The organism is Acinetobacter rudis (assembly GCF_031157835.1).
Taxonomy (GTDB): domain Bacteria; phylum Pseudomonadota; class Gammaproteobacteria; order Pseudomonadales; family Moraxellaceae; genus Acinetobacter; species Acinetobacter rudis_A.
This window is the reverse complement of sequence record NZ_JAVIDR010000007.1, coordinates 1-54,582: the sequence shown is the minus strand read 5'-3', so window position 1 is coordinate 54,582 and position 54,582 is coordinate 1. Positions and strand designations below refer to the sequence as shown.

Sequence of the window (54,582 nt, the reverse complement as noted above, 5' to 3'; positions counted from 1 at the left end):
TGTTACTTTGTGCCTCATAAAGTAGGGCAATGATCAAAGTGTAGGTACTAAAATAAGTACGGTTTTTGAGGTTTTGAATATCGTAGATTATGGATCAATGCGTGGTGATTGTTCATGTTCTTCAATATCAATTACTTCACTGTCTAGATCGCTATCAGCATCCTCTTCAGACATCGTCGGAATTGCATCAAGATCAAACTCAGCAGTTTGTTCTAAGGTGTAGTTTAAGCGTCCAGCCATCACACTAGCCAACTCTTCTAGACCTTGTTTATTAAGTGATGAGAAAAGTTGAATAGAGAACTGAAGTTTCATCTTTTTCAGTTGCTGTTGTACATCAAGTAGCGCCTTACTTGCTGGGCCTCGATTGAGTTTATCAGACTTGGTTAATAGCACATGTACAAACAGTTTACGTGAGTATGCCCACTCTAACATCATGACATCAAAGTGTTGTAGGGGATGTCGAATGTCCATGAGTAGAACCAGTCCTTGCAGGCTTTTTCGATGAATTAGATAATTTTCTAACTCTTTTTGCCAAACAATTTTCATTGCTTCTGGTACTGCTGCATAGCCGTAACCTGGCAAGTCAACTAAGCGTTGATCTGGATTGCCTAAGCTAAAAAAGTTAATCATCTGGGTACGGCCAGGTCTTTTTGATGCACGTGCAAGTTGTTTTTGGTTGGTGAGCGCATTAATTGCGCTAGATTTTCCTGCATTAGAACGACCAGCAAAAGCGATCTCATACCCAGTGTCTTCAACACATAAACTAAGTTTAGGGGCACTCATCAAAAATTCTGCTTGGCGTAGCCAGTTTAAGGAAGCCGTTGAATATTCTGAAATCGCAGGATCAGCTTTTTTCTCATAACTAATTTTTTTCTTTGGCGCGTTAGAGACTCGACTGTTTCTAGATTTTCCACTATTGCGATGCATAGCACTCAACTTTTCAACATAAACAATTGTTGGGCATTATAAAGGATGAGAGCCTTGCAGGCGAATTAAACCTGTAATAGTAAGTAAAATCAAAGTGTAATGACGTGTATTGGTGTATTGTTATTGTCTTGAGGATTCATTTGAAGGACTTGACGCAGTGTGTACTGCTCTAAAGAAGCATAGAATTGTTCTAATGCTTGATCAAGAATACCTTTGAGTTGACAGTTGGGGCGTAATACACAAGGAGGGTTATTACACTCCACAATTTGTTGATCACCTTGTAGGTTACGTACAATTTCACTGAGTTTTAAATCTAAAGTTGAAGTATTAAGATATAAACCACCACCCTTGCCACGGATTGTCGTAATCCAGTCACGTTTTGCCATAAAGTGAACAATTTTAACTAAATGATTTTGAGAAACCTCTAGGTTTAGAGCTAATTCTGCGATGGTATAAGGGGTGTCTCTTGGTGTAGAGATATAGACCAATATTCGCAAAGCATAATCAGTAAACTTATTCAGTTGCATGTGGCTGCGTCATTTGAGTTGGGCAAGATGACTTGATCATAGCGTGATTGAGCTGAGAAGGGAATGTATTACAGTATTTTGACAGCTACCTTGGTTTTTATTGTTGTTTGATTGGCCAATGGCATGTAATAAACGACACCTTATGAAGCAATTCTATTGCCTCATAAGGTGTTTGAAGTAAATTTACTTGTTTAGTGGTGCGCTAAGTTCCACTTGATTACCAACTGTATAGTGCTCAAGTAAGATGTTTGCGACAGAGAACTCGGTACGATTTTCTTCTGCTTTTACTAAGAATTGATACTGTTGTTCTTGGTTATTAGTGAGTACAAATTGATGCGGCTGATGTAAATCATGTCCAGGCACTTTGACTTTAACTGAAACAAATTGTCCTGCTGTTGCTGGAAGAATTGCCTGATGGTCGCTGGCCGTTACTGTGTAAAGTTGTCCAGCTTCATTTGTCTCAATATTAGAAATCTCAAATGATCTCCAACCTGCCCAGCCACCTTGTTGAGCGGCAAGTGTCTCGTATTTCTGTTTCTCTACACCAATTAAAATGTCAGCCAGTTGTAGGTAAGCTTGTTTCCATGCTTCGATGAGTTCTGACTCGAATGGTACATCCAATACTTCACTAATCGAGTGTAATAGGTTTTCGCCCACAATCGAATATTGATCAGGCTGGATATCTAGACTCACATGTTTAGTGGCCATGCGTTCAACTGCTTTGGCTAAAGCAGCTGGATTTTCAATATGTTCTGCATAAGCGAGCACTGCAGCTGCAAGAGCACGAGGTTGACGACCAGAAGTTTGGCTGTCCATGTTAAATACATTTTTTAAATCTGGGTTATTGTTAAGCATACGCTTATAAAAATAACTGGTTAGGGTAACACCATTTTCACGTAAAACAGGGACAGTGCTTTTTACAAGTTCAATTTGCTGTGGAGTCATAGTCATGGCGAGAACTGCTGCGTTTGTTATAAGATGTATTTAAAATACATTTTTAAAGATGGGTTGTAAATAGACAAATAGAAAATTACTTAATTATTTTATGGGATTAATAGATTAGCTTATTATTTTGCAACATCTGATCTATATTGCTGGTAAAGGGTGCAACTTTTTATCTTACTTACAATACAGTACGGGTGCAGCAAGAGCATACCTTTGTAAGTAAGATTTTAAAACATATAAATAAAAAATATTGAATGACTAACGTTTGCCGAATAGTGAGCCTAAGAGTCCTCGCACCAGTTTTTGGCCACTGCTACCACCAAGGCTTCGCGCTGCACTTTTTGCAAAAGTACTTACAATATCTTGTGTCATTTTTGCTCGTTCTCGTGCTTGACGATCAGCTTCCTTTTGTTGTTCTCGAAGTGCTCGTTCTTGCTCTTTTTCTAGCTGACGTTGGATTTGTTCCTGTGCTTTGGCATTTTGTTTTGCTAATGCATCATCTTGCTTAGTTTGGGCAGCTATTTGTTCTTGCAGCTGTTTTTGTTGAATGTTTTTGGTGACTTTGCGTTGTAGCATTTCATAAGCACTATCGCGATCAACAACTTGTTCATAAACACCAGCGACAATGCTCTGTTGTATCAGGGTTTGACGTTCTGTGGTGGAGAGTGGTTCGAATGAAGAGTAGGGTGGCATAATTAAAGCGCGTTCCACAATTTGTGGAGTGCCTTTTTCATCTAAGCAGCTAATAAGAGCCTCGCCAACAGCTAGTTCCGTGATAGCTGCCTCAACTTTAAATTCTGGATTTGCTCGAAAGGTATCTGCTGCTGATTTTACTGCCTTTTGATCTTTTGGCGTAAAAGCACGTAGGGCGTGTTGAATACGGTTTCCAAGTTGTCCTAGCACTGCCTCAGGAATGTCTAGAGGGCTTTGAGAGATAAAATATATGCCCACACCTTTGGAGCGAATTAACCGTACAACTTGTTGAATTTTATCTTGTAATGTTGGGCTGGCATTGTTAAAAAGTAAGTGTGCTTCATCAAAGAAGAAGACCAGTTTGGGTTTATCTAAGTCACCAACTTCTGGTAGTTTTTCAAAAAGCTCTGAGAGCATCCAAAGTAAGAATGTTGCATAGAGTTTAGGGGTGTTCATTAATTTATCAGCAGCCAACAAGTTAATATAACCGTGACCTTGAGTGTCGGTCTGAAGAAAGTCCAAAATATCTAAGCTCGGCTCACCGAAAAATTGTTCGCCACCTTGGTCTCCAAGGGCAAGTAAATTACGTTGAATGGCGCCTAAACTTGCTGGTGATAAGTTGCCATACTCGCTTTTAAGTTCATTTGCATTTTCACTCACATAGCTCAACATGGCCTTGAGGTCTTTAAAGTCAATCAGGAGGAGTCCTTGGTCATCGGCAATTCGAAAAACTGCTGATAATACGCCCTGTTGTGTATCATTTAAATTCAGCATTTGTGCCAGAAGAAGAGGACCTACTTCTGAAATGGTGGTGCGAATCGGGTGGCCTTGTTCACCGAATAAATCCCAAAAGATAACAGGTGAAGCTGAAAAATCAATTGATGTTATGCCCAATGTACGAAGGCGTTGCTCAAATTTAGGGTTGGTTGAACCTGCTTTGGCAATACTTGATACATCGCCTTTTGCATCTGCCAGAAATACAGGTACACCTAAGCGTGAGAAATTTTCAGCTAACACTTTGAGTGTTATGGTTTTTCCTGTACCTGTTGCACCTGCAATAAGGCCATGACGATTGGCAAATTGCGAGTACATTACGATATCTTGAGTTGGGTCTGATGATTTTTTGGCAAGTGTAATGGCTGTCATATTTGTTATACCTTTTCATCTTTGTTGCGTATTTAGGGATAAATAACAGTGAAAATATTTTTGAAATTGTAGAAATTTCATACAGATTTGCATGAAATATATGACTTGTAAATCATGTTTTAATTGTTGAAATATATTTTTTGCGCTTATAAGTCGTGATTGTAATAGGTAGAACCAATATTCATTGAGTTTATTGGTTCTATCGTTTTTAGAGAATGTATTACAGGATAGCGAGTGCCTGCTGAATATCTGCTTGTAGGTCTTCAGTTTGCTCTAGTCCAATGCAAAAACGTACTAGAATGCCTTGTTGAAGATGGGCATTGGGCAATTGACGCATATGTTTAAGTTGATACAGCATCACTAAGCTAACAGGCCCACCCCAGCTAAAACCCAACTTAAATAATTGAAGCTGGTCGCAAAATTTACGAATAGCTTTAAGGTCATATTCTGCTTTAAAAATAACACTGACTAGTCCTGCACTTAAACCACTTTCACAAACTTCTTGCCAGTGTTGATATCCATTGCTTTGAGGATCTGCAGGATGGAGGACTTGGGCAAATTGTGACTGTGTTTTTAGCCAGTCCAGTAGGGTGAGTGCGCTATTCGATTGTTGTAAGTAGCGCAAACGAATAGAAGCAAGACTACGTTGAACTTGGGCAACATCATCACCTGATACAGAAACGCCTTGTAAGGCATGCATTTGCCAAAGCTTGTGGTAAAGTATTTTGTCACGAGTAACAACAGAACCCATGAGAATGTCGCCACCTCCACTTGGGTACTTGGTTAGGGCGTGTACAGTGATATCTACACTTAAATGTTGTTCAGAGAAGTCAAATGCGTTAAATGCAAGTCCTGCTCCCCAAGTGTTATCAAGGGCTGTTATGACACCAGCATGTTTTGCTTTTTTTACAAGATTGACTAAATCGGGAAATTCAAGACTGACTGATCCTGCTGCCTCAAGCCATAATAATTTGGTTTTAGCACTTGGGCGAAAACTATCTGCATTGGTTGGATCGTACACTTTAACTTGAATAGCATATTGTTTCTGTAAGTATTGCAGATGCTCCATATTAGGGCCATAGATGTTGTCTGCAACCCATACTTCATCACCTTTGGCTAAGAGGCAGCTATTAACAAGATTAATGGCTGAGAGCCCACTTGGTGCAAGTAGTCCATATAAACCACCTTCAAGTTGAGCAATTTGATCAACGAGGTTGTATGTTGTGGGTGTGCCATGTGTGCCATAGCTATAGTCATATTCATCTGTCCAATGTCGATTAAACAATGCATCTGTATTATTAAAGATGATTGTTGAAGCACGATAAATAGGAGGTTGAATCGAATTTAATAATTGGGGTGCGCGACGACGAGCATGAATTAACGCAGTTTGTGGCAAAAGTTTCACAGGCAAACTCAACAAAAGTGCAAGGAAGGATGAAACCAAACATACTACATCATCTAGATAAAGTTTAAATTTGTGTAAAAAAATAAAAAACGAATAAGTTGGCGTTCTTCTTGCTGAAAAAATGTTCATCAGGATTGGAGTTCGTATTTATGAAAAAATTAAGAGTGCATTATTTTCAGCATATTGCTCAGGAAGGATTTGGTAGCTGTTATTCGTATCTAAAAGCGATGGGAGCGGAAATTACCGCAACTGAATTCTTTGCCTTGCCACCCGATGTGTGTTTAGAAATAGATGCATTACCCAGTGTAGATCAAGTGGATCTATTGATTATTATGGGGGGTAAAATGAGTGTGAATGATGAGTCAAACTATGCTTGGCTTAAAGTTGAAAAACGTTGGATACGACGCTACCTTGCCACCGAAAAAGCTGTCATTGGTTTGTGTTTGGGTGGGCAGTTAATTGCAAATGCTTTGGGGGCGATTGTAGAAAAAAATCGAAAAGTTGAGCTGGGATGGACTAAGGTGTATGCCACTCAGCAGGTTCCTGAGTTATGTTTTAAGTTACCTGCTGAATTTGAAGTTATGCAGTGGCATGAAGAGACTTTTTCGCTACCGAAAGGGGCAATAAAGTTGGCTGAAAATAGCGCATGTACTAATCAAGCTTATCAAATTGGGCAGCATGTTTTGGCTTTTCAATTTCACCCAGAGATTACAAAAGGTGCAATTAAACTGTTCGTTGAACAAAGCCTTGATGAGGCTATCACCGTAGATGTTTCATCCCATTTTTTAAGTGATCTAAATCAGAGTAATGCTGATAAATTTATTCAAGGAAATCAAATATTAAAATCTGCAATAGACTATGTGTTAGCGGCACAACGACGACAACTTTTGGTATAAAAAAATTAAAGTCGATATAGGGGAGAAAAAACAAAAAAGTGGGTTGCTTAATGCTTAAGCAATCGCTATAATGGGCGACCCCTAAATAGTAGGGGCTAAACAGCGAAGAAAGTTGTTTAGATCGTTACAGTCATGGCATCGATCATGACCTTAGTGATTTTCACTGCCTTTGACACTTACCAATGGGTGAGGTGCGTCAAGGGTGATTCTTTATATATTTGGCTTGGAGTTTACTGGTATGTCTAACCAGAGAATCCGTATCCGTCTTAAGTCTTTTGATCATCGTCTGATTGATCAATCTTCTCAAGAGATCGTAGAAACCGCTAAGCGTACTGGCGCACAAGTGTGTGGTCCAATCCCGATGCCTACTCGCATCGAACGCTTCAACGTTCTAACTTCACCGCATGTAAACAAAGATGCGCGTGATCAGTATGAAATCCGCACTTACAAACGTTTGATCGATATCGTTCAACCTACAGATAAAACTGTTGATGCATTGATGAAATTAGATCTAGCAGCTGGTGTTGATGTTCAGATCGCATTGGGTTAAGGCTTTCGGTTAATTAACACTCTAAGTTAATTAAGCCGCTTTTTAAGAGGTTTACACACATGGCTATTGGTTTAGTCGGTCGTAAGTGCGGTATGACCCGTATCTTCACAGATGCCGGCGTCTCTGTGCCAGTTACAGTGATTGAGGTTGATCCAAACCGTATCACGCAAATCAAAACGCTTGAAACTGATGGTTACCAAGCGATTCAGATTACAACTGGCGAACGTCGCGAATCTCGTGTAACTAACGCTCAAAAAGGTCACTTTGCGAAAGCTGGTGTTGCTGCTGGTCGTTTAGTACAAGAATTCCGTGCTGCTGAAGCAGACCTTGAAGGTCGTGAAGTTGGTGGTACTATCGGTGTTGACTTGTTCACAGTTGGTCAAATTGTTGACGTAACTGGTCAGTCTAAAGGTAAAGGTTTCCAAGGTGGTGTTAAGCGTTGGAATTTCCGTACTCAAGACGCAACACACGGTAACTCTGTATCTCACCGTGTTTTAGGTTCTACAGGTCAAAACCAGACTCCTGGACGCGTGTTCAAAGGCAAGAAAATGGCCGGTCACCTAGGTGCGGAACGCGTAACAGTACAAGGTCTTGAAGTTGTATCTATTGACACAGAACGTTCAGTTCTTGTTGTTAAAGGTGCGATTCCTGGTGCTACTGGTGGCGACGTTATCGTTCGTCCTACGATCAAGGCCTGAGGGGAAATAACGTGAATTTAAAAACTGTTTCCGGCTCTGCTGTTGAGTTATCAGAAGTTGCATTTGGCCGTGAATTTAATGAAGCACTAGTACACCAAGTTGTTACAGCTTATTTAGCTGGTGGACGTCAAGGTTCTCGCGCTCAAAAATCACGTGCTGACGTATCTGGCGGTGGTAAAAAACCATTCCGTCAAAAAGGTACTGGTCGCGCTCGTGCTGGTTCTATTCGTAGCCCAATCTGGGTTGGTGGTGGTAAAACTTTTGCTGCTCGTCCACAAGATTGGTCTCAAAAAGTTAACCGCAAAATGTACCGCGGTGCAATGCAATGTATCTTAGCTGAACTTGTTCGCCAAGATCGTCTTGTATTGGTTGAAGAGTTTGCAGTTGCTGCTCCAAAAACTAAAGAATTGCTTGCAAAACTTAACGACTTGAACGCTACTCGCGCATTGATCGTTACAGATGCTGTTGATGAGAATCTGTACCTTGCAGCACGTAACCTTCCACACGTTGATGTGGTTGATGCGACTGCAATCGATCCTGTTGGCTTGATCGCGTTCGATAAAGTTGTAATGTCTGTTGCTGCTGCTAAGAAAATTGAGGTAGAACTCGGATGAACAACGAACGTATCTATCAAGTCCTACAAGGACCTGTCTTCTCAGAAAAAGCACAAGTTTTAGGTGAAACTGCTGGTGTTCAAGTATTTAAAGTTGCATTAAATGCAAACAAACTTGAAATCAAAAAAGCAGTTGAACAACTCTTCGGTGTTGAAGTTGTAAAAGTAAATACAACAATCACTAAAGGTAAGACTAAGCGCTTTGGTCGTACATTAGGACGTCGTTCTGATGTTAAAAAAGCATACGTCACCCTGAAAGCTGGCCAAGATGTTGAAATGGCTGACTTGGGCGATACCGCTGAAAGCGCAGCGGAATAAGGACGAAAATTATGCCGATTCAAAAATGTAAGCCAACGTCTCCAGGACGTCGCTTTGTAGAGAAAGTGGTTCATGACCATCTTCACAAAGGCGCGCCTTATGCACCGTTGGTAGAAGCTAAAAAACGTACTGGTGGCCGTAATAACAATGGTCGCATTACGACTCGTCACGTTGGTGGTGGTCATAAACAGCACTACCGTCTAGTTGACTTCAAACGTAACAAAGATGGCGTTCCAGCTATCGTTGAACGTATTGAATACGATCCAAACCGTACTGCACACATCGCTTTGTTGAAGTATGCTGACGGTGAACGTCGTTATATTATTGCACCTAAAGGTTTGCGTGCAGGTGATAAAGTTCAATCTGGTAACGATGCTCCAATTCGTACAGGTAACTGCTTGCCACTTCGCAACATGCCTATCGGTTCTACACTTCACAATATCGAATTGAAAATTGGTAAAGGCGCGCAAATTGCACGTTCTGCTGGTACTTCAGTTCAATTGTTGGGTCGTGACGGTTCTTACGCTATCATCCGTCTTCGTTCAGGTGAAATGCGTAAAGTACACGTTGAATGTCGCGCTGTAATTGGTGAAGTTTCTAACCAAGAAAGCAACTTACGCTCACTTGGTAAAGCAGGTGCTTCACGCTGGCGTGGTGTTCGTCCTACCGTTCGTGGTATGGCGATGAACCCAGTTGACCATCCACATGGTGGTGGTGAAGGGCGTAACAAAGGTATTCAACCTGTAAGCCCATGGGGTCAAAAAGCGAAAGGGTACAAGACACGTACCAATAAGCGTACGACTAAGATGATTATTCGCGACCGTCGCGTTAAGTAACAAGTAAAGGAATCTGACAATGCCTCGTTCTCTGAAAAAAGGCCCATTCGTCGATGCGCACTTGTTCGCTAAGGTTGAAGCGGCTGTAGCAAGTAATTCTCGCAAGCCGATCAAAACTTGGTCGCGTCGTTCGATGATTCTCCCAGATTTTGTTGGTCTAACAATTTCTGTTCATAATGGTCGTAACCATGTTCCGGTAATCGTATCTGAACATATGGTTGGTCATAAACTCGGTGAATTCGCGCCAACTCGTACCTATCGTGGTCACGGTGTTGACAAGAAGTCTAAACGTTAATAGGTGCTATGATGGAAGTAACTGCTAAATTACGCGGTGCCGCTATCTCGGCACAAAAAGCACGTTTGGTTGCAGACCTAATTCGTGGCAAATCTGTTGCTCACGCTTTAAATGTCTTGAACTTCAGCAACAAAAAAGCTGCAGTTTTAGTTAAAAAAGCGCTCGAATCTGCAATTGCAAACGCTGAACACAATAACAGTTTAGATGTTGACGACCTTAAAGTATCTACGATTTACGTTGATGAAGGCATGAGCCTTAAACGTATTATGCCACGTGCTAAAGGCCGTGCAGATCGTATTACTAAGCGTACTTGTCACATCACCGTTAAGGTAGGGGTTTGATATGGGTCAGAAGGTTCATCCAATCGGTATCCGCCTAGGTGTTGTGAAACGTCATAACGCTAACTGGTATGCGAATCCGAAACAATACGCTGAATATTTGCTTAAAGATTTGCAAGTACGTGAGTTTTTGACTAAAAAACTCAAAAGTGCAATGGTAAGCCATATTCTTATCGAACGTCCTACAGGCGCTGCTAAAATTACGATTAGCACTGCTCGTCCAGGTATCGTTATCGGTAAAAAAGGCGAAGACATTGAGAAATTACAGCGCGAACTTACCAAAATTATGGGCGTTCCTGCGCAAGTAAGCATCAACGAAATCGATCGCCCAGACTTAGACGCTCGTCTTGTTGCTGAAGCTATCGCTTCTCAACTAGAGAAACGTGTAATGTTCCGTCGTGCTATGAAGCGTGCGGTACAAAACACAATGCGTGCTGGTGCTAAAGGTATCAAAGTTGAAGTTTCAGGCCGTTTAGGTGGTGCAGAGATTGCACGTACTGAGTGGTATCGTGAAGGTCGTGTACCTTTACATACACTACGTGCGGACATCGATTATGCAACTATGCGTGCAGAAACGACTTACGGTACGATTGGCGTTAAAGTTTGGATCTTCCGTGGTGAAATCTTGGGTGGCATGAAACAAGTCATGAACCCAGCACCGGCTGAAGAACGTCCAGCTAAACGTGGTCGCGGTCGTGGTGAAGGTCAAGAGCGTCGTGGTCGTCGCAATGATCGTTCTGCTGAAAAAGGAGAATAATCCATGTTGCAACCTAAACGTACTAAATTCCGTAAAGTGCAGAAAGGCCGTAACACTGGTCTAGCACATCGTGGCAGTACAGTATCATTTGGTACAATCGCGCTTAAATCAGTTGAACGTGGTCGTATGACTGCTCGTCAAATTGAAGCAGCTCGTCGTACCATTAGCCGTCGTGTTAAGCGTGGTGGTAAAATCTTTATCCGTGTATTCCCGGACAAACCAATTACTCAAAAGCCTCTTGAAGTGCGTATGGGTAAAGGTAAAGGTAGCGTGGAATACTGGGTTTGCGAAATCAAACCAGGTAAGATCCTGTACGAAATGGAAGGTGTGAACGAAGAATTAGCACGTGAAGCGTTTGCGCTTGCTGCTGCTAAGCTTCCGTTTAAAACCACTATCGTGACTCGGACGGTAATGTAATGAAAACTAAAGATCTACGTGAAAAATCGGTAGAAGAGTTGAAAGCTTTGCTTGATGAGCAACAGCTTAACCAATTCCGTCTTCGTATGGCGAAAGCAACTGGTCAATTGGGCAAATCACACGAAGTGCAAGTTGCTCGTAAATCAATTGCTCGTATCAAGACACTCCTTACCGAAAAACAGGGGAACGGACAATGAGTGAAAATGTAGTCCGCACGTTAACCGGCAAAGTCGTAAGCGACAAAATGGACAAGTCTATTGTTGTTCTTATTGAACGCCGCGTTCAACACCCGTTGTATGGCAAATTAATCCGCCGTTCAACTAAATTACACGCTCATGATGAGAACAACACTGCTAAATTAGGTGATGTTGTGACCATTAAAGAAAGCCGCCCAATTTCTAAAACTAAAGCTTGGACTTTGGTGGAAGTAGTTGAAGCAGCTGCTGAGTAATTAGACGTTCTTGTTGCATCATCGGTCAATTTCGAGTACTCTTTGAGCCTTTCGAAATTGCGACCGGTGATGCTCGGTTTTGGAGTAGGGCAATGATTCAAACCGAAAGTATGCTCGACGTAGCAGACAACAGTGGTGCACGCCGCGTACAATGTATCAAAGTACTAGGTGGCTCACATCGTCGTTATGCTTCTGTTGGCGATATTATTAAAGTTACTGTAAAAGAAGCAATTCCACGTGGTCGTGTTAAAAAAGGCGACGTGATGAATGCAGTTGTTGTTCGTACAAAATTTGGCATTCGTCGTCCAGATGGTTCTGTGATCCGTTTTGATGATAACGCTGCAGTTATTTTGAACAATAACAAGGCTCCGATTGCCACTCGTATTTTTGGACCAGTGACTCGTGAACTTCGTACAGAACAGTTCATGAAAATTATTTCACTAGCTCCTGAAGTTCTATAATAGAGGCAATCATGGCTAAGATTAAACAAGGCGATCAAGTGATCGTTATTGCAGGAAAAGAAAAAGGCAAACAGGGTACTGTTTTGTCTATTTCAAACGATCGAGTTAAGGTTGAAGGCCTTAACTTGGTAACGAAGCATAAAAAGCCGAATCGTGCGACTGGTACTGAAGGTGGTATCGTTACACAAGAAGCTTCGCTTCATATCTCGAACGTGGCAATTTTTAATGCTACAACCCAAAAGGCTGATCGTGTTGGTTACCAAATTGATGCTGAAGGCGTGAAAACTCGCGTTTACAAATCAAATGGTGAATCAGTGGCGGCAGCGAAGTAATAGGTTGAAAAGGCAATGGCCAGACTTAAAACACGCTATAACGAAGAACTCAAAGCTCAGTTGAAAGAAACTTTGGGCCTTGAGAACGTAATGCAAATTCCGCGCATCACTAAAATCACTCTAAACATGGGTGTTGGTGCTGCAGCAGCTGATAAGAAATTATTGGATGGCGCATTATCAGACATGCAAGCAATCGCTGGTCAAAAACCAGTGCTAACTCTTGCACGCAAATCAATCGCAGGTTTCAAAATCCGTGATGGTTGGCCAATTGGTTGTAAAGTTACTTTACGTGGCGACCAAATGTACGAATTCTTGGACCGTTTGATCTCAATCGCAATCCCTCGTATCCGTGACTTCCGTGGTTTCTCAGCGAAATCTTTCGACGGTCGTGGTAACTACTCTATGGGCTTGAAAGAACAAATCGTTTTCCCTGAAATCGATTTCGACAAGATTGATCGTATTCGTGGTATGGATATTACTATCACTACTACTGCTCGCACCGATGACGAAGGCCGTGCGCTTATGCGTGCATTCGGCTTCCCGTTCAAATAAGAGGTCGATATGGCTAAGAAAGGTATGATTAATCGCGAATTAAAACGCGAAAAAACCGTTGCTAAATACGCTGCAAAACGTGCTGAATTAAAAGCAATCATTGCAAACGTAAATGCTAGCGATGAAGAGCGTTTTGAAGCGATGATGAAATTTCAAGCATTGCCACGTAATGCATCTCCAGTACGTCTTCGTAACCGTTGTGGTTTAACTGGTCGTCCTCATGGTTACTTCCGTAAGTTCGGTCTAAGCCGTAACAAATTACGCGATACAGTAATGCAAGGTGATGTACCTGGCGTTGTTAAGGCAAGCTGGTAAGGGGCGACTAGAATGAGTATGCAAGATACCGTTGCCGACATGCTAACACGTGTTCGTAACGCACAAATGGCTAAGAAACAAACTGTTTCTATGCCAAACTCTAAGTTGAAGGTCGCTATTGCGAATGTACTTCAACAAGAAGGTTATATTTCAAACGTAGAAGTTGCTGATCTTGAAGGCAAAGCTACTTTGACTATTACCCTAAAATATTTCGAAGGCAAACCAGTTATTGAAACTGTGAAACGTGTAAGCCGTCCAGGTTTACGTCAGTATCGCGGTAAAAATGAACTGCCAAGCGTTAAGCAAGGCTTAGGTATTGCAATTGTTTCTACAAGCAAAGGCATCATGACTGATCGCGCTGCACGTGCTGCAGGTATCGGTGGTGAAGTTATTGCTTTTGTTTCTTAATAGGTGATTCCTCATGTCTCGTGTGGCTAAAGCCCCAGTAACTGTGCCTAATGGCGTAACAGTTACTCAGAACGGCCGGCAGGTCGAAGTGAAAGGCAGCAAAGGTACTTTGTCTTTCAACCTGCATGCGCTGGTCGAGCTCAAACAGGAAGATGGTACACTTCAGTTTGCTCCAGTAAAAGAGTCGAAAGACGCTTGGATGCAAGCGGGTACTGCTCGTTCTGTAGTTAGCAACCTCGTAAAAGGTGTTAGTGAAGGCTTTGAACGCAAACTACAACTTATTGGTGTAGGTTATAAAGCTGCGATCAAAGGTACAGTTGTACACTTAAACCTTGGTTATTCACATCCAATCGATTACTCACTTCCTGAAGGTGTAACCGCGGAAACTCCAACTGCGACTGAGATTATTCTTAAGTCAGCTAACAAACAATTGTTAGGTCAAGTTGCTGCAGATATCCGTGCTTACCGTTCACCAGAACCATATAAAGGTAAAGGTGTACGTTATTCGGATGAAGTTGTACTTCGTAAAGAAGCTAAGAAGAAATAAGGCGCGAGGTTCTTATGAACGAAAAGAAACAATCCCGTTTGCGTCGTGCGAAAAGCACACGCTTGCACATTCGTGCATTGGGTGCGACTCGCCTGTGTGTAAACCGCACACCGCGTCACATCTATGCTCAAGTTATTTCGGCAGATGGTGGCAAAGTTTTAGCGCAAGCTTCAACTTTAGATGCTACTTTACGTGCTGGTACAACTGGTAATATCGAAGCAGCGACTAAAGTAGGTGCTTTAATCGCAGAACGTGCTAAAGCAGCTGGCGTTACTAAAGTTGCATTCGACCGTTCTGGTTTTAAATATCATGGTCGTATTAAAGCTTTGGCTGATGCTGCCCGTGAAAACGGCTTGGAGTTCTAATCATGGCGAAAGTTGAACAAAACGAAGGTCTCGTTGAAAAGCTGGTTGCCGTTGATCGTGTAGCCAAAGTTGTTAAAGGTGGTCGTATCTTCTCTTTCACAGCATTGACTGTGGTAGGCGATGGTAATGGTCGTGTAGGTTTTGGTCGTGGTAAAGCACGTGAAGTTCCAGCTGCTATTTCTAAAGCACTTGAAGCTGCTCGTCGCAACATGATCACTGTCGACTTGGTTGATGGCACTCTACAACACACTGTTCATGCTCGTCATGGCGCTAGTCGTGTTTTCATGCAGCCTGCTTCAGAAGGTACTGGCGTAATTGCTGGTGGTTCTATGCGTGCTGTACTTGAAGCTGCTGGTGTACGTAACGTGTTGACGAAATGCTATGGTTCTACCAATGCTGCTAACGTTGTGAACGCAACTTTTAACGGTTTGCGTGACATGACTACTCCAGAGAAAGTAGCTGCTAAACGCGGTCTTTCTGTAGAACAAATTTTAGGGTAATCAATCATGAAAACGATTAAAGTTACCCAGATCAAATCTTCTTCGCATCGTTTGAAAAATCACAAACTTTGCCTACAAGGTTTGGGTCTGCGTCGTATTGGTCATACAGTAGAAGTGCAAGATACGCCTTCTAACCGCGGTATGATCAACAAAGTCTACTATATGGTTAGTGTAGAGGAATAAGCCATGACTCTGCGTTTAAATGAACTTGCACCTGCTGAAGGTGCTAAGCGCGATAATCTTCGCGTAGGTCGTGGTATCGGTTCTGGTGTTGGTAAGACTGGTGGTCGCGGTGTTAAAGGTCAAAAATCACGTAAAAGCGGTGGCGTTCGTCCAGGCTTTGAAGGTGGTCAAACTGCTCTTTACCGTCGTCTTCCTAAATTCGGTTTTACTAGCCAGATCGCTTTGAAAACTGCTGAAGTACGTTTATCTGAACTTGCTAAAGTAGAAGGCGATATCGTTAGCCTCGAAACTTTGAAAGCTGCAAACGTAGTACGTAAAGATATGTTACGTGCACGTATTGTTCTTTCTGGTGAGATCACTCGTGCATTCACTATTCAAGGTGTTGCATTGACTAAAGGCGCTAAAGCTGCTGTTGAAGCTGCTGGCGGTAAAGTCGAGGAGTAATTGCGAGTGAGTATGTCTCCTAGTTCTTCAGGTCATGTCCACATGATGAAAGGCCAGCCGTTTCATGTTAAGTATCGTGAAATTATCCGTCGATTAATGTTTTTAATTGGTGCGTTGGTGGTTTTTCGACTAGGAGCGCATATTCCGTTACCAGGTATTGATAATGTCGCCCTAGCACAGTTTTTTAAGGCTAATGAAGGTACTTTCTTAGGCTTATTTAACATGTTCTCTGGCGGAGCATTAGAACGAATGTCTATTCTGGCGTTGGGAATTATGCCGTACATTTCTGCATCTATTATTGTGCAGTTAATGTCGTCAATAGTTCCTTCGTTAGAGGCATTGAAAAAAGAAGGCGAGCAGGGTAAGCGTAAGATTAATCAATATACGCGTTACGGCACACTTCTACTTGCATTTGTTCAAGGCGTTGGTATGTGTGCGGGCTTAATTAGTCAAGGGATTACCTTGACCAGTGGTCTCGCATTTTATATTCCTGCTTTAACATCGTTAATTGCAGGAACCATGTTCTTGATGTGGTTAGGAGAGCAAATTACCGAACGTGGTGTTGGTAATGGTATCTCCATGATCATCTTTGCAGGTATTGTGGCAGGTTTACCGAACTTAGTGATCCAATCAGTTACATCACCAGATGTAAATATGATTGGTTTAGTGGTCTTCGGATTACTCTCGATTGCGGTTCTTGCAGCTATTGTTTTTATTGAAAAAGCTCAGCGTCGTATACCTGTTAACTATGCGCAAAAACAGCAAGGACGTCGTGTCTTTACTGCGCAGCAAACACATTTGCCATTAAAAATTAATATGGCTGGTGTGATTCCTGCAATTTTTGCCAGTTCGTTACTGCTCTTTCCAGCAAGTTTAGGGCAATGGGTAGGAAGTGCAGATCCAAATGCTGGATTTACTAAGCGTTTCTTACAAGAGTTGTCTTTAAAATTGTCACCTGGAGAGCCTTTTTATTTGGTGCTCTTTGGTGCGTTAATTATATTTTTCTGTTATTTTTATACGGCGCTAGTTTTTAGCCCTAAGGAAGTATCAGAGAATTTGAAGCGCAGCGGAGCTTATGTACCTGGTATTCGCCCAGGTGAGCAAACTGCTCGTTACTTAGATCATATTCTTAATCGTTTGACATTCATTGGTGCGATTTATATTACAGTGATCTGTTTGATGCCTATGATTTTGCAAAGTTCATTTGGTATTCCATTCCATTTGGGTGGTACCTCTTTGCTAATCGTTGTCGTAGTCGTTATGGACTTTATGGCACAGCTTCAAGCACACTTAACTTCACATCAGTATGATAATCAATCATTAATGAAAAAAACGACTGCTCATCCTAAGGGATAAGCGCACTTAGAGGTTTCATTATGAAAGTTCAAGCTTCTGTAAAGAAAATTTGTGGTAGCTGTAAAGTTATCCGTCGTAATGGGGTGATTCGCGTAATTTGCAGCGCTGAACCTCGTCATAAGCAGCGTCAAGGTTAATTTAATTAAGACCTGTTGATTTCAGTAGGCAAATTAGGTTAATATCCGCCCCTCAAGATTTTGTGGGGCGGTTGATTATCTCTACTGCCTTTTTGGAGAATTTGAATGGCTCGTATTGCCGGTGTAAACATTCCGGATAACAAGCATGCTGTTATCTCTCTCACGTACATCTTTGGTGTAGGTCGTCACACTGCTAAGACTATCTTGGCTGCTGCTGGTATTGCGCCAACAACTAAGATTCGTGAATTAGATGATGCTCAGCTTGATGCGATTCGTGCTGAAGTTGCTAAGGTTCCTACCGAAGGTGACTTACGTCGCGAAATTTCCATGAACATTAAACGTTTAATGGATTTAGGCTGCTACCGCGGTCTTCGTCATCGTCGCAGCTTGCCTGTTCGCGGACAACGCACCAAAACTAACGCACGCACCCGTAAAGGTCCGCGCAAACCGATTAAAAAGTAAGATTTCTGGAAGCTAAAAGATGGCAAAAGATACTCGCACACGCAAGAAGGTCACCCGTACCGTCTCTGAAGGTGTTGCTCACATTCACGCTTCTTTTAATAACACCATTGTTACGATTACCGATCGTCAAGGTAATGCATTGGCTTGGGCTACTTCAGGTGGACAAGGCTTCCGTGGATCACGTAAATCAACTCCGTTTGCTGCTCAGGTAGCAGCTGAAGTTGCTGGTAAAGCAGCTTTAGATTACGGTTTGAAAAACTTGGACGTCCTTGTAAAAGGTCCTGGTCCAGGTCGTGAGTCTGCGGTTCGTGCATTAGGCGCAGTGGGTTATAAAATCAACAGCATTACCGATGTGACGCCAATTCCTCACAACGGTTGCCGTCCACCTAAAAAACGTCGCGTGTAAGGAGAAACATTCATGGCTCGTTATATTGGTCCAAAATGCAAACTCTCTCGTCGCGAAGGGACAGACCTGCAGCTTAAATCTGGCGTTAAACCATTTGACGTCAAAACAAAAAAACATGCTAAAGCTCCTGGCCAACATGGTCAAAGCCGTGCAAAACAATCTGAGTATTCGCTACAATTACGTGAAAAACAAAAAGTACGTCGTATGTACGGTGTGTTAGAGCGTCAATTTAGTAACTACTATAAAGAAGCAGCTCGTGTTAAAGGCGCAACAGGTGAAAACTTGTTGAAATTGCTTGAAAGCCGCCTCGATAACGTTGTTTATCGCATGGGTTTTGGTTCTACACGTGCAGAAGCTCGTCAGCTCGTATCTCACCGTAGCATTACATTGAATGGTCGTCGTGTTAACATTGCGTCAATTCAAGTTAAAGCTGGTGACGTGATTGCAGTTCACGAAGGCGCTAAACAACAATTACGTATTAAAAACGCAATTGAATTGGCTGCTCAACGTGGTACTCCAGCTTGGATGGAAATTGACCATTCAAAATTGGAAGGTACTTTTAAATCTGCACCAGATCGTTCTGACTTACCTGCTGAAATCAACGAAAGCTTGATTGTAGAATTGTATTCTAAATAATCCTTGAGGTAGCAATAATGACGCGTACTGCAAACGAGTTTCTAACACCGCAAGCGATCAAGGTCGAAGCGGCTAGCGGGACCTCGGCAAAAGTGATTCTGGAACCTTTAGAGCGTGGCTTCGGTCATACTTTAGGTAATGCTTTACGTCGCATCCTTCTATCTTCTTTGCCTGGCGCTGCTGCGGTTGAAGTAGAGATTGAAGGTGTCGAACACGAGTACAGTACTTTAGAAGGCTTGCAGCAGGACATCGTCGAGCTCTTGCTGAACCTTAAAGGGTTGTCTATTAAGCTGTTCGATCAGAACGAAGCATATTTAACATTGGAAAAACAAGGTCCTGGCGATATTACCGCTGCGGATCTTCGTTTACCGCACAATGTTGAAGTGGTTAACCCTGAGCACTTAATCGGCACTCTAAGTGCTACAGGCGCAATTAAGATGCGCTTGAAAGTTTCTCAAGGCCGTGGCTATGAGACTTCTGACTCACGTTTCCCTGAAGGTGAAACACGTCCAGTAGGACGCTTGCAGTTAGATGCTTCTTACAGCCCGATCAAACGTGTGTCTTATACCGTTGAAAATGCGCGTGTAGAGCAACGTACTGACCTTGATAAATTGGTTATTGATCTTGAGACCAATGGTACTGTAGATCCAGAAGAAGCAATCCGCAAAGCGGCAACAATCTTGCAACAACAAATTGCAATTTTTGTTGACCTTCAGAAAGATCAAGCACCTGTTGCTCAAGAGCCTCGTGAAGAAGTTGACCCTATTTTGCTTCGTCCAGTAGATGATCTAGAGCTAACTGTTCGTTCTGCTAACTGTTTGAAAGCAGAAAATATTTACTACATCGGTGATCTCGTACAACGTACTGAAGTTGAGTTGTTGAAAACTCCTAACTTAGGTAAGAAATCGTTGACAGAGATTAAAGATGTTCTGGCTTCTAAAGGCTTACAACTCGGCATGCGTTTAGAGAACTGGCCACCAGCTAGTCTCCGTATGGACGATCGTTTCGCCTATCGTAGCCGTTAATTAAGTAGGACTATCACCATGCGTCATCGTAATAGTGGTGTGAAATTAGGCCGTACCAGCAGCCATCGTAAAGCGATGTTCCAAAACTTGGCTAATTCTTTGTTTGAACATGAGTTGATTAAAACAACTGTGCCTAAAGCAAAAGAATTACGTCGTGTTGCTGAGCCTTTAATCACGCTAGCGAAGAACGACACTGTAGCAAATCGCCGTTTAGCATTTGCTCGTACTCGTTCAGCTGCAACCGTTGGTAAATTATTTACCGTACTTGGCCCTCGTTACAAAGAACGTAACGGCGGTTATCTACGTGTTCTCAAAGCGGGCTTCCGTGCAGGTGATGCTGCACCTATGGCTTATGTTGAGCTTGTAGATCGTGAAGTGAAAACTTCAGCAGAATAAGTTTTATTATTCTGAAAAAAGGTCAGTTGAATAAACTGGCCTTTTTTTTATTCAACAAAATATATAAATTTGTCCTTAAGTGATATAAAAAATGTGTGTTTAGAGCAAAGTTGACATTGTGTATTGTCAATATTGTGTTTTAATAAGTTATAGTTAAACACAGGGTATAAAAACAACATGGACAAAAATGTAGATATTCTTATTGTTGGCGCGGGTATTTCTGGTATTGGTATTGCTGCGCACTTGTTGAGAAACTGTCCTGGTCGTCAGTTTGAAATCATAGAACGTCGTGAGGCGCATGGGGGGACATGGGATCTTTTTAAATACCCAGGTATTCGTTCTGATTCTGACATGTCAACTTTTGGTTATAATTTTAAACCATGGCAAAAAGCCAGCGTTTTAGCTTCAGGTGACGCAATCAAGGGTTATATAGGCGAAGTCATTGAAGAATATAAACTAAAAGAGAAAATTCATTTTGGTCATCAAGTTTCTTCGGCGAATTTTGATCGCTCAACACAAAAGTGGACGGTTGAACTGATTGATCGTGAGCAAAATAAACAGACCTGGCAAGCAAATTTCATCGTTGGTTGTACTGGTTATTATAACTATGAGCATGGATTTCAGCCTGAGTTTCCTCAACAAGATAGCTTTAAAGGACAAATTGTTCATCCACAACATTGGCCAGAAAATTTAGATTATAGCGATAAAAAAGTTGTGATTATTGGTAGTGGTGCAACAGCAATTACGCTCGTTCCTGCTATGGTTAAAACGGGAGCGGGTCATGTCACTATGTTACAACGCTCTCCAACATATATTGCTTCTATCCCATCTGTAGATGTTGTATATGACAAAATGCGTAAGGTTTTACCAGAAAAATTAGCTTACCAATTAACGCGTGCGCGTAATATTGGGGTGCAACGTGGCATCTATGCTATTGCACAAAAACAGCCAAAATTAGTGCGTAAACTGTTGTTAAAAGCAGTGGAAATGCAACTACAAGGTAAAGTGGATATGAAACACTTTACACCAAGTTATAATCCTTGGGATCAGCGACTTTGTGTTGTTCCGGATGGTGACTTATTTAAAGCACTACGTGAAGGCAAAGCGAGTGTCGCAACAGATACAATTGATCATTTCACTGAGACAGGGATTAAACTTAAATCAGGTGAATATCTTGAGGCAGACATTGTTGTTTTTGCCACAGGTCTTGAGATCCAAATTATGGGTGGAATTAAGGCTACTGTTGATGGTAAAGCAATTAATACCTCTGAACACATGCTGTATAACGGTGTAATGGTAAGTGATATTCCAAATATGGCCATGATCATTGGTTATATCAATGCTTCTTGGACACTAAAAGTTGATATTGCTGCGGATTATATCTGTCGTTTACTGAATCATATGGACCAGCATAATTATAGTGTTGTTATTGCTAAAGGCGATGAAAGTGAAATGTTAGCAGATACTGTTATGGGAAGCCTATCTGCTGGGTATATTCAACGTGCAATTAATGTTATGCCTAAACAAGGTAAACACGCACCTTGGAAAATTTCTAATAACTATCTTGCTGATAAAAAAGATCTTAAAAAAGCAAGTTTTGATGATCCTACACTGCAATTTACTCGAGCCGAAAAGGGAGCAGTGGGAAAGAGTAAAATTAAGCTGGTATCTTAAGTTAGCTTGATTAAAAAAAGGGACTTATGTCCCTTTTTTCATGCAGTTAAATGTTGCAATAATCTAGTAAGTTGGCGATATTTCATTTAACTTGTTCAGTGATTACACATAATTGATCAAGGAACGATGTTTTGGGTGCAATACAATCATATGAAGAATTTATAAGTTTTCAGTCACAGCAAATTTATCTCAAGCATTTTTTTGCAGACAAGAGTTCATCTCAGTTAGACACAATTGATAAATCGCCTATTATTTTATTACATGAGTCGCTAGGTAGCGTGGCCTTATGGAAGCAGTTTCCACAGACTTTAGCAAATGCGACAGGGCGAGAAGTAATTGCCTATGATCGTATTGGTTTTGGTCTCTCGAGCGACTGTAATGAACAGTTGGAGCATGATTTTGTCTGGGCTGAGGCACAGGGTGCTTTTAAAGCAATTGTTGATGCCTGTGAGTTAAAGCAATTTATTGTGCTTGGTCATAGTGTTGGAGGGGGTATGGCGCTTTCAATTGCTGCGGCCTACCCAAGTCAATGTTTGGCCGTTATTTCCATCTCAGCTCAAGCGAAAGTCGAGCAGTTGACGCTTGATGGCATTAGCGCCGCCAAAGAAAATTTTAAAGCGCCTGAGTTATTTCAACGTTTAGCGAAATATCATGGAGAAAAAACCCAATGGGTGCTTGATGCTTGGACTGAAACATGGCTTGCTCCTGCTTTTGCAACCTGGCACTTAAGTCATGTACTCAATCAAATATATTGTCCAGTACAAGTTATTCATGGCGATATAGACCAATATGCAACGCAGTCTCAACCTGAGCAAATAGCATCTCAGGTTAAGGGTGAAGTGCAATTATGTATTTTGGAGGAATGTGGTCATTTTCCACACCAAGAAAAAACAGCAGAAGTTGTGCAGTTCGTTCAGCACTTTGTCTCGGTACTCAGCTAATTGTTCCGTCTCGATCCAAAGGGCTTATAAACTTCTTGAAATAAGCTCTTTCATAATTTCATTGGTTCCTGCGTAAATGCGATTGGCTCGGTTGTCAATATATGCACGTGCAATTGGATATTCAAGCATATAACCATAGCCTCCGTGCAACTGTAAGCATTCATCAACGACTTTAGAATACATTTCAGAAATTTTGTATTTGGCAGCTGCGGCAGCATCAACTGCCAGTTCTCCTGCAAGTTGCAGTTGCATACATCGATCTAAATAAGCTCTACAAAAATCAATTTCTGTGCGCATTTCAGCAAGTTTAAAGCGTGTGTTTTGAAAATTTGAGATTTCTTTTCCAAAAGCTTTACGTTGTTTTGTATAGGCTACAGTATGAGCAAAGGCTGCTTCAGCTCCAGATTGGCAAATAATTGCTACGATCATGCGCTCCCAAGCCAGTTCTTTCATGAGCATCATAAAACCCAGCCCCTCAGCACCCAGCAGATTTTCTTTTGGAATACGGACATTGTCGAAAAAAAGCTCGCAAGTATCTTGACCTTTCATCCCTATTTTTTGCAGTGGCTTACCCTTGCTGAAGCCTATACGGTTAGATTCAACTAAAAATAAGGACAAATTTGCAGCACCTTTTTCATGATGACCAGTTTTGCATACAACGATGGCTAAATCGCATAAATAACCATTGGTAATGAAGATCTTAGATCCATTGATTATATATTCATTGCCATCTTGTTCAGCTGTGGTTCTGATGGATTGTAGATCTGAACCTGTGCTTGGTTCAGTCATAGCAATAGCGCTGATAATTTCGCCCGTTGCCATACGTGGTAACCATTGTTGTTTTTGTTGTTCATTACCAAAGTTGTAGATGTAATTGGCGACAATATCGGAATGCAACGAAAAACCAGTCGCAGAGTCTAGTGCATACGCTTGTTCTTCAATCAGAATCATACTGTAAAGGCGGTCAACTGCTGAGCCACCATATTCGATGGGCATAGTGCAGCAAAGTAGTCCTAATTCGCCTGCTTTTAGCCATAACTCACGATCTACATGTTGTTGTTCTTCGTATTTGCTCGTATTGGGAACAACTTCTTTGGCATAGAATTTACGTACCGTTTCTCGGAAACTCTCATGTTCCGCTGTAAACAGTTGTCGTGGTAACATATTGGCTAAGGGGCGAATTAGATTATTCTGCATAATTGTATATCCTGAGTTTTTCTTTTCGGTTGTGATGACAGTAGAAAAAAACGCGATAGAGCACAATATGATGAATGCTCATTTGTTTTGATAATAATGATCAATTTGGTCAGTTTAACTGCAGATGATGTATTGAGTTACAGAATAAGATGAAAGGCTTTAACTTGACTTAGTGTAGGAGCTGAAAATGTTTGAAAATTTAAGTATCGAAGAGCGGAAAGTGATTTACCGTGCACGTCGTGGTCTAAAGGAAATTGATGTTTATTTCGATCCTTATGTCAAAACATATTACTTACAAGCTGATGCACATGAGAAAGCTTTGTTTGCTGAATTAGTAGAGCAAGAAGATCCAGATTTGTTGGATTGGTTTATGGAAGTAACGGAGCCGCCGCGCGAAGAGTTAAAAGCGCTGATCCTTAAATTAAAACATTATGTTCATGCAGGATAATTTATCCAATATACATTTTCACTACCCACTGAAACCAAGTCGACTCGTTAAGTGGGTTCAGTGGGGATGTTTATTTGTAATATTAGTTTTGATGTATCACATACAATCTTTTATTATTTTTCTTTTTTTTATTTTACTTGGTGGAAGTTGTTTATATCTACAATTACAGCATACAAAACAACTGACATGCCTTATGTATTTAGAGCAAAAACTTTGGTCAGTTACATATGCTGGTACATCAGACATAAAAACAATTCAAATTGAAAAGATTATAGATTATCAGTTGTACTTCATTATATCGACCGTGGGAAAGTCTGAAAAAAACCTCTTGATCTGGACCGACCAGCTCTCAAAAAGATCTTTAAAAAGTATGAAAATTCGAGCAAAATTAAAATAGCTTGCGATCATTCCGACTTTAATACGAAAAAATCATAGGGCTATGCAGATTAAAATTATAGTGTGATGCTTATCGCAAAATTAAGAATAATTAATTAATTGATGCGATTGTTAGACAATAAAGTACATATGAATTCTATTATAGTGTATATTGCATGTATTCAAGCACACAGTTGGTTCTGAATAGGATCAATTAGGTTTTTTTAGATGAATTTGCTATGAAGCATAGATAAAAATACCTTTTTTGTTTGAAACCGAATTTATCCCTCGTGGATTTACCATTTTACAAGTAGCATGTGCAGAACCGTCGCAGTGCTACTTTTTTTTGTCTAAAATTTATGGAATACAAAGTATTACTTAATAATTACGATAAGTAATATTGTATGAAAAGTGAGTGCTGGTGAAGATTTAAGCAAAAAAAATCATCTGCTCATTGAGAGCCTCAAATACACTATATCGTGTCAAGGAGAGGGAAGATGCAAGAAATTGAATTAAAGAAAAAGAGTATTCTTATCGCAAGTAGTGTGTTGATTTCTGCGCTGCTACAAGTGTTTCAACCTTATTTTATTTACTGGCGCTACGATTTATGGAGTGAACCTTGGCGAATCTGGACGGGGCATTGGGTGCATGTGGGGTGGATTCATTTTTTATTGAATATGCTGGCATTTATCTGCTTACCTTTTATTTTTCCACGGTTAAAAAACCGCTATCTATTACTTCTAATACTCTTTTTGCCTTTGGTGATTAGTCTAAACTTGTATTTCACATTTCCATCTATTCAAGCCTATGCTGGCTTTTCAGGGGTTTTACACGGCATTTATGTTGCAGTGGCATTGTTGTACCTGCAGTATCCTAAAGAGCGTAAATTTGCATTACTTATTTTAGGATTAATACTGGCAAAACTCATCAGTGAAAACACGTTTGCACCTAGTCAGACAGAGGCATTAATTGGTAGTCCTGTTTTGACTGAAGCGCATTTACTTGGCGCAATCTGGGGGATTGTTTTTGCGGTGTTATTCTTGCTATGGGCTAAGCTTAAGCGATACTTTTATCCACTGAGCTAGGCTCAAATGAATAGACTATTTATTATCCATTTGCTTGAAATTGTGACATATATTCACTAGGTGTCATTGCAGTTTCACGTTTGAACATGGCACTAAATGCACTTGGACTGTCGTAGCCTAGATCGAGAGCGATGTGTAATATCGGTTTATGTAGACTGAGTTCGGTCATTGCCTGTAATAGCTTTGCTTGACGAATCCATTGAGCAAAATTCATATTCAGTTCTTTTTGAAAACGACGTGATAAGGTTTTACTACTCATAGCCGTTATTGTGGCGGCATGTTCCAATTTCCAATCGAATGCTAAGTTGTCACGGATTTTTCGGCAAAGTTGAATTAAGGCAGGACTTTGTGCTTCTGGAAGGTGAAAAGCTAAACTTGGTAGCAAACGTACCTCATCTAAAATCAGTTGTAATAAGCGTTCATTACGACTATTTGGTTCAATTTTATTGTTGATCTCAAGGGCAGCACAAATTAATTCACGAAGTAGTGCGGAAATATTAACCACAGAGCAATGCGTTGCTAAGTCTAGATGGGTACTGGCCTCAATCCATACACCACGAATATTGCCTTGACCACTAACATGTAAAGCATGTTGCTTTCCTGCTGGAATCCAAAGTCCTCGCCCTGGTGGGCAAATCCAAATACCTTCAGCAGTTTCAACACGCATAACACCCGTTAAGGTATGAATCAATTGAATATGTGGATGTTGATGCCAGTTTTCGACATGACCATGTGTATAGCCTTGTGCAAAAGCAAAAACTTCGTAATCTGAATATCCATGTATCAAAGCTGTTGTCATAACAGTCTCAAGTTAAATTTGTCTATTTAGCGACAATGAATGTCTATATATCGTCTAAGTGTAGCCTGATTATTTTTTAACATAAGTCTCGATTGATGTGTAGGTAGCAGACCATGTTTCAAAAAGCAGCATTATATCCTTTAACAGCGATTTTATTTTGGGCGGGTAACGTCGTAGTCTCAAAAATGGCAAGTGGTGTAATTTCACCCGTTGCGATTACATTTTATCGTCTAGTTTTGGCACTTGCTGTCATGAGTACATTTGTTCTTGTGCCATTAATTCAAAATCGACAGATGATTATGTCGTATTGGAAGCATTTGGCTTTGGGTGGCTTTTTATCTGTGTCACTGTTTCAATGGTTGTCTTATCAAGCGGCTGCTACAACGAGTGCCACTAATATGGCAATTGTAACGTGCCTTATTCCATTATTAACTTTATTTTTAAGTAGTGTTTTACTTAAAGATCGTGCTAGTTATGGCATGCTTTTGGGTGGGATTTTATCTTTATTCGGCATCGTGTACTTATTGAGTCAAGGTCAACCAAGTCAATTATTACATGGCGGTGTGCATTTGGGTGATGGTTTGATGTTGATAGCCGCAATTGGCTTTGCACTTTATGGTGTATTGCTCAAACGTTGGAAAATGCCAATTCCTGCATGGCAAGCTAATTATGTGCAAAGTGTTTTCGCTTTACTTTATGTTTTACCTTTCTTCGTATTTTTACCAGCGTCACAAATGGAATTAAATCAACAAACGATTCCAATGATTGTTTATGCAAGTATTTTTTCTTCTGTATTGTTATCGTATTTATGGATGGAAGGTGTGCGACATTTAGGCCCAAATAAAAACAGTATGTATATGAATTTACTGCCAATATTTACTGCATTTATTGCAATCATTATGTTGGGTGAAGAGCTTCATACTTTTCATTGGATTGGTGGGGGGTTAACGCTGTTGGGTATTTTACTTGCGCAAAATTTGCAAAAACCTATTCGCTTTTCTTGGCGTCAAGATCCAAGCCTAGATTAGATTTTGTTGGGTTAGATATATTTAGCGCCATCAAAAAGATGGCGCTAAATCATTTAGTTTTTAGGTCGTGGTTTGAATTGAATCACGCCTATATCATCAGCAGGTTCTGGCTGTTGGGGTTCTTCAACCTCAGTTGGTCGATTTTCCGAATAACCACATTCAATGCATTCGATCCATTCATCGGTATCGTTGCTGAGCATGACCACACGATCCATCGCTTCACATTTGGGGCATCGCGCACCGGCGATGAAACGACGTTTGATCTGCATAGACTCACCATTAAATTCAATTTACACAATAGTGTAATGGCTTTAGCTATGATTCGTCCAACCTTGATGACGTAATAAAGCATCAATTTTAGGTTCACGGCCACGGAAGTTGATAAATGCCTCTAAAGCACTATCTTTACCTCCTACTGCTAAAATTGCTTTACGGAAATCTGCACCTGTAGCCGTATTAAAAATACCTTCTTGTTCAAAGCGGTCAAATGCATCACTTGCTAAAACTTCAGCCCATTTATAGGAATAGTATCCAGCAGCATATCCTCCAGCGAAAATATGACTAAAACTATTTTGGAAGCGATTGCTTGCTGTGTTGGGTAGCACTGAATATTTACTGCGAATATCGTTAAGCGTATTCTGAATTTGTGCCGTATTTAGAGCAGGGCTAGCACTATGAATATTGAGGTCAAATAGTGCAAATTCGATTTGACGTAAACTTTGCATACCTGACTGGAAGAAGCGTGCATCGAGTAATGCTTTTAACAGATCAGCATCTAGACTTTGTTTAGTCTCTATATGCTCACTCAATGTATTAAGGCTCTCCTGATCCCAAGTCCAGAACTCCATGAATTGACTAGGTAATTCAACAGCATCCCAAGCTACACCATGCGTACCTGCTACAGCAATTTGGTCGACTTCTGTGAGTAGGTGGTGTAAACCATGGCCAAACTCATGAAATAATGTATTCACCTCATCGTGGCTTAACAATGCTGCTTGTTCACCTATTGGAGGGGTGAAATTACCAACCATGTAGCAAATAGGCTTTTGTAAGCCCATTGGGGTTTGCATACGAGAACGGAAGCCACTCATCCATGCACCACCACGTTTGCCACTACGTGCATAAAGATCAAAGTAGAAACCGCCAAGCACTTGGCCTTTGTCCTCTATTTCAAAATATTGAACATCATCATGCCATACAGGGGTTTTACGCTGAATGATCTCAACTCCATAGAGGCGGTTAACAATTTGGAATAACCCTTGGATCACTTTAGGTGCAGGAAAGTAGGGTTTTAAGTCTTCTTGAGAAAGCTTAAATAATTTCTGTTTGAGTTTTTCTGAGTAGTACGTGCTATCCCATGGCTGTAATGTATCGATACCATCTTCAGCTGCAATTTTTTTAAGCTGAGCAATCTCTTTCTCTGCAGGTATGCGAGCATGTTCAGCTAGTTCAATGAGGAATTTTTCAACTGTTTCTACATCAGGCGCCATTTTGCTTGCTAATGAGTATTCAGCATAGTTGTTAAAGCCAAGTAAGCTTGCCATTTCATGGCGTAAGGCTAAAATTTCTTGCATGATCGCACTGTTATCAAATTCTGGCTGAGCTGACTGTTCAGAGGCACGTGTTGTATAAGCATGGTAAAGCTGCTCTCGCAATGCACGGTCATCAGCATAAGTCATAATGGCAAGGTAGGAAGGAATGTCTAGTGTTGCAACTGCCTGCTCTAACTTACGTTGCTGGCCATATTGTTTAAGTAGTTCCACACTGCTTGCAGGTAAGCCTTGTAATTGTGCTTCTGTTAAGACTTGGAAAAAAGCTTGGGTAGCATCTAAGACATGGTTAGAGAAGTCAGATGAACGTTGTGATAATCGTGAGGAAATCTCAGCATAACGCTGTTTATTTGTACCTTCTAAAGCAACACCTGACAGCTGAAAATCACGTAAAGCAAGATTAATTGAGCTTTGTTGTGCTGGACTTAATTGGTCAAATTCAGTTGCATCATGTACATGCTGATAATGTTGATAGAGTACAGTATGCTGTCCAAGCGCCGTGTAATATTCGCTGAGTGCAGGAAGTAGTGATTGGTAGAGTTCACGGGTTTCCTGATTGTTCATTACTGCATTTAGATGCGATAAAATGCCCCAAGACTCACTCATTTGGTTTTCTAGTTGATCAATACGTTGCAAAATTAATAACTGCTGCTGAAAGTCTGCTGCAACACTTTTGAGTTGTTGTAAAAAAGTTTGACCATCTTCAATGGCTTGATTGATCTGTTGTTTGAGTGTTTCGAGTTTAATTTGGTCAAATTGTGGAGTGGGTAAAGTCGCATCTTGCAAGTTCATGTGTACTGGCCATTTTATTTATATGATGCCAATACATGTCGGGTTGCTCCGTCCTAAAATCAAGTCAGTAGAACAAATTTTTTAGAAATTATGTTGATAAAAATAACACTTTATTAATATTTAAGTGTGTTTTAAAAAAGCCCTCTAAGTTTAGAACTTAGAGGGCTTTGCTGCATTACTCACTACGTGACTTTGCATTGGACTTGTTTTTTTTAGATTTACCTTTTTTCTTGGCTTTATCTTTTGATTTTACTTTGCCAGCAGAGGCTTTATCAGACTTCTTGCTGTAGGAGCTGGTTTTGCCTTTCGCATTCTTCTTGCGTGGTGGGCGTTCGCCAGCCGCCTTGGCGATTTGCTCTTGAGTAAGATTCTCTTGGGTTGTAGGTTCTGTCACTTTTTGATCATTTTTAGCGACTGCGGTGCGGCTATGTGGAGCACGTCGAGATTTCGCCTCATGATTAAAAACTTGTTCCGTGGTTTCGCTCTTTGCAACGCGTGGGGCACGACTGCGAATTACGCGGCCAGCATGACTGAGCTGTTGTAACAAGTCGAAATCAATCTTACGTTCTTCTAGATTAACAGCCGCAACTTTGATTTTAACTTCATCACCAAGACCAAAAATTTGTCCTCGGTTTTGCCCAATCAAACTTTGACTTGCTTGATCATAAACAAAGTAGTCATCACCTAATTGGCTAATGTGTAACATGCCATCAACATATAAATCTTTTAGGGTGATAAACAAACCAAATTCAGTTGTTGCTGAGATTGTGCCGATAAACTCTTCACCCAAATGCTGCTGCATATAGTGGCACTTTAACCAAGTGGTGACTGAGCGTGAAGCTTCATCTGCACGGCGTTCTGTTGCTGAGAAGTGCTCACCAGCATCATCCAAGGCTGCCCCTGAAAGTGGGTAGTTTTTCTTCGCAAGCTGAGCTTTGATTGCACGATGCAAAAGTAGGTCAGGGTAGCGGCGAATTGGTGAAGTAAAGTGTGTATAAGCCTCATATGCTAACCCGTAGTGCCCAGCGTTATTTGCACCATAATAAGCTTGCATCATTGAGCGAAGTAACACAGCATGAATACTCGGTGCATCAATACGGTCTTTAGTGGCTTCAATGACACGTTGATAATCGGCTTGTGTCGGCTGCTCAGGGAAAGTTAAACCCAGTAACTTAACGAAATCTCGGACTTTTTGAATGCGAGAAAATTCAGGTGCTTCATGTACACGATACAGCATCGGAATTTCATTTTTGAGTGAATATTCTGCCGCTGCGACATTGGCTAATAACATACATTCTTCAATGAGTTTATGTGCATCATTACGTGTGCGAGGCAGGATATCTTTAATTCCACCAAGCTCATCAAAAGTCATGTAAGTTTCAACGGTCTCAAATTCCATTGCATGGCGTTGTTGACGAAGTTCTTTTAAGACTTGGTAAAGTTGAAATAAGGTATTTAGTGACTTACGCACAGCACGATTGTCAGTTATTGCGGCACTATCTCCAGCAAAGTAGTTAGCAACTTGATCGTAAGTTAAACGTGCTTGTGAATGCATCACTGATGGGTAGAACTGGAAGCCAGTTACACGCCCAGCACGTGATAGATTTAAGTCACAGACCATACAAAGGCGATCTACATCAGGATTAAGTGAGCAAAGGCCATTTGATAGTGCTTCGGGTAGCATAGGGAGTACAAAGTGAGGGAAATACACAGAAGTACCACGCTCTTGTGCCTCATCATCTAGTGCTTTGCCTAAGCGTACATAGTGACTTACATCTGCAATAGCAACAATAACGCGGTAACCACCTCCTGGGCGTTTTTCTGCGTATACCGCATCATCAAAATCTCGGGCATCTTCACCATCAATGGTGACAAGTGCTAAGTCGCGAAGATCAATACGACCAGCACGATCACGGGCTGAAGGTTCTTTAAAACTTTCAGCTTCCTTAATAACTTCTTCTGGGAATTCATAAGGTAAGCCGAATTCTAAAATCGTTTGTGGAATAATGATTTCAGTATCTGCTTTGTCTGCCATAGATTGCACAATATGACCATTGGCAAACTCGTCTCGTGTAGGATAGTCATCTAATGCCACACGTAAGGTGTCTCCAGTTGAGGCCTTCGCATGTGCAATGAGTTCTTTTTCAAGTGTAATGGGTTGGTGCGCATTTGGTGCGGCAGGTTGTATGAAGTATTCACCTTCATAACAATTGAGTTTACCAATAATTTGTTTTACACGACGTTGAGTGACTTCTCGAATGTAGCCTAAAGCTTTACCGCGACGGTCTACGGATGTTTGTTGTACTTTAACGCGATCACCATTGAACACTAAACGTAATTCACGTTCAGGTAGCTGCATTTTTTCTTGCCCATCAATTTGGGCAATACCTTGGCCTTTATTATTAATATATACAGTTGCATCTAATATGGGTTGATCTTGCATGAGTTGGAATTTGAAACCATCCTTCATGAGTTGTCCATCACGAACCATAGCAATGAGACGATGACTTAGAGCATCTATACTTTTTTGATCGGCTATACCGAAGTGTTCAACCAAATCGGCATGAGAGAGTGATTGATGTTTTTTCTCAATCGTATCCAGAATGAGAGTACGGCTCGGAATTGGATTGTCATAACGTTCCGCTTCAGATTTGGCTTCAGGATCAGACCAGTTTTTCATCATGTCTTTACTTTCTTATCAATCGATAGCTTTAGCATAAGACATGCAGCGTCAGACTGCACGAAAATGATTACATTAATCGATTTTAAAGTTATTTGAGTGGGGGAAAATTGGAGGGACAAGCTTTTTTAGACAAATTTATGTATGAATAATCGGCAAAAATAGCAAAATTGTTTAAAAAGTATTTAATCGATGCAAAAAACATGATTTTTTTTAGTTCATGACTTGCTGAATTAGATTTTAGTTTGTATTATGGCGGCTCGTTACGGTGAGATGGGTGAGTGGCTGAAACCACGTCCCTGCTAAGGACGCATACGGGTAACTGTATCGAGGGTTCGAATCCCTCTCTCACCGCCACGTTTTAAACGATGCGCTCATAGCTCAGCTGGATAGAGCACTTGGCTACGAACTAAGGGGTCGGGAGTTCGAATCTCTCTGAGCGCACCAATTTAAAACGAATATTAACGAAATGTCGATATGACACACAAGTTTAGCGCTCATAGCTCAGCTGGATAGAGCACTTGGCTACGAACTAAGGGGTCGGGAGTTCGAATCTCTCTGAGCGCACCAACTTGAATAAATTAACCGCGTATATCGCGGTTTTTTTGTGCCTGAAAAAATGAGTTTATGCGTTACGTGTTTAAAGTTGTATCCAAAAGCTGAATGCAAAATATAGATAATGCAGTATGAGTAATAGTGCTATTAGGCAATAGAGATAAAATTGAACGCCACGAGCTTGTCGTTTATTAGCCAATGCATAGATGACGAGTGCGATACAAAGCACACTATAAATCAAACCGTAAATAAAAAAGAAGCGAATAAGACTGTTGCGTTTGTTATTTACATATTGAGCTGAATTGGGTGCTTGGTGGAGAATATCTAAGCTTTGTGTGTTTTGTTGTTGATCTAAAAAAATAATGCGTTTTAATTTGTATTGTTCACTATGCTCAATACTTTGCTTTGCATCATGAGTTGCATAAAATTCGAATTGGGTTGGCGTGTAGCGTTGTTGGTCTAGCCCTTGGCAAAACTCATTAAATCCCCTGCAGTTAAATTCAAAACTACGTCTGAAGCGATCATATATTGTTAGTCTATATTCGCCCGTTCTAAAACCAAGAACGCTTGCTGTCACTTCTGTAGGATAGTCAAATTGAACAATTTTCCATGAGGAGGTAGGAAGTTGTTTAAGTTCTGTGGATCTGTTTTGAAATTGTTGTTGTGCGCTGTGTGTGATCATTAGGATTAGCCCCAGTCCTGCAATGTGAGTGGCTATTTTGGAGCTTGGGTGATCACGTTGATTCATTGGGATAGTTACGCCATGGTTTCTATGCTTGAAGGGTATGCAACTTTTGTAGATTTTAGAAGTTAAATGAGGGGTGATAGGGGGAAATTATAGAATAATAAGGATAATATGAGTAATAAGCGAACAGTTGAAATTTTTTTTTTTGATTTACCCCTTATCAATTTTACAAAAATGCGTATAATGCGACTCCATCAAGTGTAGCGCTCATAGCTCAGCTGGATAGAGCACTTGGCTACGAACTAAGGGGTCGGGAGTTCGAATCTCTCTGAGCGCACCAACTTGAATAAATTAACCGCGTATATCGCGGTTTTTTTGTGTCTGAATTTTGGCTGATTAAGATTATGCTTAGTAGCTGTTATGAATTGCAATCATATTAAATAACATTCAAATAGTTGTTGATTATTCTGCTACTATCGAAGCATTGAAATTAGTTATGGTATTGAAGCCTGATGTCAGACAGTAAGCCTGCATTAAAGTTACGTTATTATTTAAATTTAGAAGAATCCCAGGATGGCTTTAGCCTTGCAACCATGGGGAAGCGTCAGTTTACGCGTTTTTTAACACCATTAATTAGTGTGGCAATTATATTGTGGGGCTTTTGCTTGGGTGTTAGTGGGATTGGTAAATACTATGTCGCCTTGGGGGCATTCTTTTTGGCCCTGCAATTGGGTATGCGTTATTGGTTTTTACCTATGATGTTTAAGCGTCAATTTGTAAAACATAAATTTGGCCAAGCTGAGCAAGGGATTGAGTTGTTTCAGGACTATGTTGAATTGTTTAGTAGTGGTCGAGCTAAACAGCAAACACCCTATAGTGACGTACAACGCTTTGCGGTTGGTAAGTTGAGTTATATGATTGAGTTTAAAAATCGTTATGTTGTGATTGTGCCTAAGCGTGCTTTTTCGAGTGAGGCTGATCAAAAGGTGTTTGAAAACACTTTTAAACGTTAATCCACTATCCTAAGAAATTATATTTGTAGCTATCACTAGGCGAGTTTAAGGAAAGTATATGACTTCAGAAATAAAACGTCCGTCAAAAATAATCTGCGTTGGTCGTAACTATGCTGATCACGCTAAAGAATTAGGCAACGCAATTCCAGAACAAGCAGTGCTATTTATTAAGCCTCCAAGTAGTTTGATTGATCTTGATGCTGGAATTAGCTGGAATCCTGCTTGGGGTAACTGTCATTATGAATGTGAGTTAAGTTTGCGGATTGATCGGCCTTTGCGTCACGCTGAGTCAAAAGAGCAGGCATTGGCTGCAGTTGGTGCGGTAACTTTGGGATTGGATCTTACTTTGCGAGAGTTGCAAGATCAATTGAAAACAAAAGGTCAGCCTTGGGAGCGCGCTAAAGCTTTTGATGGTTCATGTATGTTGGCTGAATGGGTTGATGTGAGTGAGATTGCTGATTGGCAGCATGTGCAATATACATTTGATGTAAATAATGAGCGTCGTCAAACGGGTGATAGTGCCAATATGATTTTTGATATTGCATCACTTTTGGTTGAAATTAGTCATATTTTCACTTTGGAGCCGGGGGATGTTGTGATGACGGGTACACCAGCGGGTGTGGCTGCTTTACATCGTGGTGATCAATTGAAAATGAGCTTAACTGGGAAAACCCAAGACTTTGTTTGGTCGAGTTTTGTTCGTTAAATAAAATGTCTCATTGCTTTAATATATTTGAGTGATGATAAGTTTAAGGCCTCTCATGAGTAGTTGTGAGAGGCCTTAATATTTTTAGTGTGCTGATGAGCCATTGCTGTGTGCAAGTTCAATTTGGTGGAGAATATGAGTGCTCATACTCTTGGCCATTTCTTCTTTTGCATAATAGACCTGACCTAAATTTTCCTCGCGGATAAGATTGGCTTGTTCGCGTGTTTCGGCACAAATCAGAACCTGAATATAGGGGTTGAGTAACTTGGCGGTATCGATAATTTTATGGATATCGAGTAAGTCCATTGGTGAGATGACCAGTAGGCGCGCATGTTGAATGTGGGCTTGAATGAGTACGCCAGGCTCAATGGCACTACCAGATACTGCTGCAATTCCTTTTTCTCGGAGGTCTTCGACAATTTCTCGGTTTTCTTCGGCAATAACGACTTTAATACCATCTTGCATAAGACTTTGAGTGATATGGCGACCAACTTCACCATGGCCAATAATCACGACTTGGTCTCTCAAGTAATCTTGGTCCACTTCATCGGGTAGCATGGAAAGCGGATCGTTACTACGTTCAAGAAGGCGAGCTAAATGTGAACGTTGACGAATCCAATGGAGTACAGGATTGATTGCGGAAAAAAGTACCGAATTAAGTGAAATAGAGAATAATGCACCCGCTAAAATTAGGTTCTGTGCTTCATTACTAAGCAAACCTAGTGTAAGGCCCATGGTAGCTAAAATAAATGAAAACTCTCCGATTTGTGCCAAACTCGCACCTACAGTAAGTGCGGTGTTAAGTGGATAGCGGAAGAATAGTACTAGGGCCATTGCAGCTAATGTTTTACCCAGCATAATAATGCCAATCACCGCCAAAATATGGAGCGGTTGTTCAACAATAATAGCGGGATCAAACAACATACCTACTGATACAAAGAAAAGAGTGGAAAAAATTTCTTTGAGTGGGAGGGTTTCAAGTTCAGCACGGTGACTAAAATCTGACTCTTTTACCACCATGCCAGCAAAGAATGCACCCAGTGCCATTGAAACACCAAAAATGGCATAGGATCCATAGGCGATGGAGACGGCACAAGCAACAACGGTGAGAGTGAAAAGTTCACGAGAGCCAATACGAGCCACGATTTGCATGATTTTAGGGACAAGTCGCTTGCCAATAATAAGCATAAAGGCAATAAAACCAGCAACTTTAACTAAGGTGAAAATAATGGTTGTGCTAATGCTTTGATCGTTACTAAGTTCATTTGGTGTTGTTCCACCCAAAAGTACGGCAATTGCAGGAAGCAAGACAAGCACCAGCACCATGACGAGGTCTTCAACCAGAAGCCAGCCAACTGCAATTTTACCATTCACAGAATCAAGCAGACCTCGGTCTCCAAGGGCTTTGAGGAGAACTACTGTACTGGCACAAGAGAGGCTTAGGCCGAATACTAAAGCTGAGCCAAAACTCCATCCCCAGAGTGTAGCTACAAACATCCCTAAAATTGTAGCAACTGTAATTTGTAGAATGGCACCTGGTACGGCAATACGTTTAACTTGTAGTAGGTCATTGAGGGAAAAATGAATCCCCACGCCAAACATTAAAAACATGATGCCAAGTTCAGCAAGTTGGTTGGCAATATGTGTGTCGGCTATGATTCCAGGAGTGTTTGGGCTGATGATAATTCCAGCGATTAAATAACCAATTAAGGGGGGGAGGCGAAGACGTGCGGCAATGTAGCCAAAAACTAGGGCGAAACCAAAACCTACAGCAAGAAGGATAATTAGATCGACATCATGTGGCACGCAAGGCTCCTTGTAAATTAGCTTGGATTAAACTGGAGTATCATGGGGGTAATAGGGTTTACAATTACGAGTTAGATTATAAGGTACAGTGAAAAACATTTAGATTTTATTTATGCATGTAAAAAATACAAAAAAAAACGACTCCGTGTGAAGTCGTTTCTTTTCTAAAACTAAAATTATTTGATTTTAGCTTCTTTGAAAATCACGTGTTGGCGGATTTTTGGATCAAATTTTTTGATTTCCATTTTTTCCGGCATTGTGCGTTTGTTCTTAGTCGTAGTATAGAAATAACCTGTACCAGCTGAAGAAACTAGGCGAATCTTATCACGCATTGTACTGTCTCCTTAGATCTTTTGACCTTGAGCACGAAGATCAGCTACAACCTTTTCAATGCCCAATTTATCGATAATACGCATACCTTTAGTGGTTAGGCGAAGACGTACAAAACGTTTTTCGCTTTCTAACCAGAAACGGTGGTGGTGCAGGTTCGGCTCGAACCGGCGCTTAGTTTTGTTGTTGGCGTGCGAGACGTTGTTACCAACGACTGGACGCTTGCCGGTAACTTGGCAAACCTTAGACATGGTGTAACTCCAATGATTTAGCCAACAGCAAACCTGTTTGGCCAGTCAAATTAAAACAATGAATTCTTTCAAGGGGCGTTTTATATCAAAAATACGCTTAAAAGACAAGCGAAATTATATAAAACACAGCATGATCTAATCTAAAAGATCATGCCTTGATCAGTTAGCGCAAGAAAGTTTTCTCTAAAAGATTATGAGCCGCTTTATTGAAAGGGGGCATAATAAATTTTAGATTAAACAATTTGGGGATCGACATGACCGAACGTTCATGAGACAAGTTGAAGAAGCCTTCAGGTCCATGATATTTCCCCATGCCAGATGCACCAACGCCTCCAAAAGGAAGGTCATCTTGTGCGACATGAGTGAGCACCGCATTTTGACCAAAATGTCCAGAATGGGTGCGCTGAGCGACGTAGTCAGCACGTGCTTGATCGAAGTCGAAATAGTATAAAGCAAGTGGACGAGGTCTCTGATTAATAAACTCGATAACATCATCAATTTGATCGTATTCTATGATTGGAAGTACAGGACCGAAGATCTCATTTTGCATAATTTGCATTTGAGCTGTGACTTTACACAATAGGGTCGGGGCAATTTTCCGTACATGACTGACATTTTCATGGCTCGGGTTAATTTCAATTAATTCAGCACCTTGAGCGACAGCATCTTCGATATATGATTGAATACGTTGATACTGCTTGTCGTTTACAATAGAGGTATAGTCTGGATTGTGCGATAGGCTTGGGTACATTGCAGTAACGACTTGTCGATACTGATTAATAAATTCATCTACCTTACCACGTGGTAAAAACATGTAATCTGGTGCAACACATGTTTGTCCAGCATTCCATAATTTACCAAACGAGATACGTTGAGCAACATCAAACAAATCACATGATGGATGTACAACAACAGGAGATTTCCCACCTAATTCTAAAATAACTGGAACGAGGTTTTGAGATGCCGCGGCCATAACGGTTTTACCGATATTTGTTGAGCCAGTAAAAATAATTTTATCAAAAGCGAGATGGCTAAAGGCATCTGAAATTGGGCCACCACCATTGACAACTGCGACAAGCTCACGAGGAAAAATCTCAGCCATGATATCTTTGAGTAAAATACCAAAATGTGATGAGGCACTAGAGACTTTAATCATGGCATGATTACCTGCTGCTAATGCACAAATGAGAGGGCCTACAGAAAGTAGTAAAGGGTAGTTCCATGGTGCAATAATACCAATGACCCCTAGAGGCTGGTATTGTACCCATGCTTTTGCTGGTTGATGGATAAAACTCACATGACGTTTTGAGGGTTTCATCCATTGTGTTAAATGCTTACTATAATATTTGATCTGTTCAAGGCAAGTAAGAAGCTCACCAATCTTAGTTTCTGCAGCAGCTCTATTGCCATAATCTTGTGAAATTGCTGTTACGATTTGATTTTGGTATTTAACTAAGACGGTTTTTAAGCGTGCCAAACGTTCAATTCGCTCTTTGGCTGTGGGCATTGGATAGCGTTGGTAAGCAAACTTCTGCTGTTCTAACAATTGCTGTAAATGTTGTACTTCTGGTTGAAAATGAGTCATAGAATTGTTTTTTGTTTGGCTGTTCATGATACACACCAAGAGTGGAAAAATATATTAGTGATATTTTTAGAGTAAATACTCTAAGTAGTCAAGTCGGGTTAAGTCAGCATCGTGCTGAAAAGAGTGGTGGTGTTTGGATGGAAGTTACAAAGAATCTTAAAACAAAAGATCGAATTTTACAGATTAGTTTACAGTTGTTTAATGAGCGAGGGGAGCGTGCAGTAACTACAAATCATATTGCTGCTGAGTTAGGCATTAGTCCAGGGAATTTGTATTATCACTTTAGAAATAAGCAAGAAATAATCAAGCAGTTAATGGAACACTATCAACGTGAGACTTTAGCGATGTTAGCTTTACCTGATGACCGACCAGTCAATGCAAATGATAAGATTCGTTACTTTCAGGTTTTGAGTAGTCAATTATGGGAATTTAGATTTCTACATCGGGATGTTTATCACTTGATTGAAAATAATGATGAGTTTCGTAAAGCTTATCCGCATTTTGCTGGTCAAGTCATGCAGCAAGGACAACGAATCTATCAGGCTTTTGTTGATGCTGGTTTAATGCAAATGACCGCTTCTGAAATTGAAGCATTGATCATTAACATTTGGATTGTACTGACTAACTGGACGAACTTCTTATATATGTCTGGTCATTTGAGTGATTCTAATCACTTGGACGAAAAATGGGTTTGGCAAGCACTTAGACAAATGGTGTTTTTAGAAGGACCCTATTTACGTGGCGAAAGCCGTGAAACATATGAGCGGCTGCTGGATAGTTTTGGTACGTCCGAATTATTTGCGAGCCTTTCCAATGTTAAAACGCAATAAAATCTCTAGGAGATTGAAAGCTACGGAAAAACCATTAAACTATGCTGCTGTTTTTATCAAAAAGTGATTTTTTTACACATGAATATGACCACCGCTAACACAGCACGGCTACTGATTACTTGTGAAGACAAGCCAGGTATCGTGCAAGCTGTATCGAGCTTTTTGTATCATCAAGGTGCTAACATTACTGCACTTGATCAATATGCAACTGAAGCTCAAGGTGGACGTTATTTCATGCGAGTGGAATTTGAACTTGAGCATTTACAAACACGTAAAGAAAGTCTCTTACAAACTTTTGCTGTAAATGTTGCTGAGCGTTATGACATGCAATGGCGTTTGGCATTGGTCAGCGATCGTAAAAAAGTGGGTATTTTAGTCTCTAAAGTCGATCATGCTTTACTAGAATTACTTTGGCGTCATGCTCGTGGTGGTTTAGATTGTGAAATTACTAAAGTAATCTCCAACCATGAAGATTTGCGTGAATCAGTCGAAAATTTTGGTATTCCATTTGAAGTTGTCCCAGTAACAAAAGACAATAAAGTTGAAGCCTATGCAAAAATTGATGAATTAATGCAAGGGAATGACTTATTGGTTCTTGCTCGTTATATGCAAATTTTAAGTGAAGAATTTGTTTCAAAATGGACGATGAAAATTATTAACATTCATCATTCATTTTTACCAGCATTTGTTGGTGCTAACCCTTATAAACAGGCCTATGAAAAAGGGGTTAAATTGATTGGGGCTACAGCACATTACGTTACGGCTGACCTTGACCAAGGCCCAATCATTGAACAAGATGTTGAACGTGTAAATCATGATTTCACTGTTGAGCAATTACGTGAATTAGGTCAAGACGTGGAAAGAAACGTTTTGGCACGCGCAGTAAAATGGCATCTTGAAGATCGTATTATTGTCGATGGTAATAAAACAGTGGTTTTTCAATAAAAATTATGCAGTAAAGAGCACAGTTAAGCTGTGCTCTTCTTTATTTAATAATAATGCTCAAATAATCTCGTTAATAATGTTTCCACATAAGAGCTTTCTAAGGCATGCTTTGAAAATAAAATCATATAAATAATGGGTGAAACAATAAGCTCAATAATAATCTGATTGTCTATATAGGGTTCATTTCTCTGTATGGCTCTATTTTTAATCACATCAAGTTGCTGGCTGACCAAGTCATAACATTGCTCTCGATTCTCTGAGTCTGGATCAGAAGCAATATCAACTAATAAACTGCGACCTACATCTGAGGTGTATTCTTCAAAGTATTGTTCTACCCATGCATATAAATCGGCTTGGAAGGAACCACAATCTTGTGGTAAGCAATCGGGTTGTAGTCTCGCTAAAGCGACATCAGACAACAGTGTAGCAAGATTACCCCAGCGCCGATAAATTGTAGATGGAGTGACCCCCGCTCTTTTTGCAATACACGGCACATTGATCTGAGAGGGATCTATTTCAAGCTGTAGCTCTAGGACAGCTTGATGAACGACATGTTGTATTCGTGCACTTCGTCCACCTGGACGTAATCCAGTGACAACTTTTGACATTTCTAAATTAAGTCCAAATGACATTTTAGTATATTAAAGCAAAAAAATAGCGTTAATGAATCATTTGGAGTATAAAAGCTAAATATTAGCTTTTATACTGCGGATAATCTATGAATGATTTTAGTAAAGATTCAAAGTTTTCAATATTGAGACTGAATGAAAAAGCTACACTTGTATTGCATACAGTGACAATAATGTCTTTTATGGCGGCGGCAAGTGCACCTGCACCTCTATACCAAATTTATCAACAACTCTGGCATTTCTCTCCAGTCATATTGACGTTAATTTTTGCCACTTATGCTTTTTTACTCTTATTGTCATTATTAGTTGTTGGCTCACTCTCTGATTATATCGGTCGACGTCCTGTGATTATATTTGCGATATTTTTACAGATGATATCAATGTTTTTTTTCTTATTTTCAACAGATATTTCCATGCTTTTTATTGCAAGGGGATTTCAAGGCGTTGCAACGGCTCTAGCTGTTTCATCTATTGGTGCTGCACTTTTAGATTTAAGTAAAACAAAGGGAGCATTAATTAATAGTATTTCTCCAATGTTTGGTATGGCAGTGGGGGCAATCATTGCATGTTTGATTCTTCAGTATTCGAATATGCCTTTAAAACATATCTTTATTGTATTGATTTCCATATATTTTATTGAATTATTATTCACCTTTTTTACGCCAGAATCCGCTGTGAAAAGACCGGGTGCTTTAGCTTCTTTAAGGCCTAAAATGGCTGTGCCTACGGCAGCTAAATTTGCTTTGATTAGTATTAGTCCAGTGAATATTGCGTTATGGATGATAAGTGGATTCTTTCTATCTTTGATGCCTTCGTTATTACGCCACGCTTTTCATATTGATTCAGTATGGCTTAATGGGCTTTCTTTTAGTGTAATGACACTCTCTGGTGCAATTGGGATTCTATTTTTACGCCAATCTGCGTCTATATTCGTTCTTAAATTTGGCACGATAAATTTAATTATAGGAACATCTATTCTTATATTTTCCATTAATACAGCCAATATGATTGCGCTATTTTTTGGTGTATTTATTGCTGGATTAGGTTTTGGAACCAGTTTCATGGGAGCAATTCGTGTCGTGATGCCATTAGCTCAACCTGAACAACGTGCAGGATTAATGGCAGCATTTTATGTAGAAAGTTATTTGGCTTTTAGTATTCCTGCAATTATTGCTGGTGTGATGGTAAATAAAATAGGTTTGATGAATAGTTCAAATCTGTATGTTATTTCTATAATTACATTAAGTGTTATTGCCTTATTTTTTATATTGAGACTACCAAGAGAACAGTAGTACATAAGATGAAATAAATAGATTAGCTAGATAATGATTTCGAGTAAAGGTTTAAAGGTATTGAGGGGAGTAAAAGATATAAACATGATTCAGTATTGATTCTGTGGGGTGAATACTTTCAAGCTGAATTAATTGAGTTACAAATGCATTTAGGTAAATGAATAAGGACTGTGCCATATTGACTTGGGTATATGTAATATATTCTCAATATGCCTCGAACAGTTATCTAATATATTGAGCTTTGAGTAACAATCATATTTTTTTATTTTAAAAAACACGTGAAGATAAAAAATGGTTGCAAATGAAAACACTTCTCATTTATTATTAGGTCAATTTCAATTGTTGTCACCTGTTTACCACGTGTTCATTCACTGTTCATTTGATTAAGGTGAAATGCTTCGTTTAAGGTTCTGTACCTATGAGTCAGTCTTCCGAGTCACGTATTTCGCATCCTCAGCCGTTGCTACAAAAGTTTATTATTGCCTTGGTCGCAGTGTTGGTTGGACATATCGGAGTACTTTGGGTTGTTAGCCAGATGCAAACACCTGAGCTGAAACCTGTTGAAAAAAAACCAATTAGAGTAAAATTGGTTAAAATTGAAGAAGATGTACCTCCACCACCGCCACCTCCACCACCAGTGAAGCCGAAAGTACAACCAAAGCCGAAGCCTCAGCCTGTTGTACCACCACCACCTGTGGTGAAGCCAAAAGTGATCGCACAAAAACCAGCGGTAACTCAGGAAAAGGCGATTCATCAAGATGATACTTTAGAGAAACAAAAGTTAGAGCAACTAAAGCTAGAACAACAACGTCGTGCCGATGAGCAGCGCCGTGCCGATGAACAACGTCGTGCCGATGAACAACGTCGTGCCGATGAGCAGCGCCGTGCCGATGAGCAACGTCGTGCCGATGAACAGCGTCGTGCTGAAGAACAACGCCGTGCTGCTGAGAATAAAAAACCACAACGTATTGGACCTGGTGATATCCGTTGGATTCGTGAACCAAAACCGAGTTATGTGGATAAAGATCTTCAAGGTGAAACACGTTCTTTATTACTTGAAGTTGAAGCGGATAGTAGTGGTAATGTGACTTCAGTACGATTAGCCAAAGGCAGTGGTGCCTCTGTATTAGACACCAAGTTTGTCAATGCAGTAAAACGCGCAAAAATTAAACCGTATGTGAAAGATGGCGTAGCTTATCCAGTAAGTTTCAGCCAACCATATGAACTTAAACCAAATAACGCATCAAAAAGATAGGAATCGGAGCATGAACTTTTCAGTTTATTGGCAACATGCTGACGCAATCAGTAAGACACTGTATTTTGTACTCTTAGCAATGTCGATTGCTACGTGGACGATTTTTATTCTGCGTCTTATGGGTACACGTCAGTTAAAACAGACCGCACAAACCCACCTTGCTCAAGCATTACAACAGTTGAAGGCTAAATTTGCGCCATTAACTTTTGAACAGCGCAAAGCAGTAGCAGAACAAGCCTTATTACGTCAGATCGCTGTTGAAAAAGCATCTGCTGAAAAAGGAGCTTCAGTTTTAGGAACAATTGCTTCATTAGCACCATTCGTTGGTTTGTTTGGTACGGTATGGGGAATTTTCCACGCGCTTGTTGCTGTTGGTAAAAGCGGTCAAGCAGGCTTGGCGCAAGTTGCGACACCTGTTGGTGAAGCTTTGATCATGACAGGTCTTGGTTTAGCGGTGGCGATTCCTGCGGTGTTGGCATATAACATTTGTGTACGCTATAACCGTAGTTTGTCCAATGAATTGCAAGATCAAGCTCATGCGTTATTGATTGATACAATGTTGCAACAAGACAGTTCAAAGCAAACCGTAACAAACAATAATACAGTGAATAGTGAATTGGCAGGAGGTCAAGCTTAATGGCTTTTCAATTGGGTGAAGACAACGATTCTGGCATGAATGAGATGAACCTCATTCCGCTAATCGATATTATGTTGGTATTGATGATCATATTTTTGGTCACAGCGACAGTTGCTAACCCATCAGTACCATTAACCTTACCAAAGACCACGGCAGATATTGTTGAACCACCAGAAAGTGAAATCACGATTAGTATTAATGCTAAAGGTGAAGTATCGTGGGGAACTGAAGTGATTACTTTAGATGAAATGCAAAAACGTTTCACTCAAGCAGCAAAATCAGATGTAAAACCATCGATTCAACTTCGCGCTGATAAAGAGTCTCGATATGATATGGTGGCTCAAGTCATGTCACGTGCTAGTCAAGCAGGGCTCAATGATATTGCCTTTGTGAGTGATAATTAATTACTCATAGGTTAGAAATAATAAAAAGAGCGATCATTTGATCGCTCTTTTTATTGTCAATTTGCATTTTTTTTTACATCTTAGATAGGTCATTAAGCATGATCTATCTCATCATGTGACTCAGTTAAGAATCTGATTGAGGGCGCTTTGACTTATTGGTCTTTTAATAGTTGATTGAACTTCTGTCGCAGTTTAGCCAGCTTAGGTGGAATGGCGAAGTTACAAAATCCTTGCTCTGGGTTTTTCTCAAAATAATTTTGATGATAATCTTCGGCTGGATAGAATTTAGGCCAAGCACTGAGTTCGGTAACTACAGCAATATCATCTTGTTTTAATTCATCAATATAACTTTGCGCAATTTGCTGTTGTTCCGCATTGGCATAATAAATGACAGAGCGATATTGGGTACCAATATCATTTCCTTGACGGTTGAGTGTAGTTGGATCATGAGTTGCAAAAAACACATCAAGAAGCTGTTTATATTGAATTTGACGATCATCATAGTCTATTAAAATCACTTCGGCATGCTGAGTATCACCTTGACAAACTTGTTCATAGCTTGGGTTTTCTACATGTCCACCAGCATAACCACTTTTAACTTGTGTTACGCCTTTGAGCGATAGAAATACTGCTTCAACACACCAAAAGCAGCCTCCACCAAAGAGTGCTTGTTGCATAATCATTGTTCCTAACAATTTATTTTGTAAAGTTGCTTGGTCTTAAATTCTAAAATGAAAACAAACTTAGAGATAGACAGTTAAAGGAAGAAATTAAAAAAAGACTCCAAACCTTCTTTATATCATCTAAGGCTGTGAACACGCATAATCGTTATAACTTGGACTGTCATTCATGTGATGTCAAGCGATGATTCTAGTCATGCTTGATCAAATTTTGATTAAGATATTAAGTGTAATTTTAAAAAAAATATGGGTGTTTTTGTGCTTTATCTTATACTTAATTGCTAGATTACATTCCTACTTGAGATGATGAGAATAGAAACCTGATGAAAAAAATGATAAGTGCTTTACTCTTGTTGGGGTGTAGCCAAAATATTTTTGCAAAAAATTTATGTACGTTGTTTGCCGATGCAGAAACAGGCCAGTTGATACAGCAACAGGGGCTGGCATGTGAACAACGTATAACACCAGCTTCTACTTTTAAAATCGCCATTAGCTTGATGGGATACGATGCCAAAGTATTAAAAACAGTGAATCAGCCGGTCTTGGAGTACCAAACACATTATGCTGATTGGGGTGGAGCACAGTGGAAAGGTCAAATTGATCCAGCCGCGTGGATGAAATATTCTGTATTTTGGTATTCACAGCAAGTTGTTGAGCAACTTGGACAGAATAAATTTAATCATTATGTACAGCAGTTTAAATACGGTAATCAGGATGTAACAGCAATACCTGTTAAAGATGCGGGTCAACAAGCAGTTTGGGTAGTATCTTCGCTACAAATTTCAGCTTTAGAACAATTACAATTTATACGTCAAGTGGCGAATCGGGAGTTCCCTTTGAGTCCATATGCATATGAAATGACAGAGCGGCTAATTCAAAATGAAGTGAAGCGAGATGGATGGACGATTTATGCCAAGACTGGTACGGGATCACCTGGCGTAGATGGTCACTATGATGCAAGCCAAGCATATGGCTGGTATGTTGGTTGGGCTGAAAAAAATGGAAAGAAAATTATTTTTGTTCAACTTGACCAAGACGAATACACGCAGAAACCGAATGCAGGGCTGCGTGTACGTGATGATTTATTACAGCATTTGCCTGAGGTGCTAAAAAATATTAAGCCTTAGGCAACGTTTAATTTAACTTGGTGAATATTGAGTCAAGTCTGAATGATTCACCAAGTTTTATAGAGAAGAGTTAGCCCATTGAGCTGTTTTTGATTACATAAAATGCAAATGGGTGAATGTTAGGAAAAGTGTTATTTGCTTGCGCGAAATAACAACAGGACATTGCCGTGACGATCAAGTAAGCGCAAAGTTGAGTCATAAACTTGATAAGCTCTTACTTTAGTTAGAGCTTGATTAAATCTTTCTACTTGTTGCAAGTTATCTGTACAGATCATACGTGTACTAACAAGATTCTGAAATTGAATCTGTTGATCTTTTACTTGATAACTACCTACTAAACGGTTGCAGCCATCGCTACCACTGACACTTTGATCTGCGGCATTTAATACAAGGTTGGGACGTGATTTATTTTTAATGTTAATTTCAGTCGCACCGATTTGACTAAGTTCCCAATTATGTTGCTGTAGTAATGCAATATTTTGTTGTTGCTGTTGGTCTGGAATACTATTACAAGCCACCATATTGATAGTTCCTGCAATCAAAAGTGCAGCTAAAATTTGTTTTTTTATCATTGGTCAATACTCAAATCTATTTCAGATGATTTAAGCAAAAAATTATGACAACCACTAGTACATTCTTTGACTGAAGTACTAAAAATAGTCTTTAAGATTGTATTGCTTGCTATTTGCTTGGTTTAGGTTGAATTAAACCCTGACGAATACGTTGCGAATATGCGAAGCTGCTTTGATTCTGTTGTAGATTAAAATCATCTGTTCGTGGGTTGACATGAGCATATTGATACCATTGCTCTATGCTCCAGCTCGGATCTAGAACGCCTAGATCATACAGATAATTGGGTAAATATCCTGAGACCAGTAAACGATAGTCTTTGGGGAGTAGGCTTTCTTCAATGGTTTGGGCAATATCAAAAATGATCGTAGTACAGTTACTGGTGATGGTGTTATACCATTTAGGTGATGCTGCTAACTCATCGGACTTATGCAGATATTCTATGAATAGTGCTTGCATCGCAGTTTTAGACATTTTGATTGGGAAGAAGTAGACCTGTTCATTACGAATATTACTTCGTGTATAAATAATATCTTTTTCATCGGCCGCGATTAAACTTAATTCAAATTGTCGGAAAAAACCGCCTATGGCTGAAAAGCTTTCTTGTTTTTCTTTACGAATTTCAATTGAGAAGACTAAAGGACGTTGATGAGCAAAATCGAAACTGACCAGCGTATGTGCAATTTGTGGCCCCATCCAATACGAAGTGATGATATTTACACCCGTAATTTGATTAAGATCATACTGGCGACTTTCCCAACGTTCATCATACTTGCCATTTTCATGCCAAGCAAAATTACGAACATTATGAATAGTGATGATATTACCCTGTTTTTCATAACTGAAAATACGTGCAACTTCCGGATCCCAATCACGATCTTGTTTAGCTGGAATATTGAAATACCAGACTAAGCTTAAGGCAAAAACCAAGAGGTAAATAATACGATCTTTTTGGCGACTAAAAACATGCTGGGTAAAGTAAATTCCTAAGATACTCATTGCAAATAGTGCCCAGAGCGTCATTAGTACAATACTGACCCAGCGACCACCAGGCTGTTGAATCCAAAGTGCTAGACAGAGCCAAATTGAGCTCAGAAATACGCCAAGGGTAAAACCAGCATGAATGCTGAAACTTGCCAAGGCCTGAATAAATTTTCGGAAACCAATGTTGTGCATGGTTGTTCCAATACTAGGAATTTATTCGATTATTTTCTATAAGTTGCGAACTCAAATGCAATCCCGGTTTTGTCATCAATATGTTGCTCAGCAGCAACTTTTTTGAAGTTTTCAGGAATTGCCGGGTAATGAGTATCACCTTGTACATCGAGCTCAACATGAGTAATTTCTAAACGATCTGTAATATTGATGCTTTGTTTAAAAATTTCGCCACCACCAATAATAAAAATACAGTTAGGCTGAGCCGAGGCAGCGACATCCAAAGCTGCCTGTTGTAATGCATCCTCTAGGCTGTGTGCAACTTTAACGCCCTCAAAGGACCAGTTTGGATCACGTGTAATGACCCAATTGGTACGATGGGGTAGAGTTCTGCCCATAGATTCAAGTGTCTTACGTCCCATTACGACGACACCACCTTGAGTAATCGCCTTAAAATGTTTTAAATCAGCAGAAATATGCCAAGGCAGGTCATTTGCTTTGCCAATACAATTTTGTTGATCCATTGCAACTACATGCACTAATTCTAAATTTTGGAAACTCATACAGCCACCGGAGCTTTGATTGCAGGATGTGATTGATAGTCAACGATTTCAATATCTTCAAATTTGAAGTCGAGTATATCTGTAATTGCTGGGTTCAGTTTCAACTGGCAAAGAGGTAATGGTTCACGGCTCAGTTGTAGTTGAGCTTGTTCGAAATGGTTGGCATATAAGTGCGTATCTCCACCAGTCCAAACAAAGTCTCCTACACCTAGTCCACAGACTTGAGCAATCATGTGAGTTAATAAGGCATAACTTGCGATATTAAATGGTACACCAAGAAAAACATCTGCACTACGTTGATAAAGTTGGCAAGATAATTTGTTGTTGTGTACATAAAATTGAAATAGTGTATGGCATGGTGGTAAAGCTACTTGCCCTGCCTCATGTGGATTCCAGCCAGAGACAATTAAACGACGCGAATTAGGGTTTGTTTTGATCTCATTAATTAACCATAGAATTTGGTCAAAACCATCTTTTGCATAGCTACCATCTGGCAGTTTTGTTGCCGCAAAATTTCGCCATTGATGACCATAAACAGGGCCAAGCTCACCTTCTGGACGACCAAAACGAGCAGTTTGTTGTGCTGTTGACCATTCGTCCCAAATCGTAACTTTATGATCTTGTAAATACTTTACATGCGTATCGCCTTTTAAAAACCACAAGAGTTCAATGGCAATAGAACGGAAGTGTACTTTTTTCGTTGTTAGTAAGGGAAAACCTTTAGATAGATCAAAACGCATTTGATGTCCAAAGACTGAACGCGTACCCGTACCTGTACGGTCACCCTTGTCTGCGCCTTGATCGAGGATATGTTGTAGAAGGTTGAGGTACACTTGCATACGTGATTTAAACTCCACTGAAGGGATGGTTGTTGTTGTGAGCGATGTTGAAGCTCACTCAGCCATTTTTTTACAACTCGTCAGTATACTAAAACCCGAGTTGCTTTTGTAGATTGTAATTTTTAGAGACTATTGAATAATGATCAAAGTATTAAAGATTGATCCATTTGTGCAAGTTGTGGGTGAAATTTAGCCACTTAAAAACTCTCTTTAAATATAAAGTTAACTAATTTTGAAGGCAGTTTTACAAACTTCCTTACATTTTAAGGATGGGCTTTTCCTCATAGTCGGGTAGTATCTTACGCTTGAAATTATTTGCTCGTCCTTGCTTGCTTTAGGGAGAGTATTTAGAACGCAACTTGAGAGTTAACAATGCTAATTGATTATAATCCCTATGTATCGGACCTAAATGCTATTATTGAACCAGCAGCAGAACACCTCGTCGTTAACCACTATGTCCCAGATTCAAAACCTTACTTAAATTCCAATCATTCAACAAAATCTACAAATCAAAAAACAAACGATAATAACCACACACAACCCTCTTATTTTAGTACTCAATATTCTCTTGATAGCATCCAAAATGGCATATCCGTAAATATTGATAAATTTGCTCAACGTCTAAAAAATATTTCAGCAACGAGTAGTTCAAGACGCTGCGCACGTAGTATTCGTTTAGCATTAGAGAGTGCAGGCGCTAAATTTGGTCAACATCCTATTGCTGCTGCAGACTGGGGCAATACATTGGTTAAAATCGGCTATAAACAAATCAGTCCAGCATTCGATCAACCACGTGAAGGTGATATTTATATTATTGATCGTACAGCAAAACATCGTTATGGGCATATTGCTGGTTTTTCAGGCTCTGCATGGGTATCTGATTTTCAACAGCGTAGCCATGATGTATATAAAGAAGATAATGTAACTTATACTTACTACCGCTTATTATAATTTATGTGTAATAACTTAACGTTTATCTAAATCATGACGACGACTGCGTTGGCTATAAATAGTAACAAGAAAAAACCCCAGTAGACTATAGCCAGCCAATTGTATGCTTGAAAGCAATTGATTGGTTTTAGGCAGTTGGGTAATGAGTCCAAACCACACTAGCATTAAGATCAGATATAGCCATTTAGCATATAATCGGATATGTTTTTTTGAAGTGTTTAAACGTATTTTATAAACAAAATGTACTAAGAATCCAATGGCTAGACTAGATAATGCCAAGGATTGTGGTAGCTCTTGCAGGTTGTTGCAATAATATAAAAGTGCAAAAACACCAATACAAAGTAGTAGTTTTAATTGTCTCGTACAGCGTTCAGAGTACCAAAAATCTAACATTACTCGTACTCGCATAAAAAGTTATACATAAGCTTAAGGGGTGGTACGGTTTTGATTAAACAAGGACATTGGTGAAAATATACATACTGCTAATGTCATAAAACCAATACCTTGCGCACCTGGCAGTAAAATTTCTCCAGTTTGAATATTTTTAAGAACCAGCGCAAGAATACATGCAACAGGAATCCACGTTAGAAAACGATACAGCAGGCCTGTAGGATGATTTTGGGCAAAGTGTTGTTTCAGATATCGGCAAATAAGAAAGATCACTCCAGCACCCATAAACATAAGAATTGAAATCGGATCAAGGGCTTGGTATAGATAGAGTGCAATTGTTAGCATCGCAATTAAGATAAACAGCATTAATTTTTTTGTGGTAGAAATAGTCGAATCAAACCAAAATTCAAGCATAGTATTAACAATTCAGTGGAATAAAAATACTTTAACATATGTATTGACTATAGACATAGCAAACGGGGGATGTAGTTTTACATCCCCCGTTTATATTTCTGATTTAGGTTCTATATTGATGAATTTTTTTGTGGACCCCAATCAAAGATTTTTTTCTGATAGGCGTACCAGATCATCCAAAGTCCAATTAAAATCATAGGTAAAGAGAGTAGTTGTCCTTTGGTTACCCAACCTAATAAGATAAAACCTTGGTCAGCATCAGGTTCGCGGAAGAACTCCATAAAGAAGCGTGCACAGCCATACCCCATTAGGAATACTGCAGACACCGCCATACGTGGACGCGGTTTGCTGCTAAACCACCAGATAATAATAAAGAGTAAGAGCCCTTCACATAAGGCTTGATAGATTTGAGAGGGGTGACGAACCAGTTGGAGGGGATCTGTTGGAAAGATCATACCTAGAGCAAAGTTGGGATCAGTTACCGGGCGACCGTAAAGCTCCCCACCGATGAAATTGCCTAAACGGCCAAACATAAGGCCTGTAGGAACACATGGTGCAATAAAATCTAGAGTCTCAAACCAAGTTTTTTTGTATTTGTAACACCAAAATAGCATGGCAATCATGACGCCCAAGAAACCACCGTGGAAACTCATGCCGCCAGTCCAAATTTTAAATAACCAAATTGGATCTGCTATAAATTTGTCAAATTCATAAAAGAGTACATACCCAATACGTCCGCCGAGGATAACCCCCATTGCCCCATAAAAAATAAGATCAGATAGCATTTCAGAGGACCAATGATCACGCTGTTTTGCACGATAACTTGCTAGTCCCCAAGCACATAAAAATGCCAAAAGGTACATGAGTCCATACCAATGTACTTTGACTGGACCCAACGATAAGGCAATTGGGTCAATATTTGGATAGGTCAGCATTCAATATCCTTGATATTCTGTTTTGCACAGATTTTAGCTTAATCATGTGAAAAATGTTGTACATTCAATGTGTAAAGTTAAGGGAATTACGCGATGTGTATAGTTGCATTAGCATGGCAGGTTTTAGATCAATTGCCACTTTGTTTGATTTCTAATCGTGATGAGTTTTACCAACGGCCAAGTGCAGCAGTGCGATTTTGGGAGAATAGTCCGGTGATCGCAGGTCAAGACTTGCAATCGGGAGGGACATGGCTCGGTATTACTGAGACGGGACGTTGGGCAGTGATTACCAATTATCGAGATGGAAATGAACAACGACAGTATCAGACATCACGCGGTCATCTTGTACAGCAATTTTTGCAGTCCACACAATCTCCATTACGCTTTGCTCAACAATTAGCACAGCAACAGTGTGATTATGCAGGTTTTAATTTATTTGTTGGAGATCGTCAACAAGCTGTATATCTGAGTAATCGTGGTGAGGCACCTCAGGTTTTGCCAGCAGGTGTATATGTTTTATCGAATGGGATTTTATCTGATGACTGGGCGAAAACGCGTCATTTACGGCAACGTTTTACACAAGAGTTTTTACCGCTATTACAACTTGAGCAGACCTTGGACGCAACAATTGAAAATTTAGTTTGGGATTTACTTGAAGATGAACGTAAAGTGGCGATGAATCAATTGCCGCAAACAGGAATAGCACCTGCATTTGAGCAGTTATTATCTTCTACCTTTATTCAAAGTGAACATTATGGTACACGCTGTTCTAATTTGCTAAGAATGGGGCAAGAAGGTTGGGATTGGCTGGAAAAAACCCAGCAGGGAAGCGATAAGCATAAGATTAAACATATACATACCACTTGGAAAAGTAAGGATGAAAGTTTGGTGTAAATCTTATTGTTGGGAAATTGACATCCTCATCCCCTTAAATGGGGGTGATTCCTACTGCTAGACGCTTATGTCCAAGCGCAAGAATATTCAGTGCTGAATTTATATCTCTATCGTGAAATGTACCGCATTCCACACACTGCCATTCTCTTATTCCAAGTCCTGATCTACCTTTCGGACTACTGCTTGATATACTCTTGCAGTGCGAACAAGTTTGGGTGGTATAGGATTCATTGAC

69 protein-coding genes, 4 tRNA genes and 1 pseudogene are annotated in these 54,582 nt (G+C 40.1%); 49 read left to right on the top strand and 25 right to left on the bottom strand.

The window, feature by feature from the left end; translation table 11 throughout:
• Positions 1 to 87 precede the first annotated feature (87 nt).
• From yihA to RFH42_RS08535, 5 genes are all read right to left on the bottom strand, one after another.
• The gene (gene yihA / locus RFH42_RS08555; RefSeq protein ID WP_308975171.1) at positions 88 to 927 is read right to left on the bottom strand and encodes a ribosome biogenesis GTP-binding protein YihA/YsxC; all 840 of its coding nucleotides are present in this window, start codon (positions 925 to 927) and stop codon (positions 88 to 90) included.
• An 89-nt stretch (positions 928 to 1,016) separates the two neighbouring features.
• Entirely contained in the window at positions 1,017 to 1,454 is a 438-nt protein-coding gene (locus RFH42_RS08550; RefSeq protein WP_308975170.1) for an RrF2 family transcriptional regulator, read from the bottom strand.
• A 183-nt stretch (positions 1,455 to 1,637) separates the two neighbouring features.
• Complete coding sequence (locus RFH42_RS08545; RefSeq protein ID WP_308975242.1) at positions 1,638 to 2,399, bottom strand: globin domain-containing protein; 762 nt, start codon at positions 2,397 to 2,399, stop codon at positions 1,638 to 1,640.
• A 258-nt stretch (positions 2,400 to 2,657) separates the two neighbouring features.
• Positions 2,658 to 4,238, bottom strand: a complete 1,581-nt coding sequence (locus RFH42_RS08540) for a helicase HerA-like domain-containing protein (protein WP_308975169.1) — start codon at positions 4,236 to 4,238, stop codon at positions 2,658 to 2,660.
• A gap of 220 nt (positions 4,239 to 4,458) precedes the next feature.
• Entirely contained in the window at positions 4,459 to 5,643 is a 1,185-nt protein-coding gene (locus RFH42_RS08535) for a PLP-dependent transferase (protein ID WP_308975168.1), read from the bottom strand.
• A gap of 149 nt (positions 5,644 to 5,792) precedes the next feature.
• Between RFH42_RS08535 and RFH42_RS08530 the strand changes: the two genes are divergently transcribed.
• The 31 genes and pseudogenes from RFH42_RS08530 (at position 5,793) to RFH42_RS08380 (ending at position 22,952) form a co-directional block, all read left to right on the top strand.
• Positions 5,793 to 6,539: a type 1 glutamine amidotransferase gene (locus RFH42_RS08530; protein WP_308975167.1), complete on the top strand. Its 747-nt coding sequence runs from the start codon at positions 5,793 to 5,795 to the stop codon at positions 6,537 to 6,539.
• Positions 6,540 to 6,777: 238 nt separating this feature from the next.
• The gene (gene rpsJ / locus RFH42_RS08525) at positions 6,778 to 7,089 is read left to right on the top strand and encodes a 30S ribosomal protein S10 (protein WP_004725677.1); all 312 of its coding nucleotides are present in this window, start codon (positions 6,778 to 6,780) and stop codon (positions 7,087 to 7,089) included.
• 59 nt (positions 7,090 to 7,148) lie between these two features.
• Positions 7,149 to 7,787: a 50S ribosomal protein L3 gene (gene rplC / locus RFH42_RS08520; protein ID WP_308975166.1), complete on the top strand. Its 639-nt coding sequence runs from the start codon at positions 7,149 to 7,151 to the stop codon at positions 7,785 to 7,787.
• Between the two features lie 11 nt (positions 7,788 to 7,798).
• A complete protein-coding gene (rplD, locus tag RFH42_RS08515) occupies positions 7,799 to 8,401 on the top strand; it encodes a 50S ribosomal protein L4 (protein WP_016654879.1) in 603 nt (200 codons plus the stop codon).
• Entirely contained in the window at positions 8,398 to 8,718 is a 321-nt protein-coding gene (gene rplW, locus RFH42_RS08510) for a 50S ribosomal protein L23 (protein WP_308975165.1), read from the top strand. Before rplD ends, rplW begins: the two co-directional genes overlap by 4 nt.
• 11 nt (positions 8,719 to 8,729) lie before the next feature.
• Positions 8,730 to 9,554 carry a 50S ribosomal protein L2 gene (rplB, locus tag RFH42_RS08505; protein WP_308975164.1) on the top strand — a complete coding sequence of 275 codons (825 nt, stop codon included), beginning with the start codon at positions 8,730 to 8,732 and terminating at the stop codon, positions 9,552 to 9,554.
• Positions 9,555 to 9,573: 19 nt separating this feature from the next.
• Positions 9,574 to 9,849, top strand: a complete 276-nt coding sequence (gene rpsS / locus RFH42_RS08500; protein ID WP_004869548.1) for a 30S ribosomal protein S19 — start codon at positions 9,574 to 9,576, stop codon at positions 9,847 to 9,849.
• 11 nt (positions 9,850 to 9,860) lie between these two features.
• Positions 9,861 to 10,190 carry a 50S ribosomal protein L22 gene (gene rplV, locus RFH42_RS08495; RefSeq protein ID WP_308975163.1) on the top strand — a complete coding sequence of 110 codons (330 nt, stop codon included), beginning with the start codon at positions 9,861 to 9,863 and terminating at the stop codon, positions 10,188 to 10,190.
• Position 10,191: 1 nt separating this feature from the next.
• Positions 10,192 to 11,008, top strand: a pseudogene (gene rpsC / locus RFH42_RS08490) (30S ribosomal protein S3).
• Positions 10,948 to 11,361: a 50S ribosomal protein L16 gene (rplP, locus tag RFH42_RS08485; RefSeq protein WP_016654884.1), complete on the top strand. Its 414-nt coding sequence runs from the start codon at positions 10,948 to 10,950 to the stop codon at positions 11,359 to 11,361. The pseudogene rpsC and the gene rplP overlap by 61 nt, the downstream one beginning before the upstream one ends.
• A complete protein-coding gene (rpmC, locus tag RFH42_RS08480) occupies positions 11,361 to 11,558 on the top strand; it encodes a 50S ribosomal protein L29 (RefSeq protein WP_016654885.1) in 198 nt (65 codons plus the stop codon). The genes rplP and rpmC overlap by 1 nt, the downstream gene beginning before the upstream one ends.
• On the top strand, positions 11,555 to 11,812 hold the full coding sequence (gene rpsQ, locus RFH42_RS08475) for a 30S ribosomal protein S17 (protein ID WP_016654886.1): 258 nt from the start codon (positions 11,555 to 11,557) through the stop codon (positions 11,810 to 11,812). Before rpmC ends, rpsQ begins: the two co-directional genes overlap by 4 nt.
• Positions 11,813 to 11,904: 92 nt before the next feature.
• A complete protein-coding gene (gene rplN, locus RFH42_RS08470) occupies positions 11,905 to 12,273 on the top strand; it encodes a 50S ribosomal protein L14 (protein ID WP_004725701.1) in 369 nt (122 codons plus the stop codon).
• Positions 12,274 to 12,284: 11 nt separating this feature from the next.
• Positions 12,285 to 12,605 (top strand): 50S ribosomal protein L24, encoded by a 321-nt coding sequence (gene rplX / locus RFH42_RS08465; protein ID WP_308975162.1) that lies wholly within the window; start codon positions 12,285 to 12,287, stop codon positions 12,603 to 12,605.
• Positions 12,606 to 12,620: 15 nt separating this feature from the next.
• Positions 12,621 to 13,157 carry a 50S ribosomal protein L5 gene (gene rplE / locus RFH42_RS08460; protein WP_308975161.1) on the top strand — a complete coding sequence of 179 codons (537 nt, stop codon included), beginning with the start codon at positions 12,621 to 12,623 and terminating at the stop codon, positions 13,155 to 13,157.
• A gap of 9 nt (positions 13,158 to 13,166) precedes the next feature.
• Positions 13,167 to 13,472, top strand: coding sequence for a 30S ribosomal protein S14 (gene rpsN, locus RFH42_RS08455; protein WP_016654889.1), 306 nt, complete (start codon positions 13,167 to 13,169; stop codon positions 13,470 to 13,472).
• A gap of 12 nt (positions 13,473 to 13,484) precedes the next feature.
• Positions 13,485 to 13,880, top strand: a complete 396-nt coding sequence (gene rpsH, locus RFH42_RS08450; protein WP_016654890.1) for a 30S ribosomal protein S8 — start codon at positions 13,485 to 13,487, stop codon at positions 13,878 to 13,880.
• A gap of 13 nt (positions 13,881 to 13,893) precedes the next feature.
• A complete protein-coding gene (gene rplF, locus RFH42_RS08445; protein WP_308975160.1) occupies positions 13,894 to 14,427 on the top strand; it encodes a 50S ribosomal protein L6 in 534 nt (177 codons plus the stop codon).
• 14 nt (positions 14,428 to 14,441) lie between these two features.
• Complete coding sequence (gene rplR, locus RFH42_RS08440; RefSeq protein WP_016654892.1) at positions 14,442 to 14,792, top strand: 50S ribosomal protein L18; 351 nt, start codon at positions 14,442 to 14,444, stop codon at positions 14,790 to 14,792.
• Between the two features lie 2 nt (positions 14,793 to 14,794).
• Complete coding sequence (gene rpsE / locus RFH42_RS08435) at positions 14,795 to 15,292, top strand: 30S ribosomal protein S5 (RefSeq protein WP_016654893.1); 498 nt, start codon at positions 14,795 to 14,797, stop codon at positions 15,290 to 15,292.
• A 6-nt stretch (positions 15,293 to 15,298) separates the two neighbouring features.
• Entirely contained in the window at positions 15,299 to 15,475 is a 177-nt protein-coding gene (rpmD, locus tag RFH42_RS08430) for a 50S ribosomal protein L30 (RefSeq protein ID WP_016654894.1), read from the top strand.
• Between the two features lie 3 nt (positions 15,476 to 15,478).
• Positions 15,479 to 15,919, top strand: coding sequence for a 50S ribosomal protein L15 (gene rplO, locus RFH42_RS08425; protein ID WP_308975159.1), 441 nt, complete (start codon positions 15,479 to 15,481; stop codon positions 15,917 to 15,919).
• A gap of 45 nt (positions 15,920 to 15,964) precedes the next feature.
• Positions 15,965 to 17,275 carry a preprotein translocase subunit SecY gene (gene secY / locus RFH42_RS08420; RefSeq protein ID WP_171068151.1) on the top strand — a complete coding sequence of 437 codons (1,311 nt, stop codon included), beginning with the start codon at positions 15,965 to 15,967 and terminating at the stop codon, positions 17,273 to 17,275.
• Positions 17,276 to 17,295: 20 nt separating this feature from the next.
• Complete coding sequence (rpmJ, locus tag RFH42_RS08415) at positions 17,296 to 17,412, top strand: 50S ribosomal protein L36 (protein ID WP_000867907.1); 117 nt, start codon at positions 17,296 to 17,298, stop codon at positions 17,410 to 17,412.
• A 105-nt stretch (positions 17,413 to 17,517) separates the two neighbouring features.
• Entirely contained in the window at positions 17,518 to 17,874 is a 357-nt protein-coding gene (rpsM, locus tag RFH42_RS08410; protein WP_308975158.1) for a 30S ribosomal protein S13, read from the top strand.
• Between the two features lie 19 nt (positions 17,875 to 17,893).
• Positions 17,894 to 18,280, top strand: coding sequence for a 30S ribosomal protein S11 (gene rpsK / locus RFH42_RS08405; RefSeq protein ID WP_001040166.1), 387 nt, complete (start codon positions 17,894 to 17,896; stop codon positions 18,278 to 18,280).
• Positions 18,281 to 18,292: 12 nt separating this feature from the next.
• A complete protein-coding gene (rpsD, locus tag RFH42_RS08400; RefSeq protein WP_308975157.1) occupies positions 18,293 to 18,916 on the top strand; it encodes a 30S ribosomal protein S4 in 624 nt (207 codons plus the stop codon).
• A 17-nt stretch (positions 18,917 to 18,933) separates the two neighbouring features.
• On the top strand, positions 18,934 to 19,941 hold the full coding sequence (locus tag RFH42_RS08395; protein WP_287909044.1) for a DNA-directed RNA polymerase subunit alpha: 1,008 nt from the start codon (positions 18,934 to 18,936) through the stop codon (positions 19,939 to 19,941).
• An 18-nt stretch (positions 19,942 to 19,959) separates the two neighbouring features.
• Entirely contained in the window at positions 19,960 to 20,337 is a 378-nt protein-coding gene (gene rplQ / locus RFH42_RS08390; protein ID WP_016654900.1) for a 50S ribosomal protein L17, read from the top strand.
• Positions 20,338 to 20,514: 177 nt separating this feature from the next.
• A complete protein-coding gene (locus RFH42_RS08385) occupies positions 20,515 to 22,011 on the top strand; it encodes a flavin-containing monooxygenase (RefSeq protein WP_308975156.1) in 1,497 nt (498 codons plus the stop codon).
• 131 nt (positions 22,012 to 22,142) lie between these two features.
• Positions 22,143 to 22,952, top strand: a complete 810-nt coding sequence (locus tag RFH42_RS08380; RefSeq protein ID WP_308975155.1) for an alpha/beta fold hydrolase — start codon at positions 22,143 to 22,145, stop codon at positions 22,950 to 22,952.
• Positions 22,953 to 22,976: 24 nt separating this feature from the next.
• Here RFH42_RS08380 and RFH42_RS08375 read toward each other — a convergent pair whose 3' ends face one another.
• Entirely contained in the window at positions 22,977 to 24,149 is a 1,173-nt protein-coding gene (locus RFH42_RS08375; RefSeq protein WP_308975154.1) for an acyl-CoA dehydrogenase family protein, read from the bottom strand.
• Between the two features lie 187 nt (positions 24,150 to 24,336).
• On the opposite strand from RFH42_RS08375, the gene RFH42_RS08370 reads away from it, so the two are divergent.
• Positions 24,337 to 24,597, top strand: coding sequence for an FAD assembly factor SdhE (locus RFH42_RS08370; protein WP_308975153.1), 261 nt, complete (start codon positions 24,337 to 24,339; stop codon positions 24,595 to 24,597).
• A gap of 872 nt (positions 24,598 to 25,469) precedes the next feature.
• A complete protein-coding gene (gene rrtA / locus RFH42_RS08365; protein ID WP_308975152.1) occupies positions 25,470 to 26,057 on the top strand; it encodes a rhombosortase in 588 nt (195 codons plus the stop codon).
• A gap of 22 nt (positions 26,058 to 26,079) precedes the next feature.
• Here the strand turns inward: rrtA and RFH42_RS08360 are convergent, their stop codons facing one another.
• On the bottom strand, positions 26,080 to 26,856 hold the full coding sequence (locus tag RFH42_RS08360; protein ID WP_308975151.1) for an AraC family transcriptional regulator: 777 nt from the start codon (positions 26,854 to 26,856) through the stop codon (positions 26,080 to 26,082).
• A gap of 113 nt (positions 26,857 to 26,969) precedes the next feature.
• On the opposite strand from RFH42_RS08360, the gene RFH42_RS08355 reads away from it, so the two are divergent.
• Complete coding sequence (locus RFH42_RS08355) at positions 26,970 to 27,884, top strand: DMT family transporter (protein WP_308975150.1); 915 nt, start codon at positions 26,970 to 26,972, stop codon at positions 27,882 to 27,884.
• Positions 27,885 to 27,937: 53 nt separating this feature from the next.
• Here the strand turns inward: RFH42_RS08355 and RFH42_RS08350 are convergent, their stop codons facing one another.
• The 3 genes from RFH42_RS08350 to rnr all read right to left on the bottom strand — a co-directional run bounded on the left by RFH42_RS08350 (position 27,938) and on the right by rnr (position 32,909).
• Positions 27,938 to 28,147, bottom strand: a complete 210-nt coding sequence (locus RFH42_RS08350) for a YheV family putative zinc ribbon protein (protein ID WP_374990728.1) — start codon at positions 28,145 to 28,147, stop codon at positions 27,938 to 27,940.
• A gap of 48 nt (positions 28,148 to 28,195) precedes the next feature.
• Positions 28,196 to 30,226 (bottom strand): M3 family metallopeptidase, encoded by a 2,031-nt coding sequence (locus tag RFH42_RS08345; RefSeq protein ID WP_308975148.1) that lies wholly within the window; start codon positions 30,224 to 30,226, stop codon positions 28,196 to 28,198.
• Positions 30,227 to 30,401: 175 nt separating this feature from the next.
• Positions 30,402 to 32,909: a ribonuclease R gene (gene rnr / locus RFH42_RS08340; protein ID WP_308975147.1), complete on the bottom strand. Its 2,508-nt coding sequence runs from the start codon at positions 32,907 to 32,909 to the stop codon at positions 30,402 to 30,404.
• Between the two features lie 264 nt (positions 32,910 to 33,173).
• Between rnr and RFH42_RS08335 the strand changes: the two genes are divergently transcribed.
• From RFH42_RS08335 to RFH42_RS08325, 3 genes are all read left to right on the top strand, one after another.
• A tRNA-Ser gene (locus RFH42_RS08335) sits at positions 33,174 to 33,263 on the top strand.
• A gap of 13 nt (positions 33,264 to 33,276) precedes the next feature.
• Positions 33,277 to 33,353, top strand: a tRNA-Arg gene (locus RFH42_RS08330).
• Between the two features lie 46 nt (positions 33,354 to 33,399).
• Positions 33,400 to 33,476: transfer RNA gene (locus tag RFH42_RS08325), tRNA-Arg, on the top strand.
• Positions 33,477 to 33,546: 70 nt separating this feature from the next.
• Here RFH42_RS08325 and RFH42_RS08320 read toward each other — a convergent pair.
• Positions 33,547 to 34,209: a hypothetical protein gene (locus tag RFH42_RS08320; protein ID WP_308975146.1), complete on the bottom strand. Its 663-nt coding sequence runs from the start codon at positions 34,207 to 34,209 to the stop codon at positions 33,547 to 33,549.
• 200 nt (positions 34,210 to 34,409) lie between these two features.
• Here RFH42_RS08320 and RFH42_RS08315 point away from each other — a divergent pair.
• From RFH42_RS08315 to RFH42_RS08305, 3 genes are all read left to right on the top strand, one after another.
• A tRNA-Arg gene (locus RFH42_RS08315) sits at positions 34,410 to 34,486 on the top strand.
• A 172-nt stretch (positions 34,487 to 34,658) separates the two neighbouring features.
• Positions 34,659 to 35,159: a YcxB family protein gene (locus RFH42_RS08310; protein ID WP_308975145.1), complete on the top strand. Its 501-nt coding sequence runs from the start codon at positions 34,659 to 34,661 to the stop codon at positions 35,157 to 35,159.
• 58 nt (positions 35,160 to 35,217) lie between these two features.
• Entirely contained in the window at positions 35,218 to 35,865 is a 648-nt protein-coding gene (locus RFH42_RS08305; protein ID WP_308975144.1) for a fumarylacetoacetate hydrolase family protein, read from the top strand.
• Positions 35,866 to 35,949: 84 nt separating this feature from the next.
• Here RFH42_RS08305 and RFH42_RS08300 read toward each other — a convergent pair whose 3' ends face one another.
• From RFH42_RS08300 to RFH42_RS08285, 4 genes are all read right to left on the bottom strand, one after another.
• Positions 35,950 to 37,671 (bottom strand): cation:proton antiporter, encoded by a 1,722-nt coding sequence (locus tag RFH42_RS08300; RefSeq protein WP_308975143.1) that lies wholly within the window; start codon positions 37,669 to 37,671, stop codon positions 35,950 to 35,952.
• A 176-nt stretch (positions 37,672 to 37,847) separates the two neighbouring features.
• Positions 37,848 to 38,003, bottom strand: coding sequence for a 50S ribosomal protein L33 (gene rpmG / locus RFH42_RS08295; protein ID WP_001205031.1), 156 nt, complete (start codon positions 38,001 to 38,003; stop codon positions 37,848 to 37,850).
• Between the two features lie 12 nt (positions 38,004 to 38,015).
• Complete coding sequence (gene rpmB / locus RFH42_RS08290; protein ID WP_000048256.1) at positions 38,016 to 38,252, bottom strand: 50S ribosomal protein L28; 237 nt, start codon at positions 38,250 to 38,252, stop codon at positions 38,016 to 38,018.
• A gap of 163 nt (positions 38,253 to 38,415) precedes the next feature.
• A complete protein-coding gene (locus tag RFH42_RS08285) occupies positions 38,416 to 39,864 on the bottom strand; it encodes a coniferyl aldehyde dehydrogenase (RefSeq protein WP_308975142.1) in 1,449 nt (482 codons plus the stop codon).
• Positions 39,865 to 39,974: 110 nt separating this feature from the next.
• Here RFH42_RS08285 and RFH42_RS08280 point away from each other — a divergent pair, with 110 nt between their 5' ends.
• Positions 39,975 to 40,667 carry a TetR/AcrR family transcriptional regulator gene (locus RFH42_RS08280; RefSeq protein ID WP_308975241.1) on the top strand — a complete coding sequence of 231 codons (693 nt, stop codon included), beginning with the start codon at positions 39,975 to 39,977 and terminating at the stop codon, positions 40,665 to 40,667.
• Positions 40,668 to 40,745: 78 nt separating this feature from the next.
• Positions 40,746 to 41,612 carry a formyltetrahydrofolate deformylase gene (gene purU, locus RFH42_RS08275; protein WP_308975141.1) on the top strand — a complete coding sequence of 289 codons (867 nt, stop codon included), beginning with the start codon at positions 40,746 to 40,748 and terminating at the stop codon, positions 41,610 to 41,612.
• 44 nt (positions 41,613 to 41,656) lie between these two features.
• Here the strand turns inward: purU and RFH42_RS08270 are convergent, their stop codons facing one another.
• Positions 41,657 to 42,220: a TetR/AcrR family transcriptional regulator gene (locus tag RFH42_RS08270; protein WP_308975140.1), complete on the bottom strand. Its 564-nt coding sequence runs from the start codon at positions 42,218 to 42,220 to the stop codon at positions 41,657 to 41,659.
• Positions 42,221 to 42,330: 110 nt separating this feature from the next.
• Here RFH42_RS08270 and RFH42_RS08265 point away from each other — a divergent pair, with 110 nt between their 5' ends.
• The 4 genes from RFH42_RS08265 (at position 42,331) to RFH42_RS08250 (ending at position 45,829) form a co-directional block, all read left to right on the top strand.
• Positions 42,331 to 43,533: an MFS transporter gene (locus tag RFH42_RS08265; RefSeq protein WP_308975139.1), complete on the top strand. Its 1,203-nt coding sequence runs from the start codon at positions 42,331 to 42,333 to the stop codon at positions 43,531 to 43,533.
• A 418-nt stretch (positions 43,534 to 43,951) separates the two neighbouring features.
• On the top strand, positions 43,952 to 44,788 hold the full coding sequence (locus RFH42_RS08260; RefSeq protein ID WP_308975138.1) for a TonB family protein: 837 nt from the start codon (positions 43,952 to 43,954) through the stop codon (positions 44,786 to 44,788).
• Positions 44,789 to 44,798: 10 nt separating this feature from the next.
• Positions 44,799 to 45,425, top strand: coding sequence for a MotA/TolQ/ExbB proton channel family protein (locus RFH42_RS08255; protein ID WP_308975137.1), 627 nt, complete (start codon positions 44,799 to 44,801; stop codon positions 45,423 to 45,425).
• Positions 45,425 to 45,829, top strand: a complete 405-nt coding sequence (locus RFH42_RS08250) for an ExbD/TolR family protein (protein ID WP_308975136.1) — start codon at positions 45,425 to 45,427, stop codon at positions 45,827 to 45,829. Before RFH42_RS08255 ends, RFH42_RS08250 begins: the two co-directional genes overlap by 1 nt.
• Positions 45,830 to 45,981: 152 nt before the next feature.
• Here the strand turns inward: RFH42_RS08250 and msrA are convergent, their stop codons facing one another.
• Positions 45,982 to 46,506, bottom strand: a complete 525-nt coding sequence (msrA, locus tag RFH42_RS08245; protein WP_308975134.1) for a peptide-methionine (S)-S-oxide reductase MsrA — start codon at positions 46,504 to 46,506, stop codon at positions 45,982 to 45,984.
• Between the two features lie 326 nt (positions 46,507 to 46,832).
• On the opposite strand from msrA, the gene blaOXA reads away from it, so the two are divergent.
• Positions 46,833 to 47,636, top strand: a complete 804-nt coding sequence (gene blaOXA / locus RFH42_RS08240; RefSeq protein ID WP_308975132.1) for a class D beta-lactamase — start codon at positions 46,833 to 46,835, stop codon at positions 47,634 to 47,636.
• A 131-nt stretch (positions 47,637 to 47,767) separates the two neighbouring features.
• On the opposite strand, the gene RFH42_RS08235 is transcribed toward blaOXA, so the two are convergent.
• The 4 genes from RFH42_RS08235 to thyA form a co-directional block, all read right to left on the bottom strand.
• Positions 47,768 to 48,208: an META domain-containing protein gene (locus RFH42_RS08235; RefSeq protein ID WP_308975130.1), complete on the bottom strand. Its 441-nt coding sequence runs from the start codon at positions 48,206 to 48,208 to the stop codon at positions 47,768 to 47,770.
• Positions 48,209 to 48,317: 109 nt separating this feature from the next.
• Positions 48,318 to 49,382 (bottom strand): Lnb N-terminal periplasmic domain-containing protein, encoded by a 1,065-nt coding sequence (locus RFH42_RS08230; protein ID WP_308975128.1) that lies wholly within the window; start codon positions 49,380 to 49,382, stop codon positions 48,318 to 48,320.
• A 29-nt stretch (positions 49,383 to 49,411) separates the two neighbouring features.
• Positions 49,412 to 49,924, bottom strand: coding sequence for a dihydrofolate reductase (locus RFH42_RS08225; RefSeq protein WP_308975126.1), 513 nt, complete (start codon positions 49,922 to 49,924; stop codon positions 49,412 to 49,414).
• A complete protein-coding gene (thyA, locus tag RFH42_RS08220) occupies positions 49,921 to 50,763 on the bottom strand; it encodes a thymidylate synthase (RefSeq protein ID WP_308975124.1) in 843 nt (280 codons plus the stop codon). Before thyA ends, RFH42_RS08225 begins: the two co-directional genes overlap by 4 nt.
• A gap of 372 nt (positions 50,764 to 51,135) precedes the next feature.
• Here thyA and RFH42_RS08215 point away from each other — a divergent pair, with 372 nt between their 5' ends.
• Entirely contained in the window at positions 51,136 to 51,714 is a 579-nt protein-coding gene (locus RFH42_RS08215) for a CHAP domain-containing protein (protein ID WP_308975123.1), read from the top strand.
• 15 nt (positions 51,715 to 51,729) lie between these two features.
• Here RFH42_RS08215 and RFH42_RS08210 read toward each other — a convergent pair whose 3' ends face one another.
• The 3 genes from RFH42_RS08210 to lgt form a co-directional block, all read right to left on the bottom strand.
• Positions 51,730 to 52,107: a hypothetical protein gene (locus RFH42_RS08210; protein ID WP_308975122.1), complete on the bottom strand. Its 378-nt coding sequence runs from the start codon at positions 52,105 to 52,107 to the stop codon at positions 51,730 to 51,732.
• A 33-nt stretch (positions 52,108 to 52,140) separates the two neighbouring features.
• Positions 52,141 to 52,518, bottom strand: coding sequence for a hypothetical protein (locus RFH42_RS08205; protein WP_308975121.1), 378 nt, complete (start codon positions 52,516 to 52,518; stop codon positions 52,141 to 52,143).
• Between the two features lie 110 nt (positions 52,519 to 52,628).
• On the bottom strand, positions 52,629 to 53,453 hold the full coding sequence (lgt, locus tag RFH42_RS08200; RefSeq protein WP_308975120.1) for a prolipoprotein diacylglyceryl transferase: 825 nt from the start codon (positions 53,451 to 53,453) through the stop codon (positions 52,629 to 52,631).
• 93 nt (positions 53,454 to 53,546) lie between these two features.
• Here lgt and RFH42_RS08195 point away from each other — a divergent pair, with 93 nt between their 5' ends.
• Positions 53,547 to 54,347, top strand: a complete 801-nt coding sequence (locus RFH42_RS08195) for an NRDE family protein (protein WP_308975119.1) — start codon at positions 53,547 to 53,549, stop codon at positions 54,345 to 54,347.
• Between the two features lie 34 nt (positions 54,348 to 54,381).
• On the opposite strand, the gene RFH42_RS08190 is transcribed toward RFH42_RS08195, so the two are convergent.
• A partial coding sequence (locus RFH42_RS08190) for a transposase (protein WP_308975117.1) occupies positions 54,382 to 54,582 on the bottom strand: 201 nt, incomplete at its 5' end.

Bases quoted from the DNA above. Each gene is read 5' to 3' on its own strand.
- rpsJ (WP_004725677.1), top strand. From the start codon at position 6,778: ATGTCTAACCAGAGAATCCGTATCCGTCTTAAGTCTTTTGATCATCGT.
- rrtA (WP_308975152.1), top strand. From the start codon at position 25,470: ATGCAAGAAATTGAATTAAAGAAAAAGAGTATTCTTATCGCAAGTAGT.
- thyA (WP_308975124.1), bottom strand. From the start codon at position 50,763: ATGCAAGTGTACCTCAACCTTCTACAACATATCCTCGATCAAGGCGCA.
- rpsH (WP_016654890.1), top strand. From the start codon at position 13,485: ATGAGTATGCAAGATACCGTTGCCGACATGCTAACACGTGTTCGTAAC.
- RFH42_RS08230 (WP_308975128.1), bottom strand. From the start codon at position 49,382: ATGCACAACATTGGTTTCCGAAAATTTATTCAGGCCTTGGCAAGTTTC.
- rpsS (WP_004869548.1), top strand. From the start codon at position 9,574: ATGCCTCGTTCTCTGAAAAAAGGCCCATTCGTCGATGCGCACTTGTTC.
- RFH42_RS08210 (WP_308975122.1), bottom strand. From the start codon at position 52,107: ATGTTAGATTTTTGGTACTCTGAACGCTGTACGAGACAATTAAAACTA.
- RFH42_RS08250 (WP_308975136.1), top strand. From the start codon at position 45,425: ATGGCTTTTCAATTGGGTGAAGACAACGATTCTGGCATGAATGAGATG.
- RFH42_RS08545 (WP_308975242.1), bottom strand. From the start codon at position 2,399: ATGACTCCACAGCAAATTGAACTTGTAAAAAGCACTGTCCCTGTTTTA.
- rpmC (WP_016654885.1), top strand. From the start codon at position 11,361: ATGAAAACTAAAGATCTACGTGAAAAATCGGTAGAAGAGTTGAAAGCT.
- lgt (WP_308975120.1), bottom strand. From the start codon at position 53,453: ATGCTGACCTATCCAAATATTGACCCAATTGCCTTATCGTTGGGTCCA.
- RFH42_RS08395 (WP_287909044.1), top strand. From the start codon at position 18,934: ATGACGCGTACTGCAAACGAGTTTCTAACACCGCAAGCGATCAAGGTC.
- RFH42_RS08550 (WP_308975170.1), bottom strand. From the start codon at position 1,454: ATGCAACTGAATAAGTTTACTGATTATGCTTTGCGAATATTGGTCTAT.
- rpsE (WP_016654893.1), top strand. From the start codon at position 14,795: ATGGCGAAAGTTGAACAAAACGAAGGTCTCGTTGAAAAGCTGGTTGCC.
- rplC (WP_308975166.1), top strand. From the start codon at position 7,149: ATGGCTATTGGTTTAGTCGGTCGTAAGTGCGGTATGACCCGTATCTTC.
- rplO (WP_308975159.1), top strand. From the start codon at position 15,479: ATGACTCTGCGTTTAAATGAACTTGCACCTGCTGAAGGTGCTAAGCGC.
- rnr (WP_308975147.1), bottom strand. From the start codon at position 32,909: ATGATGAAAAACTGGTCTGATCCTGAAGCCAAATCTGAAGCGGAACGT.
- rplB (WP_308975164.1), top strand. From the start codon at position 8,730: ATGCCGATTCAAAAATGTAAGCCAACGTCTCCAGGACGTCGCTTTGTA.
- RFH42_RS08360 (WP_308975151.1), bottom strand. From the start codon at position 26,856: ATGACAACAGCTTTGATACATGGATATTCAGATTACGAAGTTTTTGCT.
- rpmJ (WP_000867907.1), top strand. From the start codon at position 17,296: ATGAAAGTTCAAGCTTCTGTAAAGAAAATTTGTGGTAGCTGTAAAGTT.
- RFH42_RS08285 (WP_308975142.1), bottom strand. From the start codon at position 39,864: ATGAACAGCCAAACAAAAAACAATTCTATGACTCATTTTCAACCAGAA.
- RFH42_RS08355 (WP_308975150.1), top strand. From the start codon at position 26,970: ATGTTTCAAAAAGCAGCATTATATCCTTTAACAGCGATTTTATTTTGG.
- rpmB (WP_000048256.1), bottom strand. From the start codon at position 38,252: ATGTCTAAGGTTTGCCAAGTTACCGGCAAGCGTCCAGTCGTTGGTAAC.
- yihA (WP_308975171.1), bottom strand. From the start codon at position 927: ATGCATCGCAATAGTGGAAAATCTAGAAACAGTCGAGTCTCTAACGCG.
- RFH42_RS08530 (WP_308975167.1), top strand. From the start codon at position 5,793: ATGAAAAAATTAAGAGTGCATTATTTTCAGCATATTGCTCAGGAAGGA.
- secY (WP_171068151.1), top strand. From the start codon at position 15,965: ATGAAAGGCCAGCCGTTTCATGTTAAGTATCGTGAAATTATCCGTCGA.
- RFH42_RS08255 (WP_308975137.1), top strand. From the start codon at position 44,799: ATGAACTTTTCAGTTTATTGGCAACATGCTGACGCAATCAGTAAGACA.
- rpsM (WP_308975158.1), top strand. From the start codon at position 17,518: ATGGCTCGTATTGCCGGTGTAAACATTCCGGATAACAAGCATGCTGTT.
- rpsK (WP_001040166.1), top strand. From the start codon at position 17,894: ATGGCAAAAGATACTCGCACACGCAAGAAGGTCACCCGTACCGTCTCT.
- RFH42_RS08385 (WP_308975156.1), top strand. From the start codon at position 20,515: ATGGACAAAAATGTAGATATTCTTATTGTTGGCGCGGGTATTTCTGGT.
- RFH42_RS08265 (WP_308975139.1), top strand. From the start codon at position 42,331: ATGAATGATTTTAGTAAAGATTCAAAGTTTTCAATATTGAGACTGAAT.
- rplV (WP_308975163.1), top strand. From the start codon at position 9,861: ATGGAAGTAACTGCTAAATTACGCGGTGCCGCTATCTCGGCACAAAAA.
- RFH42_RS08310 (WP_308975145.1), top strand. From the start codon at position 34,659: ATGTCAGACAGTAAGCCTGCATTAAAGTTACGTTATTATTTAAATTTA.
- rplE (WP_308975161.1), top strand. From the start codon at position 12,621: ATGGCCAGACTTAAAACACGCTATAACGAAGAACTCAAAGCTCAGTTG.
- RFH42_RS08225 (WP_308975126.1), bottom strand. From the start codon at position 49,924: ATGAGTTTCCAAAATTTAGAATTAGTGCATGTAGTTGCAATGGATCAA.
- purU (WP_308975141.1), top strand. From the start codon at position 40,746: ATGAATATGACCACCGCTAACACAGCACGGCTACTGATTACTTGTGAA.
- msrA (WP_308975134.1), bottom strand. From the start codon at position 46,506: ATGCAACAAGCACTCTTTGGTGGAGGCTGCTTTTGGTGTGTTGAAGCA.
- RFH42_RS08305 (WP_308975144.1), top strand. From the start codon at position 35,218: ATGACTTCAGAAATAAAACGTCCGTCAAAAATAATCTGCGTTGGTCGT.
- blaOXA (WP_308975132.1), top strand. From the start codon at position 46,833: ATGAAAAAAATGATAAGTGCTTTACTCTTGTTGGGGTGTAGCCAAAAT.
- RFH42_RS08195 (WP_308975119.1), top strand. From the start codon at position 53,547: ATGTGTATAGTTGCATTAGCATGGCAGGTTTTAGATCAATTGCCACTT.
- rplX (WP_308975162.1), top strand. From the start codon at position 12,285: ATGGCTAAGATTAAACAAGGCGATCAAGTGATCGTTATTGCAGGAAAA.
- rpsD (WP_308975157.1), top strand. From the start codon at position 18,293: ATGGCTCGTTATATTGGTCCAAAATGCAAACTCTCTCGTCGCGAAGGG.
- rpsQ (WP_016654886.1), top strand. From the start codon at position 11,555: ATGAGTGAAAATGTAGTCCGCACGTTAACCGGCAAAGTCGTAAGCGAC.
- RFH42_RS08215 (WP_308975123.1), top strand. From the start codon at position 51,136: ATGCTAATTGATTATAATCCCTATGTATCGGACCTAAATGCTATTATT.
- rpmD (WP_016654894.1), top strand. From the start codon at position 15,299: ATGAAAACGATTAAAGTTACCCAGATCAAATCTTCTTCGCATCGTTTG.
- rplR (WP_016654892.1), top strand. From the start codon at position 14,442: ATGAACGAAAAGAAACAATCCCGTTTGCGTCGTGCGAAAAGCACACGC.
- RFH42_RS08235 (WP_308975130.1), bottom strand. From the start codon at position 48,208: ATGATAAAAAAACAAATTTTAGCTGCACTTTTGATTGCAGGAACTATC.
- RFH42_RS08320 (WP_308975146.1), bottom strand. From the start codon at position 34,209: ATGAATCAACGTGATCACCCAAGCTCCAAAATAGCCACTCACATTGCA.
- rplW (WP_308975165.1), top strand. From the start codon at position 8,398: ATGAACAACGAACGTATCTATCAAGTCCTACAAGGACCTGTCTTCTCA.
- RFH42_RS08280 (WP_308975241.1), top strand. From the start codon at position 39,975: ATGGAAGTTACAAAGAATCTTAAAACAAAAGATCGAATTTTACAGATT.
- RFH42_RS08270 (WP_308975140.1), bottom strand. From the start codon at position 42,220: ATGTCAAAAGTTGTCACTGGATTACGTCCAGGTGGACGAAGTGCACGA.
- rplQ (WP_016654900.1), top strand. From the start codon at position 19,960: ATGCGTCATCGTAATAGTGGTGTGAAATTAGGCCGTACCAGCAGCCAT.
- rplP (WP_016654884.1), top strand. From the start codon at position 10,948: ATGTTGCAACCTAAACGTACTAAATTCCGTAAAGTGCAGAAAGGCCGT.
- RFH42_RS08540 (WP_308975169.1), bottom strand. From the start codon at position 4,238: ATGACAGCCATTACACTTGCCAAAAAATCATCAGACCCAACTCAAGAT.
- RFH42_RS08345 (WP_308975148.1), bottom strand. From the start codon at position 30,226: ATGAACTTGCAAGATGCGACTTTACCCACTCCACAATTTGACCAAATT.
- rpmG (WP_001205031.1), bottom strand. From the start codon at position 38,003: ATGCGTGATAAGATTCGCCTAGTTTCTTCAGCTGGTACAGGTTATTTC.
- RFH42_RS08370 (WP_308975153.1), top strand. From the start codon at position 24,337: ATGTTTGAAAATTTAAGTATCGAAGAGCGGAAAGTGATTTACCGTGCA.
- rpsN (WP_016654889.1), top strand. From the start codon at position 13,167: ATGGCTAAGAAAGGTATGATTAATCGCGAATTAAAACGCGAAAAAACC.
- RFH42_RS08375 (WP_308975154.1), bottom strand. From the start codon at position 24,149: ATGCAGAATAATCTAATTCGCCCCTTAGCCAATATGTTACCACGACAA.
- RFH42_RS08260 (WP_308975138.1), top strand. From the start codon at position 43,952: ATGAGTCAGTCTTCCGAGTCACGTATTTCGCATCCTCAGCCGTTGCTA.
- rplN (WP_004725701.1), top strand. From the start codon at position 11,905: ATGATTCAAACCGAAAGTATGCTCGACGTAGCAGACAACAGTGGTGCA.
- rplF (WP_308975160.1), top strand. From the start codon at position 13,894: ATGTCTCGTGTGGCTAAAGCCCCAGTAACTGTGCCTAATGGCGTAACA.
- RFH42_RS08205 (WP_308975121.1), bottom strand. From the start codon at position 52,518: ATGCTTGAATTTTGGTTTGATTCGACTATTTCTACCACAAAAAAATTA.